This window comes from Mycobacterium sp. SMC-21 (assembly GCF_045310825.1).
Taxonomy (GTDB): Bacteria; Actinomycetota; Actinomycetes; order Mycobacteriales; family Mycobacteriaceae; genus Mycobacterium.
In genome coordinates, this window is record NZ_JBJIAO010000002.1 from 279,322 (window position 1) to 335,121 (window position 55,800).

Below are 55,800 nucleotides of genomic sequence, written 5' to 3' on the forward strand. Positions count from 1 at the left end.
CCTGCGCCGTCGGCACGGAGATCACGACGACGCTGCCGTGGCGGCTCTCCGGATCATGGTCGACGCTCCGGGCGACCACCATGATGTGATCGGCGATGGGCGACAGCGACACGAACTTCTTGGTGCCGCGGACCTCGAAACCGCCACGCGCGGAGACGACTTCGGTCTCGACGATCTGCAGATCGGAACCTCCGGACTCTTCCGACGCGCCGATGCACAATACGGCATCGCCCCGGATGGCCTGCTCGGTGATATCGCGCAGATAGTCGGACTTGCCGAACCTGCGCAGGATGGCGATGGCCGAGTCGTGCAGGCTCACCCCGACGCCGATTCCCGCGGATCCGAGCTTGCCCAACTCCCCGGCGAGGGCGAACACTTTTGCCACGTCCGGATGTTGGCTATCGCCCCACTTGGCGGCGAAAACCTCTGACCGGCCCAGGTATTCGATGAGCTTGCGCGGAAAGCGGTCGGTTTCTTCGGCTTCCGCGGTCCAGTCGCGGACCCGGTCGTCGAAGACCTCGCCCAGCAGTTCGCGATAGGCCTCGATGGTGCACGACTCGACCGTGGTCATGATCCCACCGTTTCCAGGGTGCGTCGGACCTCGAGGCGACGGAGTTTCCCCGACGAGGTTCGCGGCAGGGCGCCCGGTTTGAGGAACACCACGTCTGCCGGCACGATGCCGCACTCGGAGGCGACCAGGGACACCACTTGGCTGCGGGCGGTCGACTCGTCGTCGCCCTTGAACTCCGCGGCGATCACCAAACCCTGTCGGGCGCCGGAGCCCTCGGTGCCCACCGCCACGACGGCGCCCTCGCGCACGCCGTCGGCGCGGGCGGCCACCTGCTCGACCTCGGTGGGGAAGATGTTGCGTCCGGCCACGGTGATGAGTTCTTTGCGCCGGCCGCACACCACCAGGCCGTCGGCGGTGAAGTAGCCGAGATCGCCCGTGGCGAACCATTCTTCGCGATCGATGCGGTCCTGTCCGAGATAGCCCGCCATCATCGAGGTGCCGCGCACCTGTACTTCGCCCACTTCGCGTCCGGTGAGCTCGTGGGGCACGTCGGTGGGGGCAATGCGGACTTCCATGCCGTCGATGGGCCGGCCGAGCACCGCGTACCTGCGCACCGCGGTGTCGCCGTCGATCGACACGGTGACATCGTCGCACCGCAGTCCGCCACCCGGGGCGGGAACGGTTACCGCACAGGTTGATTCGGCGAGCCCGTACGACGGGCACAGGGCGTTCGCGTCGAAGCCGAACTTGGCCATCTCGGTCGCGAACCGATCGGTGCCGTAGCAGTCGACGGGTTCGCCGCCGTTGAGAGCGAATCTCAGTGCGCCCAGGTCGACATCGGTGACCAGGCGGGCGTACTTGCCGAGCAGCCCGAACGCCATGTTGGGCGCCGCGGTCATGGTTGCCTTGCTCTCGGTCAACCACTTGAGCCAGTTGAACGGCGACGCGGAGAACGCGGTGGTCGGCGCCTGCCACAGCTCGCCGCCGCCGAGTGTCATGGTGAGCATGAACGCCAGGCCCATGTCGTGGTAGATCGGCAGCCACGAATGTCCACGATCGGCGTCGGTGACATTGATCCGCGCGACCAGTCCACGCAGGTTCGCCAACGCCGCGTCCGCGGGGATCTGCGCCGTGCGGGGCGTGCCGGTCGATCCCGCCGTGCCCTGCAGGATGCCGAAGTCGGCGGTGCGAGAAGGTACGAAGGTTGTCGAACGACGTTCGTGGGCAACGGTATTGACGTCGTGCAGTTCCACATCGGTGGCGCCCGTGCGCAACAGGTCGAGATGCTTGCCGTGGCTCAGCACTGTGCCGATGCCGATACCGGCGAACCTGTTCAGGGTGGTGGCGGCCCAGGTGGCCGTGTCGGCGCCGCGTACCGGCCCGGGCAGGATGGACACTGCGGCGCCGGCGAAGATCGCGCCGTAGATGGCTGCCAGGAATTCCGCCGTGGGCTCGCCGACCAGCCCGATGCGGCTTTGTCCGTCGATGTGTGCGGCGACGTTCTCGGCCCGGGCGTGCACCTCCTGCCAGGGATGCCGTTGCCAGTCAGCGGTTTTCGGATCGAGCGTCACCAGGTCGCGCGTGGACCGCGTCATCACCGCGGACAGGGCGGAGGCGAGGCTGGAGGCGCTCATGAGCGTTGGGCGGTAGGGAGTTTCGCGGCGATCGCGTCTTCGAGGTCGCCGACGGTTTCGCTGCTGAGCAGGTCTTCCTCGGACAGTGCGACGCCGAAGCGGTCTTCGATTGCGACCATGCCCACGGCGAATGCCACCGAGTCCAAACCGACATCGTTGATGAGCCGTGATTCGCGGGTGACGCGTTTGATGTCCACGCCCATGTCGTCCCGCATGATCTTGGCCAAGCCAGTGCTTACCGATTCAGTTGTCTCCATGTCGAGGGACCGTAGTCGACCGAAGGGGTTTAGGCTAGGCTTACCTTCTAGGCAATGAAGTGGCCCAGACTGGTACCGCCGTCCCGGTTTCCGTTGTCGATGGAGACCAACGCCGGCACGCGTTCGCAGGTGACCACTCCGTGCTCGGCGGTCACTTCATCGATGAGATCGAAAGCGGTAGAGATGTTTTCCGGAGTATCGACCACGATGGTCGTGACGGGAACCTGACGGCCGAGCTGAAACAGTCTGTCGCCATGCGGCTTGCGCCGGTCATGGAAGCCCCAGATACCGCGCAGGACGGTGACGCCGCGGCTGGCCTCGATGCCGCGCAGGCGGCGCACGATCTCGCGGTGCACCGGCTCGCCGCCGTGCAGCGTGTCCTCGGTGGTGTACACCATGAGCTTCTGCCACAACGGAGTTCCGTCGGCGTCGTACGCCGGAAGCGCACCCGGGCGGGCCAGTAGTGCCCCCGCCTGCTTGCAGAGCTCGGCCCGCTCGACCGTCACCAACGGGTCGGGCAGCAGCCGCTCCAGCTCCGGCAGGACCGCGGCGGCGCGGTCGCCGTCGCCGACCGCGATGATCATGACGGGAACGTCCAGGTTGCGGTTCAGGAAGCGGGCGCGCTCACGGCGGCCACGGACCGTGCCATCGACTCCGAGAAAGACCGAGGCGCAGGCGAATCCGTTCCGGTGGAGCAGGTCGCACACCGCGATGTGGGCCGGCCGGCCAGCGATCCGGTGCTGGCGGCCGACATAGACGGTGAGCTTGGTGTGGTGGGGCGAGCGAAGCGACGGGAATGAGCTCGCGCCGGCCTTTGCGGTGGTGAGCAGGCGAGCGCGTTCGAGCGTGACCAGTCCGCGCGTCGTCAGTTCCGCTGTTTGCTCGGCCAGTGCGGCGATCTTGTCGGCGGTGTCCACAGCGGCGATGGCGACCGGCAGGTCCTCGGACTGACTCAAGGTCTGGTCGGTGCGCAGCTGGTGCCGCGGCCCGAATCCCGCGATGCCGCGCAGCACCACGCTGGTGGCGACGTTCTCGGCGGCGTACAGGTCGAGCAGCTCCTCGGCCAGGAACCGGCCGGAAATACGTTGCCGCTCACCGAAATACGTCGTGAGTTTCAGGTAGTCCGCTGCTTCGCTCACAGCAGGCCACCCATCCAGATTCCCAGCGCCGCGGCGGCCAGGCCCAGCACCACGCTCGCCACGATGTTGGCCAGGGCGAACCAGACCTGTCGCTCCTCGCCGAGGCGTTGTGTCTCCAGCATCCACGTCGAGAACGTCGTGTAGGCGCCGACGAACGCGGTGCCGGCCAGCAGTGCGACGTTGGGACTCAGCGCCAGGCCGCCGAAGAAGCCGAGCAGCCAGGCGCCACTGAGGTTCACCACGAAGGTGCCGAACGGGAAGCTGCTGCTCTTGCGTTTCGACACCGCGCGGTCCACGAGGAACCGCGACACGGCTCCCACGCCACCGATCAGCGCGACGCCCAGCCAGATGACCGCCGTCATGCCCGCACCCGAACCCGTCGCACCAGGACCGTGGCCAGGTACACCGCGGCCAGTCCGGCGACGATGCTGGCCACCGTGTAGCCCGCGGCCAGTCCGTAGGCGCCGTGCTGGAGCATCCGCACCGTCTCGACCTGCATGGTGCTGAATGTGGTCAGGCCACCGCACACGCCCGTGCCGAGCAGGGGGCGCTGGTAACTCGACACCGGCAACCGCTCCAGCAGCCGGGTGGTGAAGTAGCCGAGCAGGAAAGCGCCGACGATGTTGACGACGAACGTCGGCCAGGGCCAGTGCGCGGGATGGGGTGCAGCGAAGACGGCGAGTGCGGCGCGCGCGACGGTGCCGATGGCGCCCCCGACGAAGACGGCGGCCAATTCTCGGTTGTCGTGGCCGAACATAGGGCAAAAGTATGGTGGCCGAACGCCGACCGGTGCACACCGGGGGAGAAGCGGTAGCAGAATCGAGGCCATGACGGCCAACCCGCGCGCCGGCCAACCGGCCCAGCCAGATGACCTGATCGACGTGGCCCACGTGGTCACCGCCTACTACACCGTGGCGCCCGATCCTGAGAACGTCGACCAGCAGGTGGTCTTCGGTACGTCGGGCCACCGCGGTTCGAGCCTGGACGCGGCGTTCAACGAGCCGCACATCCTGGCCACCACACAGGCGATCGTCGAGTATCGCGCCGCGCAGGGCATCACCGGACCGTTGTTCATCGGACGTGACACGCACGCCCTGTCCGAGCCGGCCTGGGTCACGGCGCTCGAGGTGCTGGCCGGCAACGAGGTCGTCGCGATGATCGACGCGGCCGACCGCTACACTCCGACGCCGGCGGTCAGTCACGCGATCCTGACCTTCAACCGCGGCCGTGAAGGCGACCTCGCCGACGGCATCGTCGTCACCCCGTCGCACAACCCGCCGCGCGACGGTGGCTTCAAATACAACCCGCCCAACGGCGGTCCGGCAGACACCGATGCCACGAGTGTGATTGCCAAGCGCGCCAACGAGATTCTGCGCGACGGGCTGCGCGACGTGAAGCGGATACCGCTGGCCCGTGCGCTGGGCTCCACGGAGCGGCACGACTACCTCAATGCCTATGTCGAGGACCTGCCGAATGTGGTCGACCTGCACGCCATTCGCGCCGAGGGCGTGCGCATCGGCGCGGACCCGCTCGGTGGTGCCAGCGTCGACTACTGGGCCGCCATCGCCGAGCGGCATCAGTTGGACCTCACGGTCGTCAACCCTCTGGTCGACGCGACGTGGCGGTTCATGACGCTCGACACCGACGGCAAGATCCGGATGGACTGCAGTTCGCCGAACGCCATGGCGTCACTGATCGCGAATCGGGACCGCTACCAAATCGCCACCGGCAACGACGCGGACTCCGACCGGCACGGCATCGTCACGCCCGATGGTGGACTGCTCAACCCGAACCACTATCTCGCCGTGGCCATCGACTACCTCTACACACATCGAGCGGGGTGGCCGGGTTCCACTGCGGTCGGCAAGACCGCGGTCAGCTCGTCGATCATCGACCGGGTGGTCGCCGGACTGGGGCGAAAGCTCGTGGAGGTGCCGGTCGGCTTCAAGTGGTTCGTCGATGGATTGCTCAGCGGCACAATCGGATTCGGCGGCGAGGAGAGTGCCGGGGCGTCGTTCCTGCGCACGGACGGGACCGTCTGGACCACCGACAAGGACGGCATCATCCTGGCACTGCTGGCCTCGGAGATCCTGGCGGTCACCGGTAAGTCGCCGTCGCAGCGCTACGCCGAGCTGACCGAAAAGTACGGTGCTCCGACCTACGCTCGCATCGACGCGCCGGCCAGCCGCGAACAGAAGGCCCGCTTGGCGAAGCTGTCGGCCGAGCAGGTCACCGCGACCGAGTTGGCGGGCGAGCCGATCGTCGCCAAGCTGACCACTGCGCCCGGCAATGGCGCGCCGTTGGGCGGGCTCAAGGTGACCACCGAGAACGCCTGGTTCGCCGCGCGGCCGTCGGGAACAGAGGACGTCTACAAGATCTACGCCGAGTCGTTCAAGGGTCCGGAACATCTGGCGCAGGTTCAGGCCGCGGCGCGGGAAGTGGTGAATACAGTCATAGCGTGAGCGCTGTAACGGAGGGCGACTGTCCGACCCCGACCCGACTGCCGGCCGAGATCTGGGTGCTGGCCGGCGCCAACATCGTCATCGCACTCGGCTACGGCGTGGTGGCCCCGGTACTGCCGGCGTACGCCCGCAACTTCGGTGTCAGCATCAGCGCGGCGACGTTCGTCATCACCGCGTTCGCCGCGATGCGCCTGATCTTCGCGCCGCCCAGTGGCCTGTTGGTGCAGAAGCTCGGTGAGCGGCGCGTCTATCTCACCGGCCTGCTGATCGTCGCGTTGTCGACGCTGGCCTGCGCGTTTGCGGAGACCTACTGGCAGCTGTTGGTGTTCCGATCCCTCGGTGGTGCGGGCTCGGCAATGTTCACGGTGTCGTCGCTGGCGCTGATGATCCGGCTGTCGCCGTTCGACGCCCGTGGCCGGGTGGCCGGGTTGTTCTCGAGCGCCTTCATGATCGGTGGCGTGGCCGGGCCGGTGGTCGGCAGCTTGACCGCAGGGCTGGGTCTGTCCGTGCCGTTCGCCATCTACGGGGCGGCGCTGGTGGTCGCCGCGGCCGTGGTGTTCGTCAGCCTGCGGAACTCGACGCTGGCCGCTCCGGACGAGGAGGCGGTCGGGCCGACGGTGTCGGTGCGAACCGTGCTGCGCAACCGTGCCTATCAGGCCGCCCTGCTGTCGAACCTGGCGGCCGGATGGGCGGCGCTGGGCCTGCGCGTGGCGCTGGTGCCGCTGTTCGTGGTCGACGTCCTGCACCGCAGCGCGGGCATGGCCGGCCTGGTGCTGGCGATGTTCGCGATCGGCAACGTCTGTGCCGTGATTCCCAGCGGGCACCTGTCCGACCGGGTGGGCCGCCGCAAATTGATGATCGTCGGCCTGACGGTGTCGGCCGCCTCGACGGCGCTGCTCGGCTGGACCACGTCGCTGCCGGTGTTCCTCGTGATCGCGTTCGTGACGGGTGCGGCGAGTGGCGTCTTCGTCTCGCCCCAGCAGGCGGCCGTCGCGGACATCATCGGCAACCGCGCACGCGGCGGTACCGCCGTAGCGACCTTCCAGATGATGTCGGACCTCGGCACGATCGTCGGCTCCCTGGCCGCCGGACAGATCGCCCAGCACGTGTCCTTCACCGCCGCATTCGGCGTCGGCGGGGTGATCCTGCTGGCGGCTGCGGTGTGTTGGTCGCTGGCCCCGGAAACGCGTCGATCCGGTGACGACGAGGAGACCCCGATCTGTCCACTGGGCCACGAGCCGGTGGAAGGGTCCCTCTGACCAGCCGTTTTGTCGACGGTGGTGCCAGTGGTGTAGCTTCATCAGGCACCACTTAAGGGGCTATGGCGCAGCTGGTAGCGCACCACACTGGCAGTGTGGGGGTCAGGGGTTCGAGTCCCCTTAGCTCCACAAGTAAAACCCGTTCTGACTTCGGTCAGAGCGGGTTTTCTCGTTTCCGGGGGCGGGCATTGCTGGTGCGGCAGCGCCGAACTCGTAATTCCTCAGTAACACCGGTCCACGAAGCTGTACCGCATGACACGAGATCAAGTAACCGAAGCGATCGTCGCCGCGCGCCTGGCGAAAGGCCTGACGTGGCAACAGTTGGCGGATGCGGTCGAGCGTCCGCTGGTGTGGACGATCGCGGCACTGCTCGGCCAGCACCCGGTGCCGGCCGAACTGGGCGCCAAGGTCGTGGCACTGCTCGGTCTCGACGAGTCCGTCGTTCCCGTGCTGGCCGCCGTTCCGATGCGCGGCGGGTTGCCGACCGCGGTGCCCACCGACCCGACCATCTACCGGCTCTACGAAGCGCTCTCGGTGTACGGTCCAGCGCTCAAGGAGGTCATCCACGAGCAGTTCGGTGACGGCATCATGAGCGCCATCAACTTCAGCCTCGACCTGCAACGCAAGCCCCACCCGGGCGGTGACCGCGTGGTGATCACGTTCGACGGGAAGTTCCTGCCCTATGAGTGGAACGCGGCGACGAACTGATCGCTGCGGACCGCGTCAGCGTCCCGATCGAAGAATCCGCCACCTCTCGATCATCGAACTTACCGCGCGGTAAGATGCGCGCATGACTCAGCGCAGCATGCCGACCGTCGATGGCGTGACCCATGAATACGTGCAGGCCGGCGACGTGAAGATTCACGTCGCCGTGGCCGGGCCGGAGGCGGGGCGCCCGGTCGTCCTGCTGCACGGTTGGCCGGAGAACTGGTTCATGTGGCACAAGGTCATCCCGGCGCTGGCCGATGCCGGCTACCGGGTGCACGCCATGGACCTGCGCGGCGCCGGCTGGAGCGAGGTCACGCCGAAGGGCTACGAGAAGGAGCAGTTCGCCTCCGACGTGCTCGCCGCGGCGACGGCGCTGGGGCTGGACACCTTCGACCTGGTGGGTCATGACTGGGGCGGCTGGACCGCGCAGCTGGTGGCGTTGAAGGCGCCGACGCGCGTCACGCGGCTGGCGATCCTGAACATCCCGCCGGTGTGGCAGGAGCCGGGCCGGGTCGCACGGCATGCCCACAAACTCGCGTACCAACTTGTCGTGGGCGCTCCGGTGGTCGGGCCGCTGTCGCACCTGTCGCCGACGCTGTGGTGGTTCATCCGCCGCAGTGGCATGCCCCAGGAGTCGGTGGACTTCTTCCGCAGCTGCTTCCGTGATCGGGACCGTCGTGTCGCGGGCTCCAAGATCTACCGCGCCATGGTCGGCAAGGAGTTCGCGAAACTGGCGCGTGGTCCCTACGACGATCAGAAGCTCGCGATGCCGGTGCGGGTGCTGTTCGGTCTCGACGATGTGGCGGTGCATCCGTCGCTGCTGGAGGGCTTCAAGGACCACGCCGACGATCTGAACATCACCGAGGTGCCCAACTGCGGTCACTTCATCATCGACGAGCAGCCCGATCTGGTGATCAAGTGGCTCTCGGACGTGCTGGCCGAGTCGCGGCAGAGTTGACGTTGTCGGGCAGTTCTGGCAATCCGACCCAACCGCCGCGGCCGGATGCCCGGTGGCGAACAATGATCTGATGGTGAATCCCGAGCTCGTACCGTTCGGCGACGTGTCCACCGAGCTGGCGGTGATAGAAGCCGCGGAACCCCCTGGCCTTCCGGGCAGCAATCCGACTCTCGCACTGCAGCACATGGAAGCCGCGCTGGTTCGGGCCGACCTCGAATGCCCCGACGTGCTCAGCCCCGAGCAGTTCCGGCGCCTGCGCTACCTCTTGAGCTTCGCGCGGTTGACGGTGTTCGAACCGGGTGCCGCCGGGCCGGGCGGCACCCGCGGCCGTGGCGATGTGACGGTCGGTGACGAGATCGCCGGCTTCCGTGCCCGGGTGATTGACGCGCTCTACCACGCACTGCGCGGGCGAACCACCGCACAGGAACGGCTGGATGCCGCGAAGGCGATCCTCGAGACTTTCGCCGAAGACGTCGACTACGAGCGGTCGGTGCTGCTGGAGCGTCACGGCAATGACTTCTCCGCGGCCGAACTCGACGCCGAACTCGGTTACAAGACCTACGTCGCGGTGCTGGGCGGCGGGGGCGGCGCCGGCTACGTCTACCTCGGCGGCATGCAGCGCATGCTCGCGGCGGGGCTGCCGCCCGCGTACATGTTGACCAACTCGTTCGGCGCCATCGTCGGCAGCGTCATGGCGCGCGTGCTGCCGGTGCCCATCGAGGACTACGTCGCCTGGGCGAAGACCGTCACCTACCGCGGCGTCCTGGCCCCGGCCCGGACCCGTCGTCGCCACGGACTCAACGGACTGTTCTCATTGCAGTTCAACGAGTTCGCCAAGGAGATGTTCACGCGCGAGGACGGTGAACCGATGCGGATGACCGATCTCTCGATCCCGTACGAGACCGTCGTCGCCGGGGTCCGGAAGCAGTCTTTCGACCGGCTGCCCGGCCAGTTCCATCCGTCGCATTTCACGATGATGGGGGTGCGCGCGCTCGAGCACCTCAAGCTTGGCTACGCGCCCGGCGTCGTCAACCGGCTGTGGCAGGTCGCTGCGTTCATCGATTCGCGCGTCGTCAAGCCGATCGTGCTCGGCGGCGACGATCTGACGGCCGACTTCAATGTCGTTGACGCCGCGAGCTTTTCGTCGGCGATCCCGGGGATTCTGCATCATGAGTCGAGTGATCCGCGGATGTGGGGCCTGCTCGATCAGCTGCTCGTGGAGAAGGATGTCGCCGCATTGGTCGACGGGGGAGCGGCGAGTAACGTCCCGATCGAGCTGGCGTGGAAGCGAATTCAGGACGGTCGGCTCGGCACCCGCAACGCGTGCTACATCGGCTGGGACTGCTTCCACCCGCAATGGAACCCGAGACACCTTTGGCTGCAACCGATCACCCAGGCGCTGCAGTTGCAGATGGTCCGCAACGCGCCGTTCGCCGACCGCGTCATCCGGTTCAGTCCCACGCTGTCTCCCGTCACGTTGGCCGCCGCGCCGGAAGCCATCGATCGCGCGATCGAGTGGGGCAACGCCTCGGTGGAGAGTTCGGTGCCGTTCGTGCAGCGGCTCACCGAACCGGTGTGGTGGCAGGGAAATCAGCCGCCGCAGGTCGATCGGACGCCGATTCGCGTCTCCGCACCGCTGCAGCCGATGACCACGATTCTGGACGGTGCCCGGCGCGCGGCCGAGTACGTACCACGGGTCACTCGGGTACGGCGCCGGGTTGCGGCCGTGGGGGACCGCATCCGTCGATCACAGTGACGCCGTCACGTGCCGCGCGGATTACCAGAGCAGCCAGCCACGCAGATATGACGCCGATCTGTAGCCGCTCCACCAGCCCGGCCCAGGCCGTCGAGGACGCCAGGCACATGGCGACGTCGACACCGCCGAGGAGGGCAGCCGCGGCTGCAGCAGAGAGTCCGGCGGCGCCGAGCCTGCCGTAGCCCGGGTGACGTGTCAGCACTGCCCCGTAGAGGCCGATGGCACAGACGAGTGCGGTGAACCCGATGAGGCTGGAAGCGGTATGGGGTTGGACGACCTGCGTGGTGTGAATCGCTTCTTCCTTTGCGCGGCAGCTCATGTCGATCGATGGCGCGCACGGCATGGGCCACAGGCCATCGGCCATCGACGAGATTCCGGCGACCATCGCGCACAGATGCGCGACCGACGCCTGCGTTGTCGGCGGCCAACGCATCAGCAGATTGGCAACGGCGATCAAGCCGACTCCGGCCACGACGTCACTCACCCGGAAGAACGAACGCGCCGGTTGGCCTGCGACGGCCAGCTCGCTGACGTACGAGCGCAGGGGGCTGAGCTGGGAGTTGACCAGCCACTCCACTGGGAAGTCGCAGTAAGCCAAGACGCCCACGAGCGCGGTGAGCGCGACGACGAACGACAGCGACGCGCGGCGATCTTGGATCATCTCGGCATTCATGTCTGGCTGATACCCACTTCTGCCGGTGCCCACCGCAAACGCGAGCCCGCGGCGCCGTCGTGCCGTCACGCCGATGGGTCGACCGTCGCCCACACGACGTACTCGGCGACGCTGGACCACATCAGGCCGAAGACGAAGCCGAACGACAACTCCTCGACAGGTACGCCCGCGATGACGGCCCCGGACAGTGCCGGCAGATTCCAGACGCTGTCGATGTAGCCGGGAAATGCGATGTTGAACAGCGCGAAGAAGACGAAGTAGAGGCCGAAGAACAGCAAACCGCACGTCAACATCCGGGCGATCAGATCCGGCCGGCAGGCCGCGCTGACTGCCACGCCCGCGCTCAGCGCCGCGATGGTCGTGATGATCGGGTTGAGGCTCGTCAGGAGGGTGAGCAGGACGAGCACCGGTATCGGGACCGCGATGGCGACGGCGTGGAGGATCTGCCGAGGCCCACGCGGTGCGGCTGCGCTGCGGCGCAGCTGTCGGTTCGTACGCAAGGCGCCGTACACCGCGGTGGCGATTCCCCCGATGGCGAACGAGAACAACACGCTCTCGATATCGAAACCCGTCTTGAGATTCAGGTCGAAAAGCGTTGGTGGGTGCCAGTATTCGGGAACGTAGAGCGGTTCGGTGAGTCCCAGCAGCGCGGTTGCCGCGCTGACCCGCAGCATCAGCATGCGTCGCAGCCGGCTCGAACGCCACCACAGCGCCAGCCAGATGAGGAGGAACGCCAAGCTTCCGGCCAGATATGCAAACCTCATCGTCGCGATTACCTCGGCAGGTGAAAGGGCAACTGTCGTGATACCCGCTGACCGCGCGGCTAATTGCCCGCGGCCGGACGCTGCGGCCGTTTTCCAACGCGTTTCCAACTGGCTGCCACTACGTTCCCGTCATGACCCGATCCACCGGCTTCATCGGCACGACCGTCATCGTCGGGGTGCTCACGCTGCAGTTGGGCGCGTGTACCTCGACCATCAAACCGGAAGGCGCCGCGCAGTCGGTGACCGACATGGTGACCAGCAAGACCGGATTCCACCCGACCGATGTCAAGTGCCCATCGGGCATCGACGCCGAGGTCGGCGGCGAATTCGACTGCACCTTCACGGGACCGGAAGGGCCATATAAGGCGCACCTGAAGATCACCAGTGTCGACGGTGACAAGGTCGGTTTCGACATCAAGACGAACCGGAGTTAGGTCACGCGCGGGCGGCGGTGTCTCCGTGCGGCGACATTAATCGGCGTGGTGTCGGGCCGGCTCACGAGCGCGCTGATCTGCGCGCTCGTGCCTCCTTGGTGTTGGCCGCGATCAGGAGCTCAGCGTGGTCGATAATGCACTCGAGCCCGAAGTCGAAATTCACCTCGTCCAGAGTGCAGAGTTGCCGACCGTCCCGAAGCGCCTGCGCGAGTAGTGGTGTGGTCCCGGGATCGACAAGGGGAGCGTCCTTGCGCCCGTCCCGTCCCGCTTCGGGGGTCATCTTTTCCCGAAGGCGTTGCAGCACAACCGATCCACGGACGTGAACTGATACCGCTGTATAGACGTCCAACGCAGCCTCCGGTGTCAGCCCGGCTTCGACCAAACTGGAGATGGCGTGCTCGACGGCTTGTACGCCCAAGCCGTCGGTGTGTAGGGCGTGTGGGGATCGAATGAGGATCAGGTCGCACATCACCGGGTTGTCCACAAATATTTGACGCATCGCGCGGGCATGGCTGCGTAACGCGGACCGCCAGTTCTCGGCAACGGAATAGACCGCGGAAAGCGCATACTCTCGCAAGGCGAGGTCCGTCATGGCGTCCAGCAGGTCGTCCTTTTTGCGGAAGTACCAGTAGATGCTCGTGACACCGACGTCGAGATGCTTTCCCAGCATCGGCATGCTGAGATGGTCGATCGAAACCTGTTCGGCGAGTTCGAAAGCACCGCTGACGATGTCGTCGGGATTGATGGAACCTCGTTCGCGCCGCCGGCGCTTGTCTGCGGTTGCCTCTGTTGTCACTGCGGGCACCCCATCTCGAAATCCGTTTCCAATTCTCACTTTGGCGCGGCGAACCCGTTGGCCAAGAAATCCCATAGTTCGTCGGTGGTGATGGAATCTGCGGCTGCGCTGTCGGTGGTCCCACTGGATTGAGCGATGAACATCACCGTCTGCATGGCCATCGCCGCCATTCGAGCCGGATTGGCACTCGGCCGAAGTTCGCCTGCGGCACTGGCATTTTCCATCAACTCGGTGAGCAACGACAGCAAAGGTGCTTGGGCGATTTTGACCTCATCCGGATGCGTGACCACGAGTCGCGGAGCGAAGTCGGTGAACAGTGGCTGCCTGGCCGCTGGGTCGGGTCGGCACAGTTCGAAGAGCAGCTCGATGGAAATTTTGAGGCGATTCAGCGGGTCACTCTCGGGGTCGGCGGCGGCCCGAATCTGGTCGGCTGCGCGGTTCAGCGCATCTTCGAATAGCGCCAGCAGTAATTCATGCTTGCCGTCGAACTGCAGGTAGAAGCTACGCAGCGACTGGCCTGAGCGGTCGACGACCTCCTGGACAGTGAAGTCCGTGGTGCCCTTCTCGAGGATGATCGACTGAGCCGCGTCCATGAATCGTTGGACTCGTTGGGCTGCCCGGAGTTTCGCCGTCTTGACTGAGCGCTCGACCGCGCGTTGTTTCCAGATCGGATCGTCTGTCGGGCTGGTCACCACACGCCCAGGTCATCGGCGGAAAACACTCATGAATTGTACCCGAACCCAGGCTGGCGGATGCTCGTGCCGAGCGCCTGCTTAGCATCATGGCGTCGCCGTCACGTGGTGGAACCGCGAGAATGGCGCCCGGCGGCAGCGGTGGAGAAAGGTGGTGACGGTATGGCATCGGAGCGCAGGATCGCTGGTCCCGAGTCGAAGAACCGCGGAGCCCTACTCGATGCCGCCGAGGCGCTGATGCTCGACGAGGGCTACGCCGCGGTGACATCGCGGCGGGTCGCTGAAAGGGCAGGGCTCAAGCCGCAGCTGGTGCACTACTACTTCCGCACCATGGATGATCTGTTCCTGGCTGCGATCCGGCGCAGGATCGAGCAGGAATTGGCATCGCAGGCCCAGATCCTACGGGCGCCGAACCCGTTGCGGGCGTTGTGGAATGCCCTCATCGACAACCGTGATTTCGGACTGATCACGGAATACACGGCACTCGCCAATCATCGGAAAGCGCTGCGGGCCGAGATCGCGGCCGCAGCGCAGCAGTTTCTGGAAGCGCAGGCTGAGACTGTCCGGTCCGTCCTGTCGCGGCACGGCATCGCCGCCGAGGATCTACCGCCGGTTGTGGCGACGTCCTTGATCGTCGGGACGGCGCAACTGCTGTCCATGCATGCGTCGCTTGGGTTGTCAGGCGGTCGTGACGACATCGTCGAGTTCTTCGATCGACACATCAGCAAGTTCGACGGGACGGCCGAGACGTGATGCCTGTCGGGAGCTAAGAGGAATGCAGCCCGTTGGCTCCACCGGCAGTGCCGAGTTGTGCGGCCCCGGCATCACGAATTGCCTTGGCGCGGTCTGCTTTCCCCGCAGATCTGATGGTGGCTCTGGCCTCGCTCCGCCGTTCGTCGATGAGGCGGCCGAACTCCCGGGACAGTTGGGGCCGGTCGGTGAGCAGGCGCTGGATTTCGTCGTGCTCGATCTGCAGCAGGGTGACTTCGTCGAGGGCGTGCACGTAGGCGAGGTTGGCCTGGTGGGTGAACGCGGCGACGCCGATGAGCGCGCCCTTGTCCAGGCTGCGCACGCCGGCGACTGAACCATCGGCCGTCGGCACGGTCAACCGGACCCGGCCTGACACCACCACGTTGATGGTTTTCGGGACCTCGCCGGGCGCCTGGATGAGCTCGCCGGTGCCGTACCGGATCAGGCGTGCGTACGGGGCGAGAGCTTGCTGGTCGGCCTTGTTCAGCCGGAGTGCGGGCGCCGCCGCCTCCTCGAGCGCTTCGTCGACACGTTTCGGGGTGGAGTAGTCGTCGGCCACACCGTCGAGATGCAGCTTGTCGCGCCGGGCCGCGTACCAGGCCCAGCGCAGGAAGGTGGCCTGCACGGCGTCGTCGTCCCCGGGCGATTTGAGCCCGATGGTGGTGCGGTACTTGTGATCGCCGATGGGCACGGTGCTGGGCTCGACGTCGTCGCCGCGGTTGGGCAGGGCGGCCGCAATCCGGGTGAGCATCGCGCACACCTGATCGGGCGGGTCAGTGGCGGCGAACGTGGTGGTGACGGTGGTGTGCGAGGTGGCCAGCCGGCTCAGGTTGGTGAACGACGTGCCGGCCAGCACCGAGTTGGGGGTGATCTGCACGCCGGTGCTGGACTCGATGTGCACTGCGCGCCAGTTGACTTCGACGACGCGGCCACGCGCCGCGGCAGTGTCCAGCCAGTCGCCCATCCGGAACGGCTGCTCGAACAACATGAACAACCCGGACACGATCTGCCCGACGGAGTGCTGCAGCATGAGGCCGAGGACCACCGAGCTGACGCCGACCGCGGTGAAGACGCCCTTGATATTGCTGCCCCAGATGTAGCGGGAGATCACCGCCAAGCCCAGGATGATGAGCACCATCCGGGCCACGTCGAGGAAGATGCGGGGGATGCGGCTGCGCCACGAGGTCTCCGGGGCGTTCGCGAACATCGTGTTGCTCAAGCCGGACAGCACCAGCAGCAGCACCAGGAAGACCAGGACGGTCGCCACGATGCGGATGGGAACGTCGCGGGCGGGGACGACGGCGACCTTGAGCATCAGCAGCAGGACGGCGATCACGGGGAGCACATACGTGCGCAGGAGCCCGACGGGCGCGGCGAGCGGGCTGTGCCGGCGGATCAGGGAGCGGCGCCACTCGGTCAGGACGATCAGGCCGACAGGTAGCCCGATGGCGATCGCTGCGACCCACAGAAACCATGACGAACCGGAGGAGTACACGGGTTACCGCCGCCCGGCCAGTCGCCAGATGGGCTCTTCGACGTCGTCGACCGTGTGCTGTCCGGCCGGTGTGAACCGGTGGGTGTCGTGCACGGCGTCGTACACCCGCCCGGTGATGTAGATCCCGGGCTCGGCGCCGCCGGCCTGAATCTGATAGGCCAAATCGACTGCGCTGCCCCACATGTCGTACATCATGGTGGCGCCGCCCACCAGGCCGCTGGTGACGGTGCCGGTGTCGATGCCGGCCCGGAAACCGAGCTGCAGATTGTCCTCGTCGTTGAGGCGGGCCACGATGCGCTGCAACTCGATGGCGAAGTTGACGATGCGCTCGACGTTGTCCAGCCGGGGCACGTTCAAACCGCAGCTCGCCGTGTAGCCGTTGCGCAGGATGCGCACCGGCTCGACCCCGCTGCGTTCGGCGGCGTCGTCGAACTGGCGGACCAATTCGTTGACCACGGTGAGGAATTCGTCGGCCGGCAGCGCACTGGAGAGGGCGTCGAGGCCGTCGATGTCGGCGAACAGCACCGCGACGTCTTGGTGGTTCTCGCTGATGGTCTCCTCGCCGCTGCGATAGCGCTCGATGACCGATTCGGGCATCAGCGAGCGCAGCAGCTGGGCGTTCTCGCGGCGTTCGCGGCGCAGCAGGTCGTCCTTGATCCCGAGCAGCCGGCTCATGTCGTTGAATGTCTTGGTCAGATCCCCGAATTCGTCGCGCGTCCGCACCGGGATCATCGCGTCGTAGTCGCCCCTGCTGACTTTCTGGGCACCGGCCTCGAGCCGTCGGATGGGCCGTACGAACAGTTGCGCCAGTGCCATGGCGGCCAGGCAGTCCAGGATGACGATCGCGGTCACGGCCACGCCCATGGTCCGGGTGAAGACACGTTCGGGCGCAAAGGCTTCCGCGGTGTTGATCTTCGCGACGATCGACCAATTGACGTCGGGACCGACGGTCACGGGCGCATATGACTGCAGCGTTTCCTGGCCGAGGTAGTCGGTGGCGATGAGGACCCCCGACTGGCCGCGCTGCGCCGCGCGGGTGGCGGGGCCACCGACGGGCTGTATCAGCGTGGTACCGCCGAGCCGGACGGCCCGCTCCGCCAGCTCGGCCGGCGTCCCGGCCGCGACGACGTCGCGTTGATAGGTCTGCCGATTCTCCTCGAAGACACGCGAATTCGACCGCATGAGGTCGTCGGTCCCGGCGAGATAGGTTTCGCCAGTGGCGCCCAGACCGTTCGCCTGCCACTTGCCGTTGAAGGTCATCAGGTCATTCAGCCCGGAGATCGGGAACTGCAGTGCCACCACTCCCACGGTGCGCCCGCCCGAAACGACCGGCGCTGCCATCCAGGCGATGGGGTGGTCGGCGGCCGGGTGATAGGTCTGGTAGTCGGTGACGGCGACATACCCGACGCGGTCGGCGCCCATCGCCTTGGCGTAGGCCTCGTGCAGGTTGCCCTGTTGGTACGGACCGGACAGGACGTTCGTACCGAGGTCCGCCCGTTTCTTGGCCGAGTACACGACATTGCCGGCGGCATCGATCAACAGGGCGTCGCCGTAGCCGAACAGCCGCACGATCTCTTGGAAGAACGGGTTGTAGCGGGCCGAGGCGGCGCCCCAGGCGGTGGGATCGGGCGGCGGTGGTGGGCCGTTCGGCCGTGCCGCGGCGACGGTGTACCGGGCCTGCAGGTACTTGGCCGCGTTGGACGACGGCAACAGCACGTCGAGGTTCAGCTTGGCCCCCGTCGCCCGTTCGACAGGGTTGATCAGTTCCTGGTTGTAGTAGTCGATGATCGCCTGCTGCTCAGCGGGATCGATTGTGGCATTGGCCAATTCGTTGAACCCGGTGCTGAAGGCCTGCACGGCTTCGGCCATCGCGGGCCCGCTGGTGTAGATGAGCAGAGCGTTCTTCAGGTTGGTCACCTGGGCGGCGAACTGCCGGGACTGCGTCTCACGGACCTGCGTCAACCGGTCGAAGGCGGCGTTGCGCAACGAGGCCTGTCCGGTCTGATATCCGATGAAACCCACGATGGCGGCCGAGACGATGCTCGCGGCCAACAACATCGTGATGAGCTTCGACTGGATGCTGAATCTGCCGCGCACGCGGCGCAACCGGACCTCGGTCGTTGGCGCGTCGCCCGTGGTGGACGGGCTGTCGTCGGCCGCCGTCGCGACCTCTTCGCGATCCTCCGGTGGAGGGTTGACCATCGGGACTCCTGTCGTCGGCAGCAAGTACATCATGACCGGTGCCGATGACTGGCAGGTTATGGCAGGTAGAGCCCGAAAATCGGGCGTCCCGACGCCCTTTCGCGCGAGCTGCGCGGCGCGCGGTCAGCGCACCAGGCGGGCGGCGACCTGGGCGTAGATCTCGCCCAGTTTGTGCGGATCGCGGTGGGTGCGTGACGGGAACCACCGGCAGACGTCGACGCACAGTGACGAGATCGCCATGACGACGTCGTCGAGGTTGTCGACGTGGAATTCGCCTGTCGCCATACCGCTTTCGATGATGTTGGCGACGACTGCGGTGACCTGGTGCCGCAGTGGGGCGATGGTGCGGTAGTGGGCGGGGGTCAGCCCGTGCAGCTCGTACTGCACGACCCTGGCCTGCTTGCTGTTCTCCGCGTGCCAGGTCGCGAACGCTGAGACGACCGCATGGAAGCGTTCTGCGGGCGGAACGGCCGCGTCGTCGGTCGCACGCAGGGTCGCCAGCAGGCTGCCGTGCCCTTCCAGGGCGATGGCGTAGAGCAGCTCTTCCTTCGAGCGGTAATGCGGGTACATGGCCGTCGCGCTCATGTTGAGGCGTTTGGCGATCTGGCGGGTCGAGCTGCCGCCGTAGCCGGACTCGGCGAACGCCGCGATGGCCGCCCGCCGGATGCGCTCGGCGGCGGCCGAGTCGGTCGTCCGGTCGGTCTTCATGTGCAGGTGATCGTACACACAGTTGACACAGACCCGACCGATAGGCGATATTAGCAATCGCTTAGGAAATGAGCGACTGCTAATGTCTGGCTGCATTGGAAGGTAGAACCCAGTGACTGATTTCATGTCTCGGCGCGACCTGGACTTCTTGCTGTACGAGTGGCTTGACGTCGTCGAGCTCACCAAGCACGAGCACTTCGCCGAGCACTCGCGGGATACCTTCGACGCCGTCCTCGACCTGAGCGCAGACATCGCCACCAAGCGCTTCGCGCCGCACAACAAGAAGGCCGACCACAACCCGCCGTTCGTCGACGAGAGCGGCAAGGTGGTGCTGATCGACGAGATCAAGCAGGCGCTGGACGACTTCAACGGCGCGGGCCTGATGGCCAGCTCGTTCGATGAGCGCGTCGGCGGCATGCAGCTGCCCAACGTGGTCGCGCAGTCGTCGGCCGCGTTCTTCCGTGCCGCGAACCCCGCCACCTTCTCGTACGCCTTCCTGACCGTCGGCAACGCCAACCTGCTGACCGAGTACGGCACCGACGAGCAGATCGACACCTGGGTGCGCCCGATGCTCGAGGGTCGCTACTTCGGCACCATGTGCCTCTCCGAGCCGGATGCCGGTTCGTCGCTCGCCGACATCAGCACCAAGGCCACCAAGGCTGCCGACGGCACCTACCGGGTCACCGGCACCAAGATGTGGATCACCGGTGGTGACCACGAGCTGTCCGAGAACATCGTGCACCTGGTTCTGGCCAAGGTTCCCGGCGGCGGCCCCGGCGTGAAGGGCATCTCGCTGTTCATCGTGCCGAAGTTCCTGACCGACGGCACCCGCAACGACGTCGCGCTCGTCAGCCTCAACCACAAGATGGGCAACCACGGCACCACCAACGCCCTGCTGAACTTCGGTGACGGCAGCCACCAGCCGACCGACGAGCCCGGCGCCGTCGGCTACCTCGTGGGCGAGGAGCACCGCGGTCTGGCCTACATGTTCCACATGATGAACGAGGCCCGCGTCGCCGTCGGCTCCATGGCCACCGCCATCGGCTACGCCGGTTACCTGACGTCGCTGGAGTACGCCAAGGTGCGCACCCAGGGTCGTCCGGTCGGCGACAAGGATCCGTCGCGGGCGCAGGTCGCGATCATCGAGCACGCCGACGTCAAGCGCATGCTGCTGGCTCAGAAGTCTTACGTGGAAGGCGCTTTGGCGCTCGGCCTGTACTGCGCACGGCTGGTCGACCAGATCAAGATCTTCACCGGCGCCGAGCGTGACGAGGCCGAGCTGATGCTCGAGGTCCTCACGCCGATCGCCAAGAGCTGGCCGTCGCAGTGGTGCCTGGAAGCCAACAACCTCGGCATCCAGATTCACGGCGGCTACGGCTACACCACCGAGTACGACGTCGAGCAGCAGTACCGCGACAACCGCCTCAACGCCATTCACGAAGGCACGCATGGCATTCACGGCATCGACCTGCTCGGCCGGAAGGTGGTCATGCAGGGCGGCGCCGGCCTGAAGCTGCTGCAGAGCCGGATCGGTGACACCGTCCAGACCGCACTGCAGTCGGAGGCGACGGCCGGCTACGCGCGTGACCTGCAGGCGCAGACCGACCGCCTCGCCGAGGTCACCGCGGCGCTGTGGGCCGCGGGCGATCCCGAGACCACGCTCGCCAACTCGACCGCTTACCTCGAAGCCGCCGGCCACATCGTGATGGCCTGGATCTGGCTGGAGCAGCTGGTTGCCGCCGGCGGCAACACCGGCAACTTCTACGACGGGAAACGTGCTGCCGCGCAGTACTTCTTCCGTTACGAGCTGCCGAAGGTGACGACCCAGCTGGACCTGCTGGCCAGCCTGGACCGCACCACCGTCGAGGCTCAGGTCGACTGGTTCTGATCCGCTGAACCAACCGGAAGTAGACGTCGGACCCGAGGTTTTTCCTCGGGTCCGACGCTCGTTTGGGCTACGGCATGACCGGCGGCGTGCCCCAGAAGTCGTTGAGCGGCACGGCGTAGGCGTCGTTGTTGGTCAACGGCGCCAATTGCAGTGAATCCTCGATGGTGCGCAGCAGGCTGTAGTGGTTGGCGTAGCTGGTGCTGGTGAAGTTACCCGACCGCATCCCGGCGCTGACGGCTGCCGGAGATGGGATCACCACGGTGACAACGCGATTGCCGCCGTTGCCGAAGCCGAGCGAGAGGTTGTCGGTGTCTTCGTCGAATGTGACGACGATCGCCGACTTCTGCGTCGGGTCGTTCCAGACCGCCGAATTCAGAATTGTCGGGATGGTCTGCTGAGCGAACTGGTCGGCCGCCTTCACGTTGTACTGGTGGTTGGTGAGCAGCGCCCCAATGTAATTGAGATAGCCGCCGGGGAAGTCGAGCGGCCCTTCACCGTTGTTGGCCTCGTTGGCCGCGAACCACACGAAGTTTGGCGTGGTGGCCGACGACGAGAGGTCTGTCGCCATCTGGGTCAGTGGGTGGAGATGCGCGGTGGCGTGGGCCTGGTTGTTGTAGATGTCGCTATATGCCAGGAACGGCAACTGGTCGGGCGCGTAACCGCTTGTCGACACGTAGGGCCCAGCGGCGGACATGCCCTGCGCGTAGCCGGCCCATGTCTTGCCTGCCGATTCGATTCTGTCGGCGAGGTTGGTGGCATCGATGCAGTTGGTCGCGCAGTTGTAGCTGAGGCCGAAGTCGGAGCCGCCGAGGATCGGGTAGTAGTTCGGATCGCTCGGGTGCGTCAGCGCGTGGTAGTCGGTCGCGACGCCGTAGGTGTCGATCAGGCTGTTGAGGTACGGCGCGTTGGCGCTGCCGACAATGTCCTTGTAGCCCTTGTTCTCCAGGTAGACCATGAAGATGTGGTCGAGTGCGCCGACCGTCGACTTCGGCGGGGTGGGCGGCGACGGTGCAGGCAGCGACGCCCCGACGGTGAACGAGAGATCGTCGGCGAACGCGTTGTTGTAGCCGCCGGTCAGCGGGTTCAAGTCTTTCAGGGTGACGACAACTTGCGCGGTGCGGGTGCCGGCCGGGACGGTGCCTTCGGTGCTGCGCTCGAGCAGTCCGGTCTGGAACCAACGTTCGAAGGGGCCGACGGGCGCCACTTTGCCGACCCCCAGTTGCGTCCCGGTGGCGTCGAGGAACGTGACCTTGATCGACGCGGCCGAAGGATCGATCATGGCGCCGCCCAGGAAGCCGCTCAGCTTGAACGGTGTCGTGCCGGTATCGATGCCCGCGACGGCGCCACTGAGATCGACTGTCTGGGTCAGCGTGGAGGTCGCGACATTGCCGCCTCCGAAGAACTGCGTGTCGCCCGGGGTCGGCCGATCACTGGGGAAGTTGAAGATGGCCGGGAGTGTCGGCCCCGGCGTCGGCAGACCCAACGGGAGCTGGCGCTTGGTGCCATAGGGCGGCGTGCCGGTGACGGTCCAGCCGGGGATGGACACCGTGCTGCCGCCGGACAGCGAAGGATCACCGAACTCGGCACCGGGGTTGGTCAGCAGGTTCGGGCTCGTCACGTTCCAGGCGGAGACCACATGGGGTGGAAGGAGATTCGTCTCGATCTGCCTGCGCACCCAGGCCAATACCGTCCACAGGGCGGGCGAATTGGCGGGTACGTTCGACGGCAGCGTCGATACCAGCGGCCGCAGCACCACGCCGATGAGTTGCTTTGCGGCGGTGACGATCTGGTTGATCGTGTTGGGTACGGAAGGGGCCGACACGGTGGGCGTGACGACCGCCGCCGGCGGTGCGGCGGCGGTATGGGCCACCGATGCCGTCGCGGGCACGGCCGAGGTCGCGGCGACCGCTGGTGTGGGGGAGTGGTTGACCGTCGCAGTGGGCCGCGGCTGATCGGTTTTCGTTGTGGCGCTGACGGATTCGCCGGTGGTCGAGGCCGGCGCGGCCTTGGTGGCGCGGTCTGCGTGGCGGGTGGAATTCGCGTCGCGGTGCTTGCCGGCCGTCTCGGTGTTCTTGCTGTCAGCGCCCTTGTTCTTCGGCTGCCGCTTGGGCTTGTGGGGTGAGGGCACCGATCCGTCTGGCGTCGAGGCCGGCGTCGTGTCGGCCCGTGCCGCCGTCTCTGAGGTGGGCGTGTGGGGTGCCGGCTTGCCTGGGGTTGCTGCTTGTGTCGCGTGCGAGGTGTCCGTCGCCGACGGCTCGGCGTAGGCGATCGCCTGCCCCGTCGTCAGCGATACGCCGACCCCCAGAAAAACTGCCAGGGCGCCGACCCGGCCGATGTACCGTGAGCAACCCATGGTCGTTCCCTCCGCCCGCGCACTGATGGCTGTCAGCGGTAACGGTAGAAAGAATTGACGCCAGAGTCAGCATTTCTGCCTGGGATACAGCTGGGAGTATCCGTAGAGTTTCCGGGGATTTGGTGAGTGCTGCGAGGTCCGCAGTCCCCGTCAGCGGGCCGCCACCCCGTCAAACGACGGGGTGGCGGCCGCTTGCTGTCGGTCAGATGCGGATGAACGCGCTGCCCTGCATGTCCCAGACGCCCCAAGCGCCCAGGTCAGGGTTCCAGACCACCTGCATGCCGGTGGCCCAGTCCGGGAGCGCCGGTGCCGGTGGGGTGCCCATCGGCGGCACCACCGGGACCAGGACCCACGACGGCGTCGCGGTGAACGGAATACGGTCCTGCGGCATCGGCCCGCCGTGTCCAGGAGGCGGGAGGAAACCGCGTCCCGGCGGGAGCGGGTTGCCCGGTGTCCCGGCGTTTACGCCTGGTCCGGGGACGTTGGGCGACGGAAATGGCGGTGTCGGCATCGGGCCGACCGGGTCTGCCTGCGCGAGGCCGGCGCCGACGCCGAGGCCTGCCAGGCCAAGCATGCTGGTTGCAACTGCACGCGCTGCGGTCTTCTTCAAGGTCATGGGTTGAACTCCTTGCGTGTGCTCGTGATGAAAGAGGAATCGCTCTTCCGCGCTGTCCCGCGGTCGAACAACTCCACGACCCCCGCAACACCAGATACCCAGAGGCGGGCTCGCGAAACGACGCAAGTGTCGACAAGTCGACGATCTGAATCTGTGAGATGAAATCCGCGCCCGGCGCGGATGAACGTCAGCGCTGCCGACGCGAAGCCGGGTGCCCGTGGTCGGACAGGTCCGGCCACGGCGGGCGCCGCAGCAGCGCAAGGCAGCCGATCGTGGCGGCCACCAGGCCCGTCACGACACCGACCAACGCGATGCGGTCCGCATCGACGGCGGGCACCCAGGTCGTGCCACTGTCACGGATGACGAAGACGCCCAGCGGTTTTGCCGTCGGTCCGGTGCCGCCGTGGCTGACCTTGGCGACGGGGATCACAGTCGAGCCATCAGGCGTGTGGTACGGCTCGGCGAACACCCGCCCGGACGCGTCATCGGCGAACTGGTCGAGAAAAGCTTCCGGATTCGGCAACCTGGCCTCCGCGTGTATCGGGCGTGGATGCTCGCCAGCGTAGGTCGATGGCCCGGTGAGTGCCAGACCTCCGCGGCTACGACTGGCCGGCTCGGCGGTTCAGTTGCCGGATGTGCCCGCACAACACGGTGGCGAAAGCGCACCACAGCGGATACAGCGCCAGTGGTGCGGCCCGTCCGCCGATCGCGTCGACGGCTCGCCGGGTCAGATCGGCGCTGCTCACCGTCAGCACGGCGCTGACGGCTGTCGCCATTCCGAACCGGCGGCGGTTGAAGAACAACCAGGACCACGCGGCGTTGAGTACGAGGTTCAGCGCGAGCCCGTTCCGGTAGGCGCGTCGCTCGCTGTCGCGGCCGGTTGTCCCCAACTCGTCGATCGTGGCTGCCGACACCACGGCGATGTCCGCGTACAGCGCCGGCCAGACCACCGGAAACACCTGACGCGGCGGCTGGTAGGCCGGCTTCCGCAGCTGCGCATACCAACTCGAGCGGACCGCAGGCGCTGTTGCGGCGCCGCCGACGGCCGCGGTGACGGCTGTCGCGACTCCCGTGATCAGAAATGTCGTGACACGCATCGCAATCCTTCCCCCGGTGCGGCAAAACCGCTACGGCACTGGCCAATTGGCAGGCGCTCCCTTTCGATGCTGCCATACGCCGGGAAATCGCTACGGTTTCCGCGACGCGTGCACCGCGGCGCTACGGGCGCCGACCGCTTGGTACCGGCGGAGCGCTTCGCCGCGCTCTTCGCCGTGATCGACGATCGCCGCCGGGTAGTCGGCCGGCCGCGATCCCGATTTGAGGTGGGGATCAACCACGTCGGCCAGTTCGGGAATCCAGCGGCGGATGTAGGCCCCGGTGGGGTCGAATTTCTGTCCTTGCGCTGTCGGATTGAACACCCGGAAGTAGGGCGCGGCGTCCGTCCCGCTGCCCGCGCACCACTGCCAGCCATGCTGATTGTTGGCGATATCGGCGTCCACCAACTGCTCCATGAACCAGCGGGCGCCCCATTGCCAAGGCAGGTGCAGGTCTTTGACCAGAAAGGACGCGGCGATCATACGTACCCGGTTGGGCATGAATCCGGTCTGATGCAATTGCCGCATGCCGGCGTCGACGAACGGGAATCCGGTCTGTCCGGCCTTCCAGGCTTCGAAGAGCCGCTCTGCCGCGTCGTCGGTATCGGTCTCGATGACATCGAAGTCGCGGTTCCAGTTGTGCCAGGCGCTGTTCGGCCAGTGATGCAGTACCGCGGCATAGAAATCGCGAAAAGCAAGCTGGCGCAGGTACGCAAGGTGGCTGCTGTGGCGTAAGTCGAGGTCGGCGACCATGGTGCGGGGATGAATGGTGCCGAACTTCAAATGCACCGACATATGGCTCGTGCCGTCGATGCCGGGCAGGTCGCGGTGGTCGTCATAGTCGCCCAGTCCCTCGTCGACGAACTGCTGCCACCGGTGCCGAGCTGCCTCCTCGCCGGCGGTGAATCCGGCCGGCACACCAGTGTCTGGGGCGTCGGCAAGTTTGGACACGGCGGTCGCCACGCTGCCCGGATCGATCCACCGTGCCGATTGTGCACCGGTGCCGGCCGGTTGCCGCCAGCCGTGGTCACGCCAGCGACGGAAGAACGGCGTGAACACCTTGTATGGGCTGTCGTCGTCTTTGGTGACCCGCCCCGGCGAGATCAGGTACGGCGATCCGGTGGATATCAGGGGGATACCGTCCAGGGCGTCCTGCACGCGGCTGTCGCGGCGTCGGCCAAACGGCGAGAAATCTGCCGAGATGTGCACTGCAGTGGCATCGACTTTGTTGGCGATCAACGGAATTCGCTCTTCAGGGCGGCCACGGGTGATCAGGAGTCGGCCATCGAGTTCTGCGTTCAGGTGTCTCAAACAGTCGCCCAGGAACTGCAGACGGCGCGGGCCCGACGACGCCTCGAGGCGCGGGTCGAGCACAAAGCACGCGAGTACGTCACGGTCCTGGTCGATCGCAGCCGCCAGCGCGGGCAGGTCATGCAGCCGCAGGTCGCGACGGAACCACAGTAGGGATGGCATCGGTCCATCTTCCTTGAACCGGCGGAACTACGGCGGGCGGATTCGGGTGCTCCGCTCAGCTCGTGTCGATACGGTACGGACATGGTGGATTTCGCCCTCCGGTCCTGCGGACTCCGCGGCCACGCAACGTTCGCCCCGGATGAGCCGGAGCTGGCCGCCCGTCTGCACGTGCAGACCCCGGTCGGTGAGGCGTGGCGCTGCCTGAGGTGCGAGACGTTCGTCGTCGGCCCGCCACGGGGGAAGGGACCGGCGGAATCGGCACCCGAAGTCCCGCGCGGCCGGCTGCTGCGCGACCGCGTGCTGATGCGGGTGCTGGCGGTCGAGCGCGTCTTCCGATTCCTGCTGCTGGCCGCGATGTCCTACGGCGTCTTCAGGGTGCGAGCGGCGCGTGTGCATCTGCGGGACATGTTCGAGAAGGACCTGCCCCTGCTGCGGCCGCTGGCCGACCAGATCGGCTGGAACATCGACGGTTCCAAGATCATTCGGCACATCAACGATGCCTTCACCATGTCGGGCACGACCCTGTTGTGGATCGGGATCGGCATTGCGGTGTATGCGCTGATCGAGTTGGTGGAAGCTGTCGGGCTGTGGGGGATGTGGCGGTGGGGAGAGTATTTCGCGGTGGTGGCCACCGGTATCTTCCTGCCGCTGGAGATCTACGAGCTGACGGAAAAGGTCACCACACTGCGCGTGGCGATGCTGCTGGTGAACATCATCGCCGTGCTGTGGTTGTTGTGGAGCAAGCGGCTGTTCGGCCTCAACGGCGGTGGTGCGGCGTACCGGCAGGAGCACGAGACCGAGAGCCTGATGAGCGTCGAGCGGGCAGGCCTCGCGACGACCACGCCCTGAGCAGCCGCGCTAGTTGGTGAATCGTGCTCGGAGCTGTTCGCGCAGTATCTGTTTCGCGATCTTGCCATTGGTCGTCAGCGGTAGGGCGTCCACGAACACGACGTGCCGGGGGCGCTTGAAGACCGCGATGTGCTCGCGAACATACGCGGTCAGGGCATCCGCGTCAGGGTGAGCCCCGCCGCTGGGCACGACGACCGCGCAGATGGCCTCACCCCAGTACGGATCCGGAACCCCCACGACCGCAACCTGATCCACGTCGGGGTGCGCTGACAGCACGTCCTCGACTTCCCGCGAGGACACGTTCTCGCCGCCGGTGATGATGATGTCCTTCAGCCGGTCGGACACCACGAGTCGGCCCTCGTCGTCGAGATATCCGACGTCGCCGGTGTGCAACCAGCCGTCGACGGTCGTGGGCGTGTCGGGCCAGTACCGGACCGCCACCTGGTCTCCGCGCACCAGGATTTCGCCGTTCGGCGCGATCCGGATCTGCACGCCGCCGTGGGGACGGCCGGCCGACCCGAGGACGGCGGTGTCGCCAGCAGCGCCCGCCCGGTGGTCCTCGGGCCCGAGAAACGTGACGTTGCCGCCGGTTTCGGTCATTCCGTAACCCTGGTGGAATCCCACATCGAGCCGGTCGAGGGCACGCCGGAGCAGGTCGGCCGGAATGGCTGACGAACCGTAGGCGATGTCGCGCAGCGACGGCAGATCGGTGCCGGCCTGGTCCAGATGGGCCAGCAGGCTGTGCAGCATGGTCGGGGCCAACGAACACGAGGTCACCTGGTGCCGGTTCACCGCGGCCGAGAAGTCATCGGGCCGGAATGCCGCCACCGGCAGCACCGTCGACCGGGCACCGTGGTGCACCAGCATGTTGTACCCGGCGATGTGGCACATGGGAAACGGCAGCAGATAGACACCGCCCGCACGGACCGACCTGCCGGCGATACTGCCCCGGACCGCCGCGGTGATCGAACGATGCGTGTGCACAACACCTTTCGGCGCTCCCGTCGACCCACTGGTGAACAGCAGCCAGACAGGGTCGTCGGCGTCAGGTTCGTCGGGCCCGGGCCGTCCGGCCGATTGAGTTGCCGCAGTCCACTCTTCGCTGTCGAACGAGATTGCCTCGGGCCGGTTCAGGGGCCCCAGATAGCGGGCGTCACCCAGTATCAAGGTCGGAGCCGCGGTCGCCAGTTGTGCGACATGCTCGTCGGCACTGAGCCGCTGATTGATCAGGACCAGGATGCGTCCGGCGCGGGGCACCGCGTAGTAGAGCGTCGCGTAATCCGGGCCGTTGTCGGCGATCACCGCGACGCGATCGCCGCGGGTGGTCCGGGATGCGATCCAGCCGGCGACCGCCGCGATGGACCGGTCGAATTGCGCGAACGTCATGACGGTGCCGTCTTCGGCGATGATGGCAGGACGATCGGGTACGGTGGCCGCGGCGTCGGACACCAGGTGATGGAGCAATTCGCCGTGCCCCACAACGCCTCCCGTGCCTCGGCCTGAACGTCCGCATCACGCTACCAGCCCCGTGGTCGGATACATCTCCGTCCCAAGGGCTTTGGCCGGGCGAGCTCAGCCGGAATGCGTGGCGAGGATGACTTTCCCGCGGACGTGACCGGCCTCGACGAGGCGGTGCGCGTCAGCCACCTTCGACAGTGGCAGCACCTCGGTCTCCGGCGGCCGGATCGCGCCCTTGGCGCAGAGTGCCGCCAACTCCGCCAGGTGCTGCGGCTGGCGCTGCACCGCGATCATGTTGGAGACGATCCGCACCCCGCGCTCGGCGGCACGCGCCACCCGCTCCTCGTCGGCGCGCGATATGAGGGTCTCGATCTCGACGTAGCTGCCGCCGGGAGCCACCAGCTCCTCGGCGTGCGGCAGCAGGGTGTCCAGACCGACGGCATCGAGCACCTGATCGACTCCCGACGGAGCCCAGGCCCGCAGCTGCGCGACCACGTCGCCGTCGCGGTAGTCGATGGCCAGCTCGGCGCCGAGTTCGGTGACGTAATCGAAGTTCCTCGGGCTGCACGTCACCGCGACCCGCGCGCCCAGCGTCCGGGCGATCTGGATCGCGATGCTGCCGACGCCGCCGGCGCCGCCGTTGATCAGCACGGACTGGCCGTCCTGCAGCCCGCCGGCGTCGACCAGGCCGCCGTAGGCGGTGCTACCCGCGACGCCCAGGCCCGCGGCGTCGACGTAACTCCAGCTCTCCGGCAGCGGCGCGAGCAGCTCGGACGACGCGATGCAGTATTCGGCGTACGTGCCGTCATTCCCATTGCGCTGGTTGGACATCCCGAAGACCTGATCGCCCACCTGCCAGCCGGTCACGCCCGGCCCGACTGCCGCGATGACGCCGGCCAGGTCGAAGCCGAGCACGAACGGGAAGTGATAGTCGATGTAGGCGGAGAGCTTGCCCTCGCGGGTTTTCCAGTCCGCCGGGTTGACGCTGGTGCAGGCGATCTCGATCAGCACCTCGTCGGCCGCGGGCACCGGGGTGGGCAACTCGTCGGCGTGCAGCACCTCGGGTCCGCCGAACTCGGTCAGCACCATTGCTTGCATTGTGTCGGGCGGGGGAGCGATGTGGGAGGTCATCATTCGGTCTTAGTCGGCCCGCAGCGTCAGTGGAAGGCAGGTTCCCACTCGGTGACATCCTGGTCGCGGGGATGCGATTTTGGTGACCGGTGGCCTGTGGCCCGTGGGGGACAATGGAGAGACCGACGGGAACGGGGGACGGTCCATGCCGTACACGGTGTCGCAGGTGCTGAATTCCGATCCGGAATCGCTGCTGACCGCATCCCTCGACGCGCGGGCCGCGGCCCAGCGCGTCGGCGCCCAGATCGACCGGGCACGAGCGCAATTCGCCCGGCTGGCCGAGGACTGGACCGGCACCGCCGCCGATGCCGCGCAGAAGCAGGGCCGCGAATCACTCGACGACCAGACCGCATATCGAAACCACCTCGATGCCGTGGCCGAGCCGTTGGCGACAGGTGGTACGCAGCTCACCGAGCTCCGCGCCAGTCTGAAAAAGGCAGTCGACGCTGCCGGATCGCAGTGGGACGTCGCCGACGACGGTGGGGTAACGCCCGGCTTCTGGCTCCGCTGGTATGCGCGGGTTTCGCCGGTCCAGGCGCTGCAGATCGCGGCCAAGCGGATCGAGGTCGAGAACGCGATCAAACTGCTGCTCGCGAAATTCGAAGCGGCCGACCGGGACACCGGCCATCAGCTCCGCAAGGTCGGCTGGGAACTGGCATGACCGCGCCGTTGACGGTCGTCGTGGCCTCGTTGCGGGAAACCGCGGCGGAGTTAGAGGACGTGGCCGGCGGGCTGGTCAACGACGGCGGCGGCCCCGAACTGTCTGCCGCCGCGGGCCCGGTGGCCGGGCTCGACAGCGGTCAGGCGTGTCGTGAGGTGGGGGCTGCGCTCCTGCGCCGTGCGCAGGTGCTCGGACAGGGCATGTCCGCGTTTGCGGGGAAGCTCGATTCGGCCGCGTCCCTTTACGAGCACGGCGACCGGGCAGCCGCCGAACGTATTCCGTTCGACGTGCCCGAAGCGAAAGACGCACGAATCGGGGATGATCCCGGGGAACCGGGATACGACCCCGTCAACAAGTACGAGGACGCGCTGCGCGACGCGGGTCTGCTGAGCGGGACCAGTTCCGGGTACTACCGGGAGTGGCTGCAGAATGCGGCGAAAAAGGGTGTGCCGCCTCAGATCATCGTCGACATCGCACGGCAGCAGCAGCTCACCCCGGCGAGTTTCGACATCCTCGAGGGCATGGAGCGCGTCGCCGACAACAACCGAACGAGCAGCGATCCCAGCGACGACAACACCTACTTCCTGCTGCCGCCGGGAACCAGCGCCGACAACGCCCGCCGGGCCGTGTTGATGACGTACATCCTGAACGCGGGCGCCGGCTACACAAAGGGAAACCCGACCACCGACTTCGCCGAGACGCCCTACACCGCGGACGAGGTGCGGCGCATCGCCGGCCGTCAATCAGCGAATTCCTGGAGCTACGAACAGGTTCCGCGACTGGCGGGCAGCGGCGGGCGGTTCGCCACCACCCCCAACGGCATGCTGATGGGGCTGGGCGGTGGGTTCATCCAGAACCAGCTGAGCCAGCAGGCCGGATCGACCTACGGTGACGTGTTCCTGATCAACATCGATCACCCGACGGATGCGGGCGACCAACTCCGCAAGATGATCGGGTCGGGTCAGATGTGGTACGACGGGCCCGGCGGCGCACGCCAACAGGACATGGACATCGATCGCATCCTGCATCACGAAGAGCGGCACTCGGGGCAGTGGGCCGCGTTGGGGCCGGTGGAATTCGCCAAGCAGTACGCGATCAGTCTGGCCGCCGAAAAGCTCACCGGCCGCCGAAATCCGTTCGAGAACAATGCCGGCGCGTCGGACGGTGGATATTCATGATCCGGCGAATCCGCTGTCTGGGTGTGGCTTTCGTGACGTTGCTGGCGTTGTGCGGCTGTGACCCGCTGGGGAAGCCGTCGCTGCCGGTTCAATTCGGAGTCCGCGTGACCGACGGACAACTGCGGGTGTGGACCGGCTCGCCATGCCGCGGTACGACGGCCGTCAACGTCACCTTCAACACCGATGGCCGCGCCGAGGCGGAACTGAAGCTCGAGGCGCCGCCATTGCCGGGAGCCGTCGGTTCACGCAAGGCTCCGCCGAACCCCGGTGTCGAAGTCGAGTACCTCACCGTCGGCGGGCCCTATCCAGGGTTCGATGTGGTGACGCCGCTGCCCGCCGGATTCGACTGGCGCACCGCGGACACCGTGTCCGTCTTTCCGCAGTCGCCACGATCATTCGGCGGTGTCAGCAAGCTGGGCGAGGCGATCACGGAATCGGACCGGCATCCGCCGGACACCTACTGGTTCGAGGGCATCGGTTGGCTCAATCCTGCGGGCGTCGCGGCCCGGGACGGCACGAAGTTCCTGACGCTCTGTTCGCGTGACCCCGCGCGGGGCCGGCAACTGCCGAGGGTTTTCGGGGTGCGCGTCACCGACGGGACGTTGCGAATCTGGCCCGGCCGGTACTGCGGTCCGGTGGACGCGGTGATCCTGACATTCCAGCCCGGTCAGACGGATCTGGTACTGGCTGCCGACCCGCGCAACGCCGTCCCGTTCGACTCCCTGACCGCCACCGGGCCGTACCCGGGCTTCGCCGTGATACGGCCGCTGCGCGGCGGCTTCGACTGGCGGACCCGGAAAACGGTGCTGCTGCGGGTCTACCGCCCCACCGGGGAGCCGGAAACCTCCACAACCGACCTCGGCCCGGCCGTCACCGAGTCGGGCCGACATGCACCGGATACCTACTGGTTCCAGGGATTCGGCTGGCTGAGTCCCGCTGATGTCGCGGGCAAGGACGGCACGGAGCTGTTGACGGCGTGTGCTCCCGAGCCGCAGCGCCGGTGACGTTGCGGGTACCGCGTGCTGCACGTCTTCGACTTGGGCGCGCCGAACGGCTAATGTCCGCGCCATGGCCCGCTTGACAGACGATGTCGCCCGACTGCTCGAGGAGCGGTCGGGTCGCGTGATCGTCGGTCTGACCGGGCCACCGGGTGTCGGCAAGTCGACCGCGGCCGCACATCTCGTCGATGAATTCAATTCCGCGCAGCGTGATTTCGCCGCCCTGCTGCCCATGGATGGGTTTCATCTCGCCAACGGACAGCTGGCGCGGCTCGGCCGCAAAGGCCGTAAGGGTGCCCCGGACACCTTCGATGCGGACGGCTTCCTGGTGTCGCTGGCGCGGGTGCGGGACGCGTATCAGACTGCCGATGTCTATGTGCCACGGTTCGATCGGGCGATGGAGGAATCTGTCGCGGCCGGGCTGGTTGTGCCGGCGGCGGCTCGGCTCGTGGTCACGGAGGGGAACTATCTGGCGTTGCCGTCCAACGGCTTTTCCGGTGCGCGGGAGCTGATCGATCGGCTGTACTACCTCAGCGGCGCCGACGACGTGCGGCGGCAGCGGCTGCTTGCGCGCCACATCGCCGGTGGGCGGAGTTTGATCGCGGCCGAGCACTGGGTTCGTGCGGTCGACGAGCCGAACGCGCGGTTGATCGCCGAGACCGAGGAGCGATGTGATCGCACCTGGGAGCTGGGTGAGCGGCTGTGATCGCGACCGTTACCGGGACTCGTGCGGCGCGCGCGCCGTCTCCGCGGTCTGGCGCCGGTAACCCGACGGTGACTGCCCGCTGAACTGGGTGAAGCAGCGGGTGAACGCGCTCAGGCTCTCGAAGCCGACCGCGGTGGCAGTGGCCTGCACCGACTGCCCCGGTTCTGTCAGCAACGCCATCGCCCGGAGCATCCGGGCGTTGAGAAGATAAGTCCGCCAAGATAATCCGATGGACTCCTGGAACAGCCGGCGCAGCGACCGCTGCGACACCGCGACCGCGCGGCTCACCTGTTCGGCCGTTGCCGAAGCCAGATGCGCTTTCGTGTAGGCCATCGCCGCGGCGACGATCGGGTGCTCGGACGTCGGCAGGCTCAGCGGCGCTTCGTGGTCCAGCGCTTCGGCGACGAGATGCGCCAGGGTGCGAAAAAACCCGTCGGAGACGGCATCGCCGTCCGGCCGGTCGATGGGCCACCGCAACGCGTAGATCATCATCTCGCGGATCAGTGGGGAGACGGCGATGATCCGAGCCCGGTCCGACCGGTCCGAGATCAGGCCGGGATCGAACATCACGGCAACGGTCTGGACGTCGGGGTTCATCACCGCCTGATGGGGCAGGCCGGCCGGTATCCAGGCGGCCTGTTGCGGCGGCAGCAGATAGTGGGCGACATCGGTCTCCACCTCGACCAGGCCGTGCAGTGCGTATTCGATCTGGTGCACCTCGTGCGAGTGCCAGCCGGTGATCAGCGCGTCGCCCTCGTAGAGGTAGCTGCCGCCGAGGGCGCGGCCGCCGCGGCGCAGCTCGATCACCGGCCGCTCGGACATCTTGGCCGTTTGAGATAAACCTCTGTCCGAAAGTGCAGAGACGGTCACGCCTGTAGACGGTACTACTGAGGTGAGCAGGCGCGGACGTGAGGATGCCGCGCACGTGAGGAGCAATTGGAGTCCAGTGAATACCGACGACCTGATCCTGGTGAGCATCGATGACCATGTCGTGGAGCCGCCCGACATGTTCGTCAACCATGTTCCGGACAAGTACAAGCCCGAGGCGCCGATCGTCGTCACCGACGACAAGGGCGTCGACCAGTGGATGTACCAGGGCCGCCCGCAAGGGGTGAGCGGCCTCAATGCCGTGGTCTCCTGGCCGGCCGAGGAGTGGGGCCGCGATCCTGCCGGGTTCGCAGAGATGCGTCCCGGCGTCTACGACGTGCACGAGCGGGTGCGCGACATGAACCGCAACGGCATCCTGGCCTCGATGTGCTTCCCGACCTTCACCGGTTTCTCGGCCCGGCACCTGAACATGCACCGCGAAGAGGCCACCCTGGTGATGGTGTCGGCCTACAACGACTGGCACATCGATGAATGGGCCGGTTCGTACCCGGACCGGTTCATCCCCGTCGCGATCCTGCCGACGTGGAATCCGGAGGCGATGTGCCGTGAGATCCGTCGCGTCGCCGCGAAGGGGTGCCGGGCGGTGACGATGCCCGAGTTGCCGCACCTGGAAGGCCTGCCGAGCTACTTCGACGAAGACTATTGGGGCCCGGTGTTCCGCACCCTGTCGGAAGAGAACGTGGTGATGTGTCTGCACATCGGCACCGGTTTCGGCGCGATCTCGATGGCCAAGGACGCCCCGATCGACAATCTGATCATCCTGGCCACGCAGGTCTCGGCGATGTGCGCCCAGGACCTGCTGTGGGGCCCGGCGATGCGCAACTACCCGGACCTGAAATTCGCGTTCTCCGAAGGCGGTATCGGTTGGATCCCGTTCTATCTGGATCGCAGTGACCGGCACTACACCAACCAGAAATGGCTGCGCCGCGACTTCGGGGACAAGCTGCCCAGTGACGTCTTCCGTGAGCATTCGCTGGCGTGCTACGTCACCGACAAGACGTCGCTGAAGCTGCGCCACGAGATCGGCATCGACATCATCGCCTGGGAGTGCGACTATCCGCACTCGGACTGCTTCTGGCCCGATGCGCCCGAGCAGGTGCTGGCCGAGTTGAATGCCGCGGGCGCAAGCGATTCCGACATCGACAAGATCACCTGGCAGAACTCCTGCCGGTTCTTCGACTGGGACCCGTTCAAGCTGACCCCGAAGGACCAGGCGACGGCGGGTGCCCTGCCCGCCAAGGCCGTCGACGTCGACACGTCGATCCGGCCGCGCGCCGAGTGGGCAAAGCTGTACGCGCAGAAGCAGATGACGCTCACCTGATCCGGTCCGGCCGGATCAGGTGAGGGCACACCCAGAGTTGCGCGGCGCCGAACTCAGCCGCGGGTCAGTTCGGCGTAGCGGGTCACGTGGTGGTCGGTGGAGCCGTATTCGTATTGCACGGCGGTCAGCCTCTTGAAGTAGTGGCCGATGGCGAGCTCTTCGGTCATGCCCATGCCGCCGTGCAGCTGGACGGCGTTCTGGCCGATGAAGCGCGCGGCGCGGCCGACGGTGGCCTTGGCCGCGGAAACCGCGCGTGCTCGGGTCTGCGCGTCAGCGCCCAGGTTCAGCACGGCCAGGTAGACCGCCGACACGGACTGTTCGAGCTCCATGTGCATGTCCACCATGCGATGCTGCAGTGCCTGGAAGCTGCCGATCGGCTGGCCGAACTGCTGGCGCTGCTTGGCGTATTCGACGGTGTCGGCCAACACCTTTCGCATGTTGCCGACGGCTTCGGCGCACACGGCGGCGGCGCCCTCGTCGCGCGCCTGGGCGATGGACGGCCAGGCGTCGCCTTCGGTGCCGAGGAGTGCGTCGCCCGGCAGTCGTAGTTCGCGCAGTTCCAGGTCGGCCGCGCGCCGGTCGTCGACGGTGCGGTAGCTGTGCATCGTCAGCCCGGCGCGGGGCTCGGACACGTCGACCAGGAACAGCGAGATGCCGCCGGCGGTCTGCGCGGTGACGAGCAGATGCGTGGCCAACGGCGCGTTGACCACCACGATCTTGTCGCCGCTCAGTACCCAGGCGTCGCCGTCGCGGGTGGCGGTGGTCTGGACGTCCTGCCAGCGGTCGCCACTGTGCGCCTCGGCTGCAGCGAGTGCGACAACCGCTGTGCCGGAGGCGATTTCCTCCAACACCGGGCCTGCCACCGGGCTACCGGATCGCAGCAGCAGGCCGCCGGCGACCACCGCGGTGTCCACGTACGGTTCGATGACCAGGGCGTGACCCAGCGCTTCGGCGATCAACATGACCTCGACGGGCCCGCCGCCGATGCCGCCGACGTCCTCGGGCAGCGCGGCGCCGAGGATGCCGAGTTCCTCGGCGAACGACCGCCAGATGTCGGGCTGCCAGCCCGGCCCGGATTTCGCTGCCGCACGGCTGGATTCGAGGTCGTACCGGCCGGCCAGGAACTTGGACAGGCCGTCCCGGAGAAGTTCCTGTTCCGCGGAGAAGGTGAAGTCCATTTACAGCCCCAATTCTGCTTTGGCGAGGATGTTGCGCTGAATTTCGTTGCTGCCGGCGTAGATCGACCCGGCGCGGTCGTTGAAGTAGCGCAGTGGCGCCACGGCCTGCCATGCCTCACCACTGACGTAACCGTCTGCGGGAGGGGTGAATTCGGCCACCGGACCACCGGGACGGGTGGCATGCGGCTGGTACGCCCGACCTCTGGGCCCGGCGGCCTCCATGGCCAGTTCGGTCAGGGTCTGGCTCAACTCCGTGGAGAGGACCTTGAGCATCGACGACGCTGCGCCCGGATGGCCGCCGCCGGCCAGCGCGGCCAGCACGCGGTATTCGAGTATCTCGAGCACTTCGGTACGAATCCGTGCATCGGCGAGCTTGCGCGAGAACGCGGCATCGTCGAGCAGCCGGCCGCCGTCGGGGCCCGGCGCCTTCGCCGCCGCCGCGGCGATGTCGTCGGCCAGCACCTGCAGGCCCGGGGCGGCTGCGCCGCCGCCGCGCTCGAACTCGAGCAGGTACTTCGCGACGGTCCAGCCGTCGTCGATCTGTCCGATGACATTGCTCTTGGGCACCCGGACCGCGTCGAAGAACACCTGGTTCTGGACCTCTTCGCCGGACGTCATCACCAGCGGCCGGATCTCGATGCCCGGTGTGCTCATGTCCATCAGCACGAAGGTGATGCCGTGTTGCTTCTTGGCGCTGCGGGTGGTGCGCACGAGCGCGAACATCCAGTTGGCCTCGGTGGCGTGGGTGGTCCAGATCTTGCTGCCGGTGCACACCAGGTCGTCGCCGTCGGAAACGGCGGCCATGGTCAGTGCGGCCAGGTCGGATCCGGCTTCGGGCTCGGAGTAGCCCTGGCAGAAGAAGACCTCGCCGGTCAGGATGCGGGGCAGAAAGTAGTCCTTCTGTTCCGGGGTGCCGAAGCGGATGATCGCATGCGCCACCATGCGGATACCCATGGGGGACAGGGACGGCGCCCCGGCCAGGGTCGACTCCCGGCTGAAGATGTAGTGCTGCGTCAAGCTCCAATCGCAGCCGCCGTATTCGACGGGCCAGGCCGGCGCTGCCCAACCGCGCTCGTGGAGGATGCGCTGCCAGGCGAGGCTCGCGTCGTGATCGCTGTACACGCTCGTCATCAGCCGCCCGGCTTCTCGGATGTCCGGTGTCAGATTTTCCTGCAGAAACGTGCGTACTTCATCGCGGAATGCCAGATCGCTGGCCGACCAATTGAGGTCCATGCAGACTCCTCTGTCGCTTGGGCTGATGGCAGCCTAGCAACAAAGAAGTGAACTTAGTTAGCGATGTGGACTCAGGGCGTGGCGGTGTGCTCCGTGATGTCGGTCTGTCGCGCGGATGCGGCCACCATGAAGTCGAGATGACGGTCGAGCGATTCCGCCGTCACGATCGCGGGCATCAGAACGCGCCACTGCTTGGTGAACCGGTCGCGGAGGTCGTCACCGTCGGAGGCGGCGCTGGACATCAACTCCGCGCCGAGGATCCACGCCACCAGCGTGTTGGCGACATCGGCCGGGTCCGCGCCGGGGCGCAGGTCGCCGTCCGTTTCGGCGCGTTTGATGTCCGAGGTGAACTGGTCGACGAAGTTGACGTAGCTGTGTCGCGCGGTCGGGTTGAACCCCGCGAACGTCCGCAGCAGTTTGGTTCCGGCCTGGGCCGTGCGGTTGGTCGCCAGCAGATCGCTGGTGATGAAGGTGCCGACGATCAGTGACTTCATCGCGCTGTGCTCCGAATCCCGTGCGGACTGGAACACGTTGTGCAGCAGGACCATTGCCTCTTCGATGATGACAGTGGCCAGTGCCTCTTTGGAATCGAAGTGGTAGTACAGCGCGCCCTTGGTCAGCTCGGCGCGTTCGATGATGTCAGCCAATCCAGCGGCGGGATAACCGATCTCGTTGATCAAATCGACAGCAGAGTCAATGATCTTGCGTCGGGTCACTTCGGATCGCGGCTGGCGCCCCATTCGTCGATCACCTTCCGTCAGCGCGCGTTCTGTGGCTAGTGTCCTGCGCCGGGAATTCGTTGAAGATATGAACCGAGTCGTTCGAAGATCTCGTCGGCGGTCTTCGTCCAGTTGAACGGGCGGGGGTTGTCGTTCCAGTCTGCGATCCACTCGCGAATGTCCTTCTCGAGGGCCTGAATTGAGCGGTGAACGCCGCGGCGCAGTTTCTGGTCGGTGAGTAACCCGAACCACCGCTCGACCTGGTTGAGCCACGACGAGTAGGTCGGGGTGAAGTGCATGTGGAATCGGGGATGGGCGGCAAGCCATTTGGTTACTGTCGGCGATTTGTGCGTCGAGTAGTTGTCGCAGATCAGATGGACGTCCAGGTCAGCGGGCACGGTGTTGTCCAACTTGGTCAAGAACTTCTTGAACTCGATCGCGCGGTGCCGGCGGTGAATCGAGCCGTAGACCTCGCCGGTGGCCACATCCAGGGCGGCGAACAAGGTGGTGATTCCGTGCCGCACGTAGTCATGGGTGCGGCGCTCGGGCATGCCGGGCATCATCGGCAGCACCGGCGCGCTGCGATCCAAGGCCTGGATCTGCGATTTTTCATCGACGCAGAGCACCAGTGCCTTCTCCGGCGGGTCCAGATACAACCCCACGACGTCACGGACCTTGTCGACGAACTGCGGGTCGTTGCTGATCTTGAAGGTGTCCACCTGATGCGGCTTGAGGCCGAACGACTTCCAGATCCGTCCGACCGTTGACTTCGACAACCCGGTCTCAGCCGCCATCGAAGACCGCGACCAGTGCGTGGCGCCTTTGGGTTGACGCTCCAACGTGGCCACGATCAGCTGCTCGACCGCCTCGTCGGTGATCTTGCGCGGCGCACCAGGACGCGGCTCATCGGCCAGACCCTCCAGTCGCGCCTCCAGGAACCGTCCACGCCATTTGCCGACCGTTTGCGGCCACACACCTTCATCAGCGGCGACTTCCTTGTTGGATTTCCCTGCCGCGCAACCCAACACGATCCGACAACGTTGGGCCAACGCCTGCGAGGACTTCGATCGACGGGCCCACCGCTGCAACGTCTCACGTTCGTCGTCGGTCAACACCAACTCGACTACCGGCCTACCCCTGGTTCCCACCCGCCAATTCTACAATTAATCAACTAATTTACGGCGCAGGACACTAGCCCCCCGAATCATCCTAAGGGTGCCATAACGTAGGCCGTTGTTGGTGTCGTTCATTCCGAGAGTATGTAAAGTAGCCGAACGGCGAAATCGATCCCTGGCTGTCGGATTGTTGCAATTCGCTGCCGCTTAACTCAGGGATTTCAGGTTGGATTGGGACGCAGAAGTTGACGTGCTGTGTGTCGGCGCCGGTATCGGTGGCCTGGCGACAGCCATTGCCGCGGTCGACGCCGCCGCAGATGTGATGGTTGCCGGAGTGCTCCACGCCGATGATGGGCGTTGGCTGCGCGGCAACGATGTGCACTGCGTCACTCTGGGCGCCGCGCTCGACGCGCGGATCGACGAGTTCGGCGTACCGCGAGGGTTTCCCGACGACGAGCCGCCCGAGCCGGAAGCCGATGGGCCCAGCGAGGCCGAACCGGCCGAGCCGGACACCGACGAGCAGCTCGATGCGACCGCCGTCTATTTCGCCGCGGTCACCGCCGAAGTCGATGTCGACGCGAGCGCACCGCCGCCGCACGGCAGGTCGGTGCCCGCGCGTGCCGTACGCGAGCTGACGGAGTCCGAAACGCACACTCGCACCATCGAGACGTTCTTCGGCGCGGAACTGCTCGACTGGGCGCGGGTCTGCCTGGATTCGGCCACCGGCGCGCTCTACAGCACGGTTCGTGGCTGGTCCTCGGAAACCCTGCGCGATTCGGCGGGCAAGACGCTTCGAGTGGCTTCCCTCGGCGGCATCGAATGGCGCGCGGGTGACGGGCCGGACGAACTGTTCGACTGGCTGGCCGCGGCTGCTGCCGAACGCGACATCGCGGTGAGTGCGGCGAGCACGCTGCAGACGCTGCTCTTCGAAGACCGCCGAATCGTGGGAGCGGAACTGAACACGCCCGACGGACCGTACTTCGTCCGTGCGCGCCACGGCGTCGTGATCTCGCCCGACTTCACCGGCGGGGGCATACCCGCGGAGACCGATGCCCTGCCGGCCGGTGCCCTCGAGGTCTGTATCGTGGCACGGCCCGCCAGCAGATTCGCCCGCGTGGAACTGGTTGCGCGCTAGCGCTGTTCGCGTCACATCTCGCTGGTGAACCGGACCGGCACTCGTCCCTTGCGGTACAGCGTCGCCATCTGATCGCTCGGCAGTGGCCGCGACAGCAGGAACCCCTGCGCCCGGTGGCAGCCATGGCGCAGCAACGTGGTTGCGGCAGCTTTGGTTTCGACGCCCTCGGCGACGATCTGGAGGCCGAAGGAGTCGGCCAGCGCGATGATCGCCCGGACGATCGCCAGATCACCCGGGTTGGAGCCGAGGTCGGTCACGAAGCTGCGATCGATCTTGAGGATGTCGACCGGCAGCGACTTGAGGTGGGACAGCACGCTGTACCCGGTACCGAAGTCGTCGATCGCCAACCGAACCCCGGTTCTGCGGAGGTCGGCCAAAGTGGCGCGGGAGGATTCGCTGTCCTGCACGACGACGTTCTCGGTGATCTCCAGGCACACCGAGCCGCGGTCGAGCCCGAACTCGTCGAGGATGTCGGCCACCGACTCGGCGAAGCCGTCGGTGACCAGCTGGACCGGAGAGACGTTGACGCGCAACTCGAAATCGTCGCGGTCATCGGAATCGTCGCCGGATTTCGAGGCTCGGAAGTCCTCGCGCCACCGGGCGAACTCGCGACATGCCGTCCGCAGTACCCACCGGCCCAATTCGCCTGCCAGGTTGATCGATTCGGCGATACCGATGAATGCCGCCGGCGGCAGCAGCCCGCGGGTGGGGTGGTCCCAGCGCACGAGCGCTTCGGTGGCGAGCAGCTTGCCGGTGCGCATGTCGATTTCCGGTAGGTAGTTGAGGAGCAGCGCGCCGTTCTCGATGACGTCCTGCAGATGCAGCTCGATATCGTTGCGGTAGGCCGTTTCCAGCGACATCGCGGTGGTGAACACCGCAACGCGGTCCCCGCCGGCGGACTTCGCGCTCAAGACGGCCTGGTCGGCCCGGCGCAACAGGTCGGACGAGGTGTCGGAGCCCGGAATGCCCGAAGCGACGCCGACACTCACTGCTCGCGTGAGCCGTTCACCGTCGATCCAGACACGGCGCCGCAAGGAGTCCTGCAGCTGGTAGGCGAGTGCTTCGGCCTTGTCCGCGGATATCGGGTCTGCCGGGACGACGACGAACTCGTCACCGCCGAGCCGGGCGATCACGGTCTTGGCGTCGACCCCCTCGGTGAGGCGCTGGGCGAAGACGCGGATGAACGAATCACCCGCACTGTGCCCCAGGTAGTCGTTGATGGCCTTGAGCCGGTCGAGGTCGAAGAAGAGCGCGGTCACCGGGCCGGGTTGCCCCGGCTGCAACCGGGCATCGAGGTGGGCGATGAGAGCGCGCCGGTTGTTCAGGCCGGTCAGGTCATCGTGTTCGGCCAGATAACGGAGCTGCTCCTCGGCGAGTACCCGGGATTGGGCCTGGGTCAACAGCGAGGCGATGGCCTGCAGCGCGTTGATCTCCTCGGTGACCCATTCGCGGTTGCCGTACTTGACGAAGCCCAGTGCGCCGGTGGTGCGGTCGCCGGACACCAAAGGCGTTGCCGCGAGTGATATCTGGGGGACGTTGCGGTCCGCCGCGATGCGGCGCTGGTAGTCGTCCGAGTCCGGGTCGGGGCGCACGATGAGCGGTGTCTTGCGATGCTCGGTTTCGGCGAAGACCGGGTCGGCGTCGGCGAAGTACACCACGCGCAGGGGATCGGGGTCCGGAATCTCCGGCCGCACTGGCCATTCCGCGACGAGTATCGAGGCGCCGATCTCATGGTCATTGCGGCGCAGGAAGCTGACGTCGACCCCGAAGTGGTCGACGAGGATCTCCAGAACGTCCGTGTACACCTTGGTGGAGTTGCTGGAGTCCGCCGCCATCAGCCGCGTCGCAACCTCTGTGACCACACGATCCAGTGAAGGGGGAGACTCGTCGATGGACATGAGACGATCAGCTTAACCTGCGCTGACCTCAAGGCGGTGCTCCTGCGGTTCGGTACCGAAGCCGGTGGCGCGTCCGATATTCGGTGTACCAGGACCACCGTCTCGTCGGGGACTTTGCTGGTCGACGCGGGGAAGGTGTCCTGTAGTCGGCGGAGTTCGTCGGCGTACTTGCGAAAGAGTTCGCCGGGTGCGATCCGGCGGATGGCTGCCAAAACGGTTGCCGCTCCGACGGTTACGTTGCCGCCACGGCGAGCGAATGGGCGCTCAGGTGGCCCGGGTCGCGTCCGACGGTGCCGATGCGACGGCGGCCGTCAACCGGCGACCAGCCTGGTTGATATCGCGTCGATCTCGTGCAGCGCCTTCGTAATCTGCTCCGGCTGAGAGTGATTGACCATGGTCCTGCGGTCCCACCACATCATCTTGGTGCGGTAGCGCTCGTCGGGGTATGGCGTGGCCGGAATGGGCGCCACCACGCCGCCACCGGATTTCCACAATTCCAGGACGTGCTGGGCTGCCGTGGCCATCACGAACTGCACGCCCATGACGCTGGTGGCGTGGTACGCGGTGCGGGCCAGGAGGTTGGTGATGGCGTGCTGGCCGGCGCGACTGTCGGACACCCACGCGGTTTTCATCTCCATGACGCCGAACGGCACCCGGTCGTTGATCATCTTGCGCACCATGGCCAGGCCCGGCCGGCCGGCCCACTCCACCACGGCGTGAGAGTCCTCGGCACAGCCGAGCGGGGCCTTGGCGCGAAGTCCGCCGACCATGTTGTCCCGCCGGTCCAGGACCGTCCAGAACAGCGCGGTGTCCGCACCGTCGCGGATCGCGGCAGCGTCGACGACGGTTTCGACGCCGTGCCGGCGGTAACTCTGCTCGGCCGCATCCACGTAGCGGTTCCAGAGTTCCGGGTCGGTGTCGGGTTGCGACAGCACGACACTGCAATCCGTATCGGTGTCAGACCACGTGATGTTTTCGGAAAAACGAATATCGACGTTGGATTCGTATTCGACATACTCCACCGACATCGTCGCCCCATTCGTTTTCAGCAGTCACTGCAACGTCAGTTGGCAGTCGGTTGCGGTAAACGCATCTCGCGCGGACTGCATTCCCTAATTCAGTATCGGGGTTGTTGGGGTCCTGCAGCCAGCTAGTGGTGAAACGTTGTCTGTCGGCCTTCGGCGGGCCGAAGAATTGGTCAAACCGAGTGTGCTGGTGCAATGGACGTTGGCAATCCCGGATATTGCTATATGTGCAGGTTAGCGTAGACGATGCCCCAAGATGGCGAACTTTGAGTGGCTAAGTAGGTGACATCGGCCGAAAATCTGTGCATTGTGCTGCCCTGACGGACGCGTTAGAAGTAATAGCGGTGCGGCCCGGGAAGCGGCCGCGCCCGAGAGGAGCAAGCGTGAAGGTCTTCGACAATCTGTCCGAGTTCGTCGCAGCAGCAGGTAGTCAGCTTGGGCCGACGGAGTGGATGGAAATCACCCAGGAGCGGGTGAATCTGTTCGCCGACGCCACCGACGACCACCAGTGGATTCACGTCGATCCTGAGCGCGCCGCCGCGGGCCCGTTCGGCGGCACAATTGCCCATGGTTTGCTGACGCTTTCACTGCTACCGCATTTCATGCACCAGCTCTATCGCGTCGACAACGTCGCATTGGCCGTCAATTACGGATATAACAAGGTGCGATTCATCACACCGGTCAAGGTCGGAGCAAACGTCCGCGCGGGCGCCGTCATTTCGAAAGTCGACGAGCTGGACGGTGCCGTTCAAGCAACCATGACAGTGACCGTCGAGATCGAGGGATCCGACAAACCGGCTGCGGTGGCCGAGTCGATCGTGCGAATCATCGGATGATTGCTGGCGGGTGACAGCGCGGGGCGCCGCGCTGTCCTCTCAGCGGCCCGAAGCCGAGCGCTGCGCCGCCTTCACCAGGCCGCCGCCGATGATCAACCGCTGAATCTCGCTGGTGCCCTCGTACAGCCGGAGCAGTCGGACGTCGCGGTAGATCCGTTCGACGGGGACGTCGCGCATGTACCCGCTGCCGCCGTGCACCTGCACGGCCAGATCGGCGACCTTGCCGACCATCTCGGTGCAGAACAGCTTCGCGGCAGACGGCGCGATGCGGCGGTCCGCGCCGCTGACCCACAATTGCGCCGCGTCACGCACCAGCGCGCGGCCGGCCATGACGCCGGTCTGCATGTCCGCCAACATCGCCTGTACCAGCTGGAATTCGCCGATTGCGGTGCCGCCCTGGGTGGCGGTCGCGGCGTACGTGACGGACTCGTCGAGGGCACGTTGCGCCGCGCCCACCGAAACAGCCGCGATGTGCACCCGTCCCCGGGCCAGTGACGTCAGCGCCGCGCGGTAGCCGATGTCCTCGTTGCCGCCGATCAGGGCGTCCGGACCAACCCGCACGTCGTCGAACGTGACGTCGGAGGTCCAGGCCCCTTCCTGGCCCATCTTCGCGTCTTTCGGGCCGACCACGACGCCGGGAGCGTCGGCGGGGACGAGGAACACCGCGATGCCGGGTCCGTCGGCGTCGGCCGGCCGGGTCCGGGCGAACACCACGAACAGGTTGGCGGTCGGCGCGTTGGTGATGAATCGCTTGTGGCCGGTGATGATCCAGCCGTCCCCGTCGGCCACGGCCTTGGTGCGCAGGCCCGCGGGGTTGGAGCCGGCGCCGGACTCGGTCAACGCGAAGGACGCGACGCAGTCGCCGCCGGCGATCCGTTCCAGCCAGCGCTGCTTCTGGGTGTCGGTGCCGAAACCGACGAGCACCTGACCGGCGATGCCGTTGTTGGTGCCGAACATCGAACGCACCGCCAGCGTGGTGTAGCCCAACTCCATCGCCATCTCGACGTCCTGGACGAGATCGAGTCCCAGGCCGCCCCACTCCTGGGGGATGGCATAGCCGAACAGCCCCATGTTCTTCGCCTGGTCGCGGATGTCGTCGGGCACCCGGTTCTCGTTCATGATCTCCAGCTCGCGCGGGACGACCGCGGTACGGACGAACTGGCGGGTCGCGTCGAGGATGTCGCGGAAGTCCTGATCGCTGACTTCTGCGGCGGGTGAACCGGCGGGTTCGGCCATGTCGGGTCTCCTTGCGCAACACGAGAGGGCTTCTGGTTTGATGTCACAAATATCATATTTGAAGCATGAAACCGGTTGGCGGGCGCGTGGCCGGGCTCAGTCGATCAGGAGGAGTGCACGACCATGCCGCTGCTGGACGGACGTATCGCGGTGATCACCGGCGGTGCTCAGGGGATCGGATACGCGATCGCGGAACGTTTCATCGCTGAAGGCGCCCGCGTCGTGATCGGCGACCTGAATCTCGACGCAACCGAGGCCGCCGTCGCCAAGCTCGGGGGTTCCGACGTGGCCAAGGCGGTCCGCTGCGACGTGACTTCGGCCGCCGACGTGCAGGGGTTGATCGACGCCGCCGTCGAGTTCGGCGGTCGCGGCACCATCGACGTCATGGTGAACAACGCCGGCATCACCCGCGACGCCACCATGCGCAAGATGACCGAGGAACAGTTCGACCAGGTCATCGACGTCCACCTGAAAGGCTGTTGGAACGGCACCCGGTTGGCCGCCGCCGTCATGCGGGAAGCGAAGAGCGGCGCCATCATCAACATTTCGTCGATCTCGGGCAAGGTCGGCCTGGTCGGCCAGACCAACTATTCGGCGGCCAAGGCCGGCATCGTCGGTCTGACCAAGGCGGCCGCCAAGGAGGTCGCCCACCTCGGCGTGCGGGTCAACGCCGTGCAACCGGGATTGATCCGGTCCGCGATGACCGAGGCCATGCCACAACGGATCTGGGATCAGAAGCTGGCGGAGATCCCGATGGGACGCGCGGCCGAACCCAGCGAGGTGGCGTCGGTGGTCGCGTTCCTGGCGTCGGACATGTCGTCGTACATGACCGGCTGCGTCCTGGAGATCACCGGGGGACGGCACATCTAGATGGCCGCGACCAGTCCTGTCATCTGCGCGCCGATCCGCACCCCGATCGGCCGCTACGGCGGCATGTTCAAGTCGCTGACCGCCGTCGAGCTCGGCGTCGCGGCGCTGCAGGGTTTGTTGCAGCGCACCGGGATTCCGGCCGACGCGGTGCAGGACGTGATCCTCGGGCACTGCTACCCGTCGAGTGAAGCGCCGGCGATCGGCCGCGTCGTGGCGCTCGACGCCGGACTCCCGGTCACCGTCCCGGGCATGCAGGTCGACCGGCGCTGTGGGTCGGGACTGCAGGCCGTCATCCAGGCCGGTATGCAGGTGGCCAGTGGCGCAAACGATCTCGTGGTCGCCGGTGGTGCGGAGTCGATGAGCAATGTTGCGTTCCATTCCACCGACATGCGGTGGGGTGGCTCGCGTGGCGGTATCACGGTGCACGACGGCCTGGCTCGTGGCCGGACCACCGCCGGCGGCAAGAACCATCCGGTGCCCGGCGGCATGCTCGAGACCGCCGAGAACCTGCGCCGGCAGTACGCGATCTCCCGGGTGGAGCAGGACGCCCTTGCGGTGCGTTCGCACCAGAAAGCCGTTGCGGCGCAACGTAGTGGAGTGTTGGCTGACGAGATCGTCCCCGTGCTGGTGTCGTCCCGCGCCGGCGAACAGCTGATCGACACCGACGAACATCCGCGCGCCGACACCACCGTCGAGGCGCTCGGCAAGCTCAAACCCGTTCTGGGCAAGAGTGATCCGGATGCCACGGTGACGGCGGGAAACTCCAGTGGGCAGAACGACGCGGCGTCGATGTGCGTCGTGACCACCCCGGAGCGTGCGGCAGAACTGGGCCTGCAGCCGCTGGTCCGGCTGGTGTCGTGGGGCGTGGCCGGGGTACCCCCGAATGTCATGGGCATCGGGCCGGTGCCGGCCACCGAGGTCGCGCTGGCCAAAGCCGGTCTGGCTCTTGCCGATATCGATCTGATCGAACTCAACGAGGCCTTCGCCGCCCAGGCGCTGGCCTGCACCCGGGAATGGAAGTTCACCGATCGCGACTGGGAACGCACGAACGTGCGTGGCTCGGGTATCTCGCTCGGTCATCCCGTCGGAGCGACCGGCGGCCGGATGCTCGCGACCCTGGCCCGCGAACTGCACCTGCGGGATGCCCGCTATGGGCTGGAAACGATGTGCATAGGAGGCGGCCAGGGGTTGGCCGCCGTATTTGAACGGATCGAGTCATGACGGACAGCGAGAAGCGAAGCGGGACCGCACATGAGTAAGTTGGCCCAGACCGCCGGTCTCACCGAGGTGCAGCGCGAAATCATCGCCACCGTAAGGCAATTCGTCGACCGGGAGATCATTCCGGTGGCCCAGGAGCTGGAGCACTCGGACTCCTACCCGCAGGCGATCGTCGATCAGATGAAGGACATGGGTCTGTTCGGTCTGATGATCCCGCAGGAGTACGGCGGTCTCGGCGAGTCACTGCTGACGTACGCGCTGTGCGTCGAGGAACTCGCCCGGGGCTGGATGAGCATCTCGGGCGTCATCAACACCCACTTCATCGTCGCCTACATGATCCGCCAGCACGGCACCGAGGAACAGAAACAGCGCTACCTGCCCCGGATGGCGACCGGCGAGGTGCGCGGCGCCTTCTCGATGTCCGAGCCGGAACTGGGTTCCGACGTCGCCGCGATCCGCACCAAGGCCACCCGGGACACCGACGGCGGCTACACCATCACCGGCCAGAAGATGTGGCTGACCAACGGCGGCAGCTCGACTCTGGTTGCGGCACTGGTGAAAACCGACGAAGGCGCCGACAAGCCGCACCGCAACCTGACCGCGTTCCTGGTCGAGAAACCGACCGGCTTCGGGGAGGTCAAACCCGGCCTCACCATCCCGGGCAAGATCGACAAGCTCGGTTACAAGGGCATCGACACCACCGAGCTCATCTTCGACGGCTACCGCGCCGGCGCCGACGACGTCCTCGGCGGTAAGCCCGGCGCGGGCTTCTTCCAGATGATGGACGGTATCGAGGTGGGACGGGTCAACGTGTCCGCGCGGGCCTGTGGTGTCGGCATCCGCGCCTTCGAACTGGCCGTGCGCTACGCCCAGCAGCGCGAGACGTTCGGCAAGCCGATCGCCGATCACCAGGCCATCGCCTTCCAGCTCGCCGAGATGGCCACCAAAGTCGAAGCGGCACATCTGATGATGGTCAACGCCGCCCGGCTCAAGGACTCGGGCGAGCGCAACGACGTTGCGGCCGGGATGGCGAAATACCTTGCCAGTGAGTTCTGTTCGGAAGTCACCCAGCAGAGCTTCCGCATCCACGGCGGCTACGGCTACTCGAAGGAGTACGAGATCGAACGACTCATGCGGGACGCGCCGTTCTTGTTGATCGGCGAGGGCACCAGCGAAATCCAGAAGACCATCATCAGCAAGAACCTGCTCAATGAATACCGCATCTGAGCCCCAATTCGCCGCGCCCGCACAGCTTTCCCACGACGTGGCGCGGTATGTGCGCCGCCGCATCTTCAATGGCGGATTCCCGGCAGGGGAGTACCTGCGGCTGGATCAGCTGGCCACCGAGCTGGGCGTCAGCGTCACCCCGGTCCGGGAGGCACTGCTGAACCTGCGGGCCGAAGGGCTGTTGGTGCAGCATCCGCGACGCGGCTTCATGGTGCTGGAGGTGACCGCCCGTGACGTCGCCGACGTGGCCATGGTGCAGGCGTTCGTCGGTGGGGAACTGGCGGCCCGCGCCGCCGAGAACATCACGGCCGATCAGATCGCCGAGCTGACCCGGATCCAGGACGCGCTGGAGCAGGCCTACCAACACACCGACGTCGACCGCATGGTGCAGCTCAACCACGAGTTCCACCGGCTGATCAACGTTGTCGCCGATTCACCCAAGCTGACCCAATTCATGTCAGGCATAACCCGTTACGCGCCCGAAGCGGTGTTCCCGACGCTGGAGGGCTGGCCGGACCTGTCGATCCGGGACCACCGCCGCGTGATCGCCGCGCTGCAGGCCGGCGACGGTGACGCGGCCCGAACGGCGATGGCCGAACACTTCGAGGTCGGAGTGGCACCCCTGACCGAGCACCTGTGCGAACGCGGGGTGATCCGCGAGCGCAAAGCCCACTGAGCCGGCGTCGCCCAAGGGTACGGTCGGTGTGAATCTGTGAATCGTGCAAGGAAAACGGCGCTGTGACCGGATCCCGTTCCGTACCGTCGGTTCGCCGCAATGATGTGCCCACACCCGTTGCCCACCGATGGAGAGCAGCATGACCGCATTGACCGAAGACGCACCGACGCCGTCGGGCCGCGCAGCGACCCGACGCGCGATCTGGAACACGATCCGGGGGTCATCGGGCAACCTGGTCGAGTGGTACGACGTCTACGTCTACACCGTCTTCGCCACCTACTTCGAAAACCAGTTCTTCGACAAGGCCGACCAGAATTCGACGATCTACGTGTACGCGATATTCGCGGTCACGTTCATCACCCGGCCGATCGGTTCGTGGTTCTTCGGCCGCTTCGCCGACCGCCGGGGGCGCCGCGCCGCCCTGATGGTCAGCGTTTCGCTGATGGCCGCCTGCTCGATGGTCATCGCGCTGGTTCCGTCTCGGGCCAGCATCGGTGTCGCGGCGCCGATCATCCTGATCATCTGCCGGCTGGTGCAGGGCTTCGCCACCGGGGGCGAGTACGGCACATCCGCGACCTATATGTCGGAGGCGGCGACCAGGGAACGACGCGGGTTCTTCTCCTCGTTCCAGTACGTGACCCTGGTCGGTGGGCACGTGCTCGCGCAATTCACCTTGCTCATCATCCTCACGGCGCTGAGCACCGCGCAGGTGAGCGAATTCGGTTGGCGCATCGGGTTTGCGGTGGGCGGTGTCGCGGCGGTCGTGGTGTTCTGGCTGCGGCGCAGCATGGACGAGTCGCTGTCCACGGAGACCCTGAAAGCGGTCCAGGAAGGAAAGGACGCGCGCGCCGGTTCGCTGCGTGAACTGTTCACGCGTTACTGGAAGCCGTTGCTGCTGTGCTTCCTGATCACGCTGGGCGGCACCGTTGCGTTCTACACGTACAGCGTCAACGCGCCGGCGATGGTGAAGGCGACCTACAAGAGCCAGCCCATGACCGCGACCTGGATCAACCTGCTCGGGCTGATCTTCCTCATGCTGATCCAGCCGATCGGCGGAATGATCAGCGACCGGGTGGGCCGCAAACCCCTGCTCCTGTGGTTCGGATTCGGCGGTGTGATCTACACCTACGTCCTCATCACCTACCTGCCCCAGACGCACTCGCCGATCATGTCGTTCCTGCTGGTGGCCGTGGCGTACGTCATTCTCACCGGGTACACGTCGATCAACGCGCTGGTGAAGTCCGAACTGTTCCCGGCCCACGTGCGGGCGCTGGGCGTCGGCGTCGGCTACGCGCTGGCCAATTCGATCTTCGGCGGCACCGCGCCCCTGATCTACCAGGCTCTCAAGGCCCGGGGTGAGGTGCCGCTGTTCATCGTCTACGTCACCGTCTGCATCGCGGCGTCGCTGCTGGTGTATCTGTTCTTCTTGAAGAACAAGTCCGACACCTATCTCGACCACGAACAGGGCAGCGCCTACCGCTGAGATCAGCCCAGCGGGTCGAACCGGAAGACCGCGAGTCTGCCTGCCAGCGACTCGAATTCGTCGGGTGTGCCCTCGGTGACCATGCCGGAACTCTTGGCGAATTTCACGCCGACGGGTACCTGCACCGGGAACTCACGCAGCACGGGCCGCGCTTCGTCGACGGTCAACTCGGTGATCTTCACCGGCCGCGACTTGCGGCCCCGTGTCAACGTGCCGGTGCCGGCGGCACGGGCGTTGAGGGCCCAGTGCGCGCCTGGATAGCCGGCCACGGCGTACATCTGGCCGTGCACGACGAACGGTGTCATCGGGGTGCTCCGCGGCGTGCCGGTCTTGCGGCCGGGCACGGTCAACACCATCGCGGGGCCGACGGGGATGCCGAGCTTCCCCACGGCGACAACGACTTTGTTCATCGGTTTGAGGTAACGCGGCGGTCGTGGCTCAGACATGGATGGTCTCCAATCGTGGGGTGAAGGCGCCGCGGTGCTGAGCGACCCACGCGGCGAACGTCTGGGCCGGGCGGCCGAGGATGCGCTCCACCTCGTCGCTGACCGGCGCTGGGGCATCGACGGTTTCGGCGAGCAGCGCGGTGTACGCGGTACCGAACTCGGCGGGGAAGCCGATGGCGACGAACCGCTCACGGACCTGCTCGACCGGGATTTCCTGGTAGCGCAGGTCGCGCCCCAGCACATCGCCGACGACGGCGAGCAACTCGGCGTTGGTGAGCGCCTGCGGCCCCGTCAACGGAATCTTGCGGCCGTTGAGGTCGTCGGTGAGCAGGGCGTGTGCGGCGACGGCCGCGATGTCGGCTTCGACGATGGGCGCGCTTGAGGCCTCGGCATAGGGTCCGGCCACGACATCGCCGGCCTGCAGCTGCCCGGCCCACATGCCGATGAAATTGGTGGCGAACAACGCCGGCCGCAGGCTCACCCACGGCAGTCCCGAGTCGACAGCCAGTTGTTCGACCTCCCTGTTGCGGTCGCCCCGCAGTCGCGACGGCTGCCGGGTGAAGTCTTCGTCGACGTTCATCGCGGACAGTGCGACCAGCTTGGCGCCGGAATCTTTCGCGGCGTCGACCGTCCACGCCAGGTCCGGACCGAGGGCACGGGAATTGAGGAACACCGCGCTCGCGCCGGCGATGCCGTCCCGGACGGACGCGACGGCTTCGACCCCGGCCGGGAACTGTGGCGACGGATTACGGGTGACGGCACGGACTTTCACGCCCGCGGCGTGCAATTGTTCGACGAGGGGGCGACCGACGTTGCCGGTGGCTCCGGTGATGAGAATGGTCATGAATCAAGGACGGAGTGGCCGACGGGAAAGTTACGGCCCGCGGGATGCGGCGGTGCGGTAACTTTTCACCACCCTGGATCGTCTTCAACTGATGACAGAAACCACTGAATTCATCGCGGCGTGGCGCCACCACCATCCGTATCTGGTCAATCTCGCGTACCAGATGCTCGGTGACGTCGGCGATGCCGAAGATGTTGCACAGGAAGCGTTTCTGCGACTGTCGCGGACAGAGCCCGGTGAGATCGAGGATGTCCGCGCGTGGTTGACGACGGTCGCCGGCCGGCTGTGCCTCGACCTCGTGCGGTCGGCGCGGGCACGCCGGGAACAACCGACCGAGCAGGATGAGATGCCGCCACTGGCGTCGAATGAGCCGGACCCTGCCGACCGCGTCACCCTCGACGACGAGGTGTCGAGTGCCCTGATGCGGGTGCTGCGGCAGTTGAGCCCCGGTGAGCGCGTGGCGTTCATCCTGCACGACGTGTTCGGTGTCCCGTTCGAGTCGGTCGCCGAGACCGTCGGCCGCCCGGTCGGCACGTGCCGGCAGCTCGCCCGCCGGGCCCGGGCGAAGGTGGCGGGTACCGACGTGCGCGCCGACGACGTCGAGGCGGCCGAACATCAACTGGTCACCGAGAAGTTCATCACCGCCTGCGCCGGCGGCGACGTGCAGGCGCTGGCCGCGGTGCTGGACGCGTCGGTCTGGGGCGTCGGCACGGTGCTGAGCGATCCGCCGCTCCCGCCGATCGTCAACCACGGACCGCAGCGGGTCGCCGAGAATCTCATGCTGTACCTCGGGCCGGGGACCACCGTCGTCGCCGGACCGCTCGGCCAGCCCGTCCTGCTGGCGTTCGCGCACCGGCAGCTTTTCGCGGTGGTGGTCCTGACGATTCGCGACGGTCTCGTCGCCAAGATCGAGGCGACCGCCGATCCGTTGGCCCGGTTCGGGGCGTGAGCAATCCCGGCTCCCGAGATGGGCGGCGCCGTAGGCTGGCGCCATGATCGAAGTGCTGTCAGACATGCCCGCGGGCGTGACCGGCATTCGGGTGTCCGGTCGGGTCAGCGGTGACGACATCCGCGAATTCGAGCCCACGATGGACGATCTCGTCGTCGAGGGCGAGATCAGGATCGTCGAGGTCATCGCCTCCGACTACGAGGGCTTCGGCCCCGGTGGACTGGTCGAGGATCTCAAGGTCGGCTTCGGTGCGCTGTTCAAACACCATTCGGCGTTCAAACGCATTGCCGTGGTGTCGGACAAGCCGTGGGTGGCGCACACGCTGCATGCCGTGGCCTGGATGATTCCCGGCGAACTGCAGATCTTCGGGCTCGACGAGCTCGACCGCGCGAAGGAGTGGGCCGCCGGCTGAGCTGTCGGCAGACAGCGAACGGCCCCCTCTCGGAAGAAAGGGGGCCGCTCTACTTCTGGCGCGATCTAGTTGTACTGACCTGAGAGGTTAGGCACGCGGCTGGCGGGTGGGTGGCCTCCGAGTGCGGTGTGGCCGCGGTGGTGATTGTAGGTGTGGAGCCAGCGTGGGTATTCGGCGCAGCGCTCGGCGTCGTTGGTATAGAGGCGTGCGTAGGCCCATTCGTCGGCCAGGGTGCGGTGGAATCGTTCTACTTTGCCGTTGGTCTGGGGTCGATAGGGCTTGGTGCGGCGGTGCACTATATCCCCGAGCGCATCACGGAAGGCGTGCGATCGATAGCAAGAGCCATTGTCGGTCAATACGTTTCGGACCGTGATCCCACATTGGTGGAACCAATTGTTGGCGCGGATCCAGAATGCGGCCGCGGTCTCTTTGCGTTCATCGGCGAGTATCTCGCTGTAGACCAATCGAGAGTGGCCGTCGATGGCTGTGTGCAGAAAGTGATAGCCGCGCAGCGGTTGTCGGGATTTGTTGAAGACGCCGCTGCTCTTGTCTTGGTTGGAGTTGTGGCCGCCTTTGGTGCGGCCAAGCATCCGCCAGCCGCCTCCGGCAGGGATTTTGCCGAGCTTCTTGACATCGACATGAACCAGATCGCCGGCCGCTGCAGACTCGATGCGGCGTACGACCCGGCCAGTAGGGCGGTCCAACCAACGCAGTCGGGCGATGCCGTAGCGGGTCAGCACCCGATGCACAGTCGAGGGGTGAATGCCCAGCAGGTAACCGATTTGGGCTGGGCCCCAGCGACGGGTCACCCGAACCTTGATGATCCGGCGTTCGGTCCGGGTCGGTGTCTGGTTGGGGCTGCGGTGGGGTCGAGAGCTGCGGTCAACCATGCCGGCCGGTCCCAGTTCGCGATATCGGCAGGCCCAACGCCGGGCGGTCGTGACGGCGACCTGGAACCGCTCAGCAGCCCGGCGTAGCGACCAGCCTTCATCGACCACACAACGGGCCAAGCGCAGACGACCGGTTTCTGACAGCGGGGCATTACGGTGGGACACGAAGACCTCCGAGAGAGTTGGTGCGTTCCTAGACAGCTCGCACTTCACTCGGAGGTCTTCTTCATGTCACCACGCCACGCCGTACCTAACGTCCGTGGTCAGTACATCTAGTCCTGCAGTGCCTGCTCCTTGGCCCAGCGGTAGTCGGCCTTGCCGGCCGGGCTGCGGACGATGGTCGGGCGGAACACGATGGCCTTCGGCAGCTTGTAGCGCGCGATGGATTCCGCGGCGTGCTTGATGAGTTCGGCGGCGTCGGCCTCGGCGCCGTCGGCGAGCGCCACGACCGCGACCACCTCGTTGCCCCAGCGCTCGCTCGGGCGTCCGGCGACGACGACGTCGACCACGGACGGGTGCGAGGCGATGGCGGACTCGACTTCTTCGGCGAAGATCTTCTCGCCGCCGGAGTTGATGGTCACCGAGTCGCGGCCGAGCA

The 55,800-nt window shown here is 66.4% G+C and carries 54 protein-coding genes, 1 tRNA gene and 1 pseudogene (2 of these 56 cut by a window edge); 24 read left to right on the plus strand and 32 right to left on the minus strand.

Annotated features, from left to right (window positions below; all coding sequences use genetic code 11):
• The 6 genes in view from mbtN to crcB (ACJH6H_RS03310) are tightly spaced (at most 47 nt apart) and all read right to left on the minus strand, a layout consistent with a single transcriptional unit that may run on beyond the window.
• Nucleotides 1–571, minus strand: partial view of a mycobactin biosynthesis acyl-ACP dehydrogenase MbtN gene (gene mbtN / locus ACJH6H_RS03285; protein ID WP_318986045.1) — the start only. It extends 599 nt beyond the left edge of the window; 571 of the gene's 1,170 nt are visible here — the first part of the coding sequence; it begins with the start codon at nt 569–571; the stop codon falls past the left edge of the window.
• Entirely contained in the window at nt 568–2,145 is a 1,578-nt protein-coding gene (gene mbtM / locus ACJH6H_RS03290; RefSeq protein WP_406774198.1) for a long-chain-fatty acid--ACP ligase MbtM, read from the minus strand. The genes mbtN and mbtM overlap by 4 nt, the downstream gene beginning before the upstream one ends.
• On the minus strand, nt 2,142–2,402 hold the full coding sequence (locus ACJH6H_RS03295) for an acyl carrier protein (protein ID WP_406774199.1): 261 nt from the start codon (nt 2,400–2,402) through the stop codon (nt 2,142–2,144). Before ACJH6H_RS03295 ends, mbtM begins: the two co-directional genes overlap by 4 nt.
• A gap of 47 nt (nt 2,403–2,449) precedes the next feature.
• On the minus strand, nt 2,450–3,541 hold the full coding sequence (locus ACJH6H_RS03300) for a DUF190 domain-containing protein (RefSeq protein ID WP_406774200.1): 1,092 nt from the start codon (nt 3,539–3,541) through the stop codon (nt 2,450–2,452).
• Nucleotides 3,538–3,903, minus strand: coding sequence for a fluoride efflux transporter CrcB (gene crcB / locus ACJH6H_RS03305; RefSeq protein WP_318986048.1), 366 nt, complete (start codon nt 3,901–3,903; stop codon nt 3,538–3,540). The genes ACJH6H_RS03300 and crcB (ACJH6H_RS03305) overlap by 4 nt, the downstream gene beginning before the upstream one ends.
• Nucleotides 3,900–4,298, minus strand: coding sequence for a fluoride efflux transporter CrcB (gene crcB / locus ACJH6H_RS03310; RefSeq protein ID WP_226518952.1), 399 nt, complete (start codon nt 4,296–4,298; stop codon nt 3,900–3,902). Before crcB (ACJH6H_RS03310) ends, crcB (ACJH6H_RS03305) begins: the two co-directional genes overlap by 4 nt.
• 70 nt (nt 4,299–4,368) lie before the next feature.
• Between crcB (ACJH6H_RS03310) and pgm the strand changes: the two genes are divergently transcribed.
• From pgm to ACJH6H_RS03340, 6 genes and pseudogenes are all read left to right on the plus strand, one after another.
• A complete protein-coding gene (gene pgm / locus ACJH6H_RS03315) occupies nt 4,369–6,003 on the plus strand; it encodes a phosphoglucomutase (alpha-D-glucose-1,6-bisphosphate-dependent) (protein ID WP_406774201.1) in 1,635 nt (544 codons plus the stop codon).
• Nucleotides 6,000–7,258, plus strand: a pseudogene (locus tag ACJH6H_RS03320) (MFS transporter); the annotation flags it as partial. The gene pgm and the pseudogene ACJH6H_RS03320, both read left to right, overlap by 4 nt.
• Before the next feature lie 60 nt (nt 7,259–7,318).
• Nucleotides 7,319–7,391: transfer RNA gene (locus ACJH6H_RS03325), tRNA-Ala, on the plus strand.
• A gap of 123 nt (nt 7,392–7,514) precedes the next feature.
• A complete protein-coding gene (gene cynS, locus ACJH6H_RS03330; protein ID WP_318986051.1) occupies nt 7,515–7,970 on the plus strand; it encodes a cyanase in 456 nt (151 codons plus the stop codon).
• A gap of 82 nt (nt 7,971–8,052) precedes the next feature.
• Complete coding sequence (locus ACJH6H_RS03335; RefSeq protein WP_318986052.1) at nt 8,053–8,928, plus strand: alpha/beta hydrolase; 876 nt, start codon at nt 8,053–8,055, stop codon at nt 8,926–8,928.
• A gap of 70 nt (nt 8,929–8,998) precedes the next feature.
• Nucleotides 8,999–10,684, plus strand: a complete 1,686-nt coding sequence (locus tag ACJH6H_RS03340) for a patatin-like phospholipase family protein (protein WP_406774202.1) — start codon at nt 8,999–9,001, stop codon at nt 10,682–10,684.
• Here the strand turns inward: ACJH6H_RS03340 and ACJH6H_RS03345 are convergent.
• Nucleotides 10,626–11,357, minus strand: a complete 732-nt coding sequence (locus ACJH6H_RS03345; protein ID WP_406774203.1) for a DUF998 domain-containing protein — start codon at nt 11,355–11,357, stop codon at nt 10,626–10,628. The two genes, ACJH6H_RS03340 and ACJH6H_RS03345, sit on opposite strands and share 59 nt — an antisense overlap.
• 65 nt (nt 11,358–11,422) lie before the next feature.
• Nucleotides 11,423–12,121: a lycopene cyclase domain-containing protein gene (locus ACJH6H_RS03350; RefSeq protein ID WP_406774204.1), complete on the minus strand. Its 699-nt coding sequence runs from the start codon at nt 12,119–12,121 to the stop codon at nt 11,423–11,425.
• Nucleotides 12,122–12,252: 131 nt separating this feature from the next.
• On the opposite strand from ACJH6H_RS03350, the gene ACJH6H_RS03355 reads away from it, so the two are divergent.
• A complete protein-coding gene (locus ACJH6H_RS03355) occupies nt 12,253–12,555 on the plus strand; it encodes a DUF4333 domain-containing protein (protein WP_406774205.1) in 303 nt (100 codons plus the stop codon).
• A gap of 61 nt (nt 12,556–12,616) precedes the next feature.
• Here ACJH6H_RS03355 and ACJH6H_RS03360 read toward each other — a convergent pair whose 3' ends face one another.
• Nucleotides 12,617–13,360 (minus strand): TetR family transcriptional regulator, encoded by a 744-nt coding sequence (locus tag ACJH6H_RS03360; RefSeq protein ID WP_406774206.1) that lies wholly within the window; start codon nt 13,358–13,360, stop codon nt 12,617–12,619.
• Nucleotides 13,361–13,386: 26 nt separating this feature from the next.
• Nucleotides 13,387–14,043 (minus strand): TetR/AcrR family transcriptional regulator, encoded by a 657-nt coding sequence (locus tag ACJH6H_RS03365; RefSeq protein ID WP_064859663.1) that lies wholly within the window; start codon nt 14,041–14,043, stop codon nt 13,387–13,389.
• Between the two features lie 162 nt (nt 14,044–14,205).
• Here ACJH6H_RS03365 and ACJH6H_RS03370 point away from each other — a divergent pair, with 162 nt between their 5' ends.
• Entirely contained in the window at nt 14,206–14,796 is a 591-nt protein-coding gene (locus ACJH6H_RS03370; RefSeq protein ID WP_061009878.1) for a TetR/AcrR family transcriptional regulator, read from the plus strand.
• A gap of 13 nt (nt 14,797–14,809) precedes the next feature.
• Here ACJH6H_RS03370 and ACJH6H_RS03375 read toward each other — a convergent pair whose 3' ends face one another.
• The 3 genes from ACJH6H_RS03375 to ACJH6H_RS03385 all read right to left on the minus strand — a co-directional run bounded on the left by ACJH6H_RS03375 (nt 14,810) and on the right by ACJH6H_RS03385 (nt 19,198).
• Nucleotides 14,810–16,288 (minus strand): mechanosensitive ion channel domain-containing protein, encoded by a 1,479-nt coding sequence (locus ACJH6H_RS03375; RefSeq protein WP_406774207.1) that lies wholly within the window; start codon nt 16,286–16,288, stop codon nt 14,810–14,812.
• 3 nt (nt 16,289–16,291) lie between these two features.
• Nucleotides 16,292–18,490, minus strand: a complete 2,199-nt coding sequence (locus tag ACJH6H_RS03380; RefSeq protein ID WP_406774208.1) for an adenylate/guanylate cyclase domain-containing protein — start codon at nt 18,488–18,490, stop codon at nt 16,292–16,294.
• Between the two features lie 123 nt (nt 18,491–18,613).
• Entirely contained in the window at nt 18,614–19,198 is a 585-nt protein-coding gene (locus tag ACJH6H_RS03385) for a TetR/AcrR family transcriptional regulator (RefSeq protein WP_406774209.1), read from the minus strand.
• A gap of 124 nt (nt 19,199–19,322) precedes the next feature.
• Between ACJH6H_RS03385 and ACJH6H_RS03390 the strand changes: the two genes are divergently transcribed.
• Entirely contained in the window at nt 19,323–21,086 is a 1,764-nt protein-coding gene (locus tag ACJH6H_RS03390) for an acyl-CoA dehydrogenase (RefSeq protein ID WP_406774258.1), read from the plus strand.
• 67 nt (nt 21,087–21,153) lie between these two features.
• Here the strand turns inward: ACJH6H_RS03390 and ACJH6H_RS03395 are convergent, their stop codons facing one another.
• From ACJH6H_RS03395 to ACJH6H_RS03415, 5 genes are all read right to left on the minus strand, one after another.
• Nucleotides 21,154–23,439 carry an alkaline phosphatase family protein gene (locus ACJH6H_RS03395; RefSeq protein WP_135357313.1) on the minus strand — a complete coding sequence of 762 codons (2,286 nt, stop codon included), beginning with the start codon at nt 23,437–23,439 and terminating at the stop codon, nt 21,154–21,156.
• 202 nt (nt 23,440–23,641) lie between these two features.
• Nucleotides 23,642–24,055 carry a hypothetical protein gene (locus ACJH6H_RS03400; protein ID WP_061009885.1) on the minus strand — a complete coding sequence of 138 codons (414 nt, stop codon included), beginning with the start codon at nt 24,053–24,055 and terminating at the stop codon, nt 23,642–23,644.
• 187 nt (nt 24,056–24,242) lie between these two features.
• Complete coding sequence (locus ACJH6H_RS03405) at nt 24,243–24,578, minus strand: GerW family sporulation protein (RefSeq protein WP_135357314.1); 336 nt, start codon at nt 24,576–24,578, stop codon at nt 24,243–24,245.
• Between the two features lie 76 nt (nt 24,579–24,654).
• Entirely contained in the window at nt 24,655–25,152 is a 498-nt protein-coding gene (locus ACJH6H_RS03410) for a TspO/MBR family protein (RefSeq protein WP_406774210.1), read from the minus strand.
• Between the two features lie 90 nt (nt 25,153–25,242).
• Complete coding sequence (locus ACJH6H_RS03415) at nt 25,243–26,622, minus strand: deoxyribodipyrimidine photo-lyase (protein WP_133427112.1); 1,380 nt, start codon at nt 26,620–26,622, stop codon at nt 25,243–25,245.
• Nucleotides 26,623–26,703: 81 nt separating this feature from the next.
• Between ACJH6H_RS03415 and ACJH6H_RS03420 the strand changes: the two genes are divergently transcribed.
• The gene (locus ACJH6H_RS03420; protein WP_061009895.1) at nt 26,704–27,471 is read left to right on the plus strand and encodes a DUF2127 domain-containing protein; all 768 of its coding nucleotides are present in this window, start codon (nt 26,704–26,706) and stop codon (nt 27,469–27,471) included.
• A 9-nt stretch (nt 27,472–27,480) separates the two neighbouring features.
• Here the strand turns inward: ACJH6H_RS03420 and ACJH6H_RS03425 are convergent, their stop codons facing one another.
• Together ACJH6H_RS03425 and ACJH6H_RS03430 are read right to left on the minus strand one after the other, a co-directional pair.
• The gene (locus tag ACJH6H_RS03425; RefSeq protein WP_406774211.1) at nt 27,481–28,950 is read right to left on the minus strand and encodes an AMP-binding protein; all 1,470 of its coding nucleotides are present in this window, start codon (nt 28,948–28,950) and stop codon (nt 27,481–27,483) included.
• Nucleotides 28,951–29,043: 93 nt separating this feature from the next.
• The gene (locus ACJH6H_RS03430) at nt 29,044–30,018 is read right to left on the minus strand and encodes an NADP-dependent oxidoreductase (protein WP_406774212.1); all 975 of its coding nucleotides are present in this window, start codon (nt 30,016–30,018) and stop codon (nt 29,044–29,046) included.
• 145 nt (nt 30,019–30,163) lie between these two features.
• Here ACJH6H_RS03430 and ACJH6H_RS03435 point away from each other — a divergent pair, with 145 nt between their 5' ends.
• The 4 genes from ACJH6H_RS03435 to ACJH6H_RS03450 all read left to right on the plus strand — a co-directional run bounded on the left by ACJH6H_RS03435 (nt 30,164) and on the right by ACJH6H_RS03450 (nt 33,603).
• A complete protein-coding gene (locus ACJH6H_RS03435; RefSeq protein WP_406774213.1) occupies nt 30,164–30,721 on the plus strand; it encodes a WXG100 family type VII secretion target in 558 nt (185 codons plus the stop codon).
• Nucleotides 30,718–31,899, plus strand: coding sequence for a type VII secretion target (locus ACJH6H_RS03440; RefSeq protein WP_406774214.1), 1,182 nt, complete (start codon nt 30,718–30,720; stop codon nt 31,897–31,899). The genes ACJH6H_RS03435 and ACJH6H_RS03440 overlap by 4 nt, the downstream gene beginning before the upstream one ends.
• Nucleotides 31,896–32,903 (plus strand): hypothetical protein, encoded by a 1,008-nt coding sequence (locus ACJH6H_RS03445; protein WP_406774215.1) that lies wholly within the window; start codon nt 31,896–31,898, stop codon nt 32,901–32,903. The genes ACJH6H_RS03440 and ACJH6H_RS03445 overlap by 4 nt, the downstream gene beginning before the upstream one ends.
• A 64-nt stretch (nt 32,904–32,967) precedes the next feature.
• Nucleotides 32,968–33,603 carry a nucleoside/nucleotide kinase family protein gene (locus tag ACJH6H_RS03450; RefSeq protein ID WP_406774216.1) on the plus strand — a complete coding sequence of 212 codons (636 nt, stop codon included), beginning with the start codon at nt 32,968–32,970 and terminating at the stop codon, nt 33,601–33,603.
• Nucleotides 33,604–33,612: 9 nt separating this feature from the next.
• Here ACJH6H_RS03450 and ACJH6H_RS03455 read toward each other — a convergent pair whose 3' ends face one another.
• On the minus strand, nt 33,613–34,473 hold the full coding sequence (locus ACJH6H_RS03455; RefSeq protein WP_209841251.1) for a helix-turn-helix transcriptional regulator: 861 nt from the start codon (nt 34,471–34,473) through the stop codon (nt 33,613–33,615).
• 76 nt (nt 34,474–34,549) lie between these two features.
• On the opposite strand from ACJH6H_RS03455, the gene ACJH6H_RS03460 reads away from it, so the two are divergent.
• Nucleotides 34,550–35,812: an amidohydrolase family protein gene (locus tag ACJH6H_RS03460; RefSeq protein WP_135357321.1), complete on the plus strand. Its 1,263-nt coding sequence runs from the start codon at nt 34,550–34,552 to the stop codon at nt 35,810–35,812.
• 53 nt (nt 35,813–35,865) lie between these two features.
• On the opposite strand, the gene ACJH6H_RS03465 is transcribed toward ACJH6H_RS03460, so the two are convergent.
• The 4 genes from ACJH6H_RS03465 to ACJH6H_RS03480 form a co-directional block, all read right to left on the minus strand.
• Complete coding sequence (locus ACJH6H_RS03465; RefSeq protein ID WP_318986076.1) at nt 35,866–36,990, minus strand: acyl-CoA dehydrogenase family protein; 1,125 nt, start codon at nt 36,988–36,990, stop codon at nt 35,866–35,868.
• Nucleotides 36,991–38,223, minus strand: coding sequence for an acyl-CoA dehydrogenase family protein (locus ACJH6H_RS03470; protein ID WP_346416807.1), 1,233 nt, complete (start codon nt 38,221–38,223; stop codon nt 36,991–36,993).
• A gap of 71 nt (nt 38,224–38,294) precedes the next feature.
• Entirely contained in the window at nt 38,295–38,963 is a 669-nt protein-coding gene (locus ACJH6H_RS03475; protein WP_346416806.1) for a ScbR family autoregulator-binding transcription factor, read from the minus strand.
• A 35-nt stretch (nt 38,964–38,998) separates the two neighbouring features.
• Nucleotides 38,999–40,090, minus strand: a complete 1,092-nt coding sequence (locus tag ACJH6H_RS03480) for an IS630 family transposase (protein WP_036429724.1) — start codon at nt 40,088–40,090, stop codon at nt 38,999–39,001.
• Between the two features lie 193 nt (nt 40,091–40,283).
• On the opposite strand from ACJH6H_RS03480, the gene ACJH6H_RS03485 reads away from it, so the two are divergent.
• Complete coding sequence (locus ACJH6H_RS03485; protein ID WP_346416805.1) at nt 40,284–41,192, plus strand: hypothetical protein; 909 nt, start codon at nt 40,284–40,286, stop codon at nt 41,190–41,192.
• 11 nt (nt 41,193–41,203) lie between these two features.
• Here the strand turns inward: ACJH6H_RS03485 and ACJH6H_RS03490 are convergent, their stop codons facing one another.
• Both ACJH6H_RS03490 and ACJH6H_RS03495 read right to left on the minus strand, forming a co-directional pair.
• On the minus strand, nt 41,204–43,090 hold the full coding sequence (locus ACJH6H_RS03490; RefSeq protein WP_346416804.1) for an EAL domain-containing protein: 1,887 nt from the start codon (nt 43,088–43,090) through the stop codon (nt 41,204–41,206).
• Between the two features lie 311 nt (nt 43,091–43,401).
• Nucleotides 43,402–44,118 (minus strand): hypothetical protein, encoded by a 717-nt coding sequence (locus tag ACJH6H_RS03495; protein WP_406774217.1) that lies wholly within the window; start codon nt 44,116–44,118, stop codon nt 43,402–43,404.
• A gap of 380 nt (nt 44,119–44,498) precedes the next feature.
• Between ACJH6H_RS03495 and ACJH6H_RS03500 the strand changes: the two genes are divergently transcribed.
• Entirely contained in the window at nt 44,499–44,951 is a 453-nt protein-coding gene (locus tag ACJH6H_RS03500; protein WP_346416802.1) for a MaoC family dehydratase, read from the plus strand.
• Between the two features lie 39 nt (nt 44,952–44,990).
• Here the strand turns inward: ACJH6H_RS03500 and ACJH6H_RS03505 are convergent, their stop codons facing one another.
• The gene (locus ACJH6H_RS03505) at nt 44,991–46,187 is read right to left on the minus strand and encodes an acyl-CoA dehydrogenase family protein (protein WP_406774218.1); all 1,197 of its coding nucleotides are present in this window, start codon (nt 46,185–46,187) and stop codon (nt 44,991–44,993) included.
• A gap of 123 nt (nt 46,188–46,310) precedes the next feature.
• On the opposite strand from ACJH6H_RS03505, the gene fabG reads away from it, so the two are divergent.
• The 5 genes from fabG (at nt 46,311) to ACJH6H_RS03530 (ending at nt 51,661) form a co-directional block, all read left to right on the plus strand.
• Nucleotides 46,311–47,057 carry a 3-oxoacyl-ACP reductase FabG gene (fabG, locus tag ACJH6H_RS03510; protein ID WP_406774219.1) on the plus strand — a complete coding sequence of 249 codons (747 nt, stop codon included), beginning with the start codon at nt 46,311–46,313 and terminating at the stop codon, nt 47,055–47,057.
• Entirely contained in the window at nt 47,058–48,278 is a 1,221-nt protein-coding gene (locus tag ACJH6H_RS03515; protein ID WP_406774220.1) for an acetyl-CoA C-acetyltransferase, read from the plus strand.
• A gap of 30 nt (nt 48,279–48,308) precedes the next feature.
• Nucleotides 48,309–49,502: an acyl-CoA dehydrogenase family protein gene (locus ACJH6H_RS03520; protein WP_053856022.1), complete on the plus strand. Its 1,194-nt coding sequence runs from the start codon at nt 48,309–48,311 to the stop codon at nt 49,500–49,502.
• Nucleotides 49,486–50,178 (plus strand): GntR family transcriptional regulator, encoded by a 693-nt coding sequence (locus tag ACJH6H_RS03525; RefSeq protein ID WP_318986083.1) that lies wholly within the window; start codon nt 49,486–49,488, stop codon nt 50,176–50,178. The genes ACJH6H_RS03520 and ACJH6H_RS03525 overlap by 17 nt, the downstream gene beginning before the upstream one ends.
• A gap of 139 nt (nt 50,179–50,317) precedes the next feature.
• Nucleotides 50,318–51,661 carry an MFS transporter gene (locus ACJH6H_RS03530; protein ID WP_406774221.1) on the plus strand — a complete coding sequence of 448 codons (1,344 nt, stop codon included), beginning with the start codon at nt 50,318–50,320 and terminating at the stop codon, nt 51,659–51,661.
• 2 nt (nt 51,662–51,663) lie between these two features.
• On the opposite strand, the gene ACJH6H_RS03535 is transcribed toward ACJH6H_RS03530, so the two are convergent.
• Together ACJH6H_RS03535 and ACJH6H_RS03540 are read right to left on the minus strand one after the other, a co-directional pair.
• Entirely contained in the window at nt 51,664–52,107 is a 444-nt protein-coding gene (locus tag ACJH6H_RS03535; protein ID WP_406774222.1) for a nitroreductase/quinone reductase family protein, read from the minus strand.
• On the minus strand, nt 52,100–52,951 hold the full coding sequence (locus tag ACJH6H_RS03540; protein WP_406774223.1) for an NmrA family NAD(P)-binding protein: 852 nt from the start codon (nt 52,949–52,951) through the stop codon (nt 52,100–52,102). Before ACJH6H_RS03540 ends, ACJH6H_RS03535 begins: the two co-directional genes overlap by 8 nt.
• Before the next feature lie 91 nt (nt 52,952–53,042).
• Between ACJH6H_RS03540 and sigI the strand changes: the two genes are divergently transcribed.
• Both sigI and ACJH6H_RS03550 read left to right on the plus strand, forming a co-directional pair.
• Nucleotides 53,043–53,900, plus strand: coding sequence for an RNA polymerase sigma factor SigI (gene sigI / locus ACJH6H_RS03545; protein ID WP_406774224.1), 858 nt, complete (start codon nt 53,043–53,045; stop codon nt 53,898–53,900).
• A 43-nt stretch (nt 53,901–53,943) separates the two neighbouring features.
• A complete protein-coding gene (locus tag ACJH6H_RS03550; protein ID WP_406774225.1) occupies nt 53,944–54,312 on the plus strand; it encodes an STAS/SEC14 domain-containing protein in 369 nt (122 codons plus the stop codon).
• Nucleotides 54,313–54,377: 65 nt separating this feature from the next.
• On the opposite strand, the gene ACJH6H_RS03555 is transcribed toward ACJH6H_RS03550, so the two are convergent.
• Nucleotides 54,378–55,367, minus strand: a complete 990-nt coding sequence (locus ACJH6H_RS03555) for an IS481 family transposase (protein WP_406774226.1) — start codon at nt 55,365–55,367, stop codon at nt 54,378–54,380.
• Nucleotides 55,368–55,474: 107 nt separating this feature from the next.
• Nucleotides 55,475–55,800, minus strand: partial view of an acyl-CoA synthetase gene (locus ACJH6H_RS03560; RefSeq protein WP_406774227.1) — the end only. 1,321 nt of this gene lie beyond the right edge of the window; only the last 326 of its 1,647 coding nucleotides appear in the window; its start codon lies off the right edge, out of view; the stop codon is at nt 55,475–55,477.

Excerpts from the sequence above, each read along its gene's own strand:
- ACJH6H_RS03465 (WP_318986076.1), bottom strand. The coding sequence starts at position 36,990 with ATGGACTTCACCTTCTCCGCGGAACAGGAACTTCTCCGGGACGGCCTG.
- ACJH6H_RS03550 (WP_406774225.1), top strand. The coding sequence starts at position 53,944 with ATGATCGAAGTGCTGTCAGACATGCCCGCGGGCGTGACCGGCATTCGG.
- ACJH6H_RS03520 (WP_053856022.1), top strand. The coding sequence starts at position 48,309 with ATGAGTAAGTTGGCCCAGACCGCCGGTCTCACCGAGGTGCAGCGCGAA.
- cynS (WP_318986051.1), top strand. The coding sequence starts at position 7,515 with ATGACACGAGATCAAGTAACCGAAGCGATCGTCGCCGCGCGCCTGGCG.
- ACJH6H_RS03440 (WP_406774214.1), top strand. The coding sequence starts at position 30,718 with ATGACCGCGCCGTTGACGGTCGTCGTGGCCTCGTTGCGGGAAACCGCG.
- ACJH6H_RS03380 (WP_406774208.1), bottom strand. The coding sequence starts at position 18,490 with ATGGTCAACCCTCCACCGGAGGATCGCGAAGAGGTCGCGACGGCGGCC.
- ACJH6H_RS03515 (WP_406774220.1), top strand. The coding sequence starts at position 47,058 with ATGGCCGCGACCAGTCCTGTCATCTGCGCGCCGATCCGCACCCCGATC.
- ACJH6H_RS03420 (WP_061009895.1), top strand. The coding sequence starts at position 26,704 with ATGGTGGATTTCGCCCTCCGGTCCTGCGGACTCCGCGGCCACGCAACG.
- ACJH6H_RS03400 (WP_061009885.1), bottom strand. The coding sequence starts at position 24,055 with ATGACCTTGAAGAAGACCGCAGCGCGTGCAGTTGCAACCAGCATGCTT.
- fabG (WP_406774219.1), top strand. The coding sequence starts at position 46,311 with ATGCCGCTGCTGGACGGACGTATCGCGGTGATCACCGGCGGTGCTCAG.
- ACJH6H_RS03340 (WP_406774202.1), top strand. The coding sequence starts at position 8,999 with ATGGTGAATCCCGAGCTCGTACCGTTCGGCGACGTGTCCACCGAGCTG.
- ACJH6H_RS03295 (WP_406774199.1), bottom strand. The coding sequence starts at position 2,402 with ATGGAGACAACTGAATCGGTAAGCACTGGCTTGGCCAAGATCATGCGG.
- mbtM (WP_406774198.1), bottom strand. The coding sequence starts at position 2,145 with ATGAGCGCCTCCAGCCTCGCCTCCGCCCTGTCCGCGGTGATGACGCGG.
- ACJH6H_RS03430 (WP_406774212.1), bottom strand. The coding sequence starts at position 30,018 with ATGGTGCTGACCGAGTTCGGCGGACCCGAGGTGCTGCACGCCGACGAG.
- ACJH6H_RS03410 (WP_406774210.1), bottom strand. The coding sequence starts at position 25,152 with ATGCGTGTCACGACATTTCTGATCACGGGAGTCGCGACAGCCGTCACC.
- ACJH6H_RS03450 (WP_406774216.1), top strand. The coding sequence starts at position 32,968 with ATGGCCCGCTTGACAGACGATGTCGCCCGACTGCTCGAGGAGCGGTCG.
- sigI (WP_406774224.1), top strand. The coding sequence starts at position 53,043 with ATGACAGAAACCACTGAATTCATCGCGGCGTGGCGCCACCACCATCCG.
- ACJH6H_RS03535 (WP_406774222.1), bottom strand. The coding sequence starts at position 52,107 with ATGTCTGAGCCACGACCGCCGCGTTACCTCAAACCGATGAACAAAGTC.
- ACJH6H_RS03370 (WP_061009878.1), top strand. The coding sequence starts at position 14,206 with ATGGCATCGGAGCGCAGGATCGCTGGTCCCGAGTCGAAGAACCGCGGA.
- ACJH6H_RS03475 (WP_346416806.1), bottom strand. The coding sequence starts at position 38,963 with ATGGGGCGCCAGCCGCGATCCGAAGTGACCCGACGCAAGATCATTGAC.
- ACJH6H_RS03335 (WP_318986052.1), top strand. The coding sequence starts at position 8,053 with ATGACTCAGCGCAGCATGCCGACCGTCGATGGCGTGACCCATGAATAC.
- ACJH6H_RS03540 (WP_406774223.1), bottom strand. The coding sequence starts at position 52,951 with ATGACCATTCTCATCACCGGAGCCACCGGCAACGTCGGTCGCCCCCTC.
- ACJH6H_RS03530 (WP_406774221.1), top strand. The coding sequence starts at position 50,318 with ATGACCGCATTGACCGAAGACGCACCGACGCCGTCGGGCCGCGCAGCG.
- ACJH6H_RS03470 (WP_346416807.1), bottom strand. The coding sequence starts at position 38,223 with ATGGACCTCAATTGGTCGGCCAGCGATCTGGCATTCCGCGATGAAGTA.
- ACJH6H_RS03385 (WP_406774209.1), bottom strand. The coding sequence starts at position 19,198 with ATGAAGACCGACCGGACGACCGACTCGGCCGCCGCCGAGCGCATCCGG.
- pgm (WP_406774201.1), top strand. The coding sequence starts at position 4,369 with ATGACGGCCAACCCGCGCGCCGGCCAACCGGCCCAGCCAGATGACCTG.
- ACJH6H_RS03345 (WP_406774203.1), bottom strand. The coding sequence starts at position 11,357 with ATGAATGCCGAGATGATCCAAGATCGCCGCGCGTCGCTGTCGTTCGTC.
- ACJH6H_RS03395 (WP_135357313.1), bottom strand. The coding sequence starts at position 23,439 with ATGGGTTGCTCACGGTACATCGGCCGGGTCGGCGCCCTGGCAGTTTTT.
- ACJH6H_RS03415 (WP_133427112.1), bottom strand. The coding sequence starts at position 26,622 with ATGCCATCCCTACTGTGGTTCCGTCGCGACCTGCGGCTGCATGACCTG.
- crcB (WP_226518952.1), bottom strand. The coding sequence starts at position 4,298 with ATGTTCGGCCACGACAACCGAGAATTGGCCGCCGTCTTCGTCGGGGGC.
- ACJH6H_RS03505 (WP_406774218.1), bottom strand. The coding sequence starts at position 46,187 with ATGGCCGAACCCGCCGGTTCACCCGCCGCAGAAGTCAGCGATCAGGAC.
- ACJH6H_RS03390 (WP_406774258.1), top strand. The coding sequence starts at position 19,323 with ATGTCTCGGCGCGACCTGGACTTCTTGCTGTACGAGTGGCTTGACGTC.
- ACJH6H_RS03355 (WP_406774205.1), top strand. The coding sequence starts at position 12,253 with ATGACCCGATCCACCGGCTTCATCGGCACGACCGTCATCGTCGGGGTG.
- ACJH6H_RS03525 (WP_318986083.1), top strand. The coding sequence starts at position 49,486 with ATGAATACCGCATCTGAGCCCCAATTCGCCGCGCCCGCACAGCTTTCC.
- ACJH6H_RS03495 (WP_406774217.1), bottom strand. The coding sequence starts at position 44,118 with ATGTCGGTGGAGTATGTCGAATACGAATCCAACGTCGATATTCGTTTT.
- ACJH6H_RS03350 (WP_406774204.1), bottom strand. The coding sequence starts at position 12,121 with ATGAGGTTTGCATATCTGGCCGGAAGCTTGGCGTTCCTCCTCATCTGG.
- ACJH6H_RS03445 (WP_406774215.1), top strand. The coding sequence starts at position 31,896 with ATGATCCGGCGAATCCGCTGTCTGGGTGTGGCTTTCGTGACGTTGCTG.
- crcB (WP_318986048.1), bottom strand. The coding sequence starts at position 3,903 with ATGACGGCGGTCATCTGGCTGGGCGTCGCGCTGATCGGTGGCGTGGGA.
- ACJH6H_RS03490 (WP_346416804.1), bottom strand. The coding sequence starts at position 43,090 with ATGTCCATCGACGAGTCTCCCCCTTCACTGGATCGTGTGGTCACAGAG.